This window comes from Pontibacter sp. FD36 (assembly GCF_015686655.1).
In the GTDB taxonomy this organism is placed as follows: domain Bacteria; phylum Bacteroidota; class Bacteroidia; order Cytophagales; family Hymenobacteraceae; genus Pontibacter.
In genome coordinates, this window is the sequence record NZ_JADPMP010000004.1 from 288,358 (window position 1) to 346,028 (window position 57,671).

55 protein-coding genes (2 of these 55 only partly in view) are annotated in these 57,671 nt (G+C 48.5%); 26 read left to right on the plus strand and 29 right to left on the minus strand.

The window, feature by feature from the left end; all coding sequences use genetic code 11:
• Positions 1–650, plus strand: partial view of a PspC domain-containing protein gene (locus tag I0P70_RS07560; RefSeq protein ID WP_196116167.1) — the end only. It extends 1,870 nt beyond the left edge of the window; 650 of the gene's 2,520 nt are visible here — the last part of the coding sequence; the start codon falls outside the window, past its left edge; its stop codon occupies positions 648–650.
• Between the two features lie 116 nt (positions 651–766).
• Here I0P70_RS07560 and I0P70_RS07565 read toward each other — a convergent pair whose 3' ends face one another.
• The 3 genes from I0P70_RS07565 to mce form a co-directional block, all read right to left on the minus strand.
• Entirely contained in the window at positions 767–2,194 is a 1,428-nt protein-coding gene (locus I0P70_RS07565) for a CCA tRNA nucleotidyltransferase (RefSeq protein WP_196116169.1), read from the minus strand.
• 147 nt (positions 2,195–2,341) lie between these two features.
• A complete protein-coding gene (locus I0P70_RS07570; protein WP_230392052.1) occupies positions 2,342–2,917 on the minus strand; it encodes an L-threonylcarbamoyladenylate synthase in 576 nt (191 codons plus the stop codon).
• Positions 2,918–3,026: 109 nt separating this feature from the next.
• Positions 3,027–3,428, minus strand: a complete 402-nt coding sequence (gene mce / locus I0P70_RS07575) for a methylmalonyl-CoA epimerase (protein ID WP_196116171.1) — start codon at positions 3,426–3,428, stop codon at positions 3,027–3,029.
• Positions 3,429–3,545: 117 nt separating this feature from the next.
• On the opposite strand from mce, the gene I0P70_RS07580 reads away from it, so the two are divergent.
• From I0P70_RS07580 to I0P70_RS07595, 4 genes are all read left to right on the plus strand, one after another.
• Complete coding sequence (locus tag I0P70_RS07580) at positions 3,546–4,760, plus strand: IscS subfamily cysteine desulfurase (RefSeq protein WP_196116173.1); 1,215 nt, start codon at positions 3,546–3,548, stop codon at positions 4,758–4,760.
• 94 nt (positions 4,761–4,854) lie between these two features.
• Entirely contained in the window at positions 4,855–5,268 is a 414-nt protein-coding gene (gene iscU / locus I0P70_RS07585; protein WP_196116176.1) for a Fe-S cluster assembly scaffold IscU, read from the plus strand.
• 15 nt (positions 5,269–5,283) lie between these two features.
• Positions 5,284–5,691 carry a hypothetical protein gene (locus I0P70_RS07590; protein WP_007656689.1) on the plus strand — a complete coding sequence of 136 codons (408 nt, stop codon included), beginning with the start codon at positions 5,284–5,286 and terminating at the stop codon, positions 5,689–5,691.
• Positions 5,692–5,704: 13 nt separating this feature from the next.
• Positions 5,705–6,031 (plus strand): iron-sulfur cluster assembly accessory protein, encoded by a 327-nt coding sequence (locus I0P70_RS07595; protein ID WP_007656691.1) that lies wholly within the window; start codon positions 5,705–5,707, stop codon positions 6,029–6,031.
• A 108-nt stretch (positions 6,032–6,139) separates the two neighbouring features.
• Here the strand turns inward: I0P70_RS07595 and I0P70_RS07600 are convergent, their stop codons facing one another.
• Positions 6,140–7,477, minus strand: a complete 1,338-nt coding sequence (locus I0P70_RS07600; RefSeq protein ID WP_196116178.1) for a T9SS C-terminal target domain-containing protein — start codon at positions 7,475–7,477, stop codon at positions 6,140–6,142.
• A 232-nt stretch (positions 7,478–7,709) separates the two neighbouring features.
• On the opposite strand from I0P70_RS07600, the gene I0P70_RS07605 reads away from it, so the two are divergent.
• Genes I0P70_RS07605 through I0P70_RS07615 form a run of 3 tightly spaced genes read left to right on the plus strand, consistent with a single transcriptional unit; the run spans position 7,710 to position 10,802 of the window.
• On the plus strand, positions 7,710–8,441 hold the full coding sequence (locus I0P70_RS07605; protein WP_230392053.1) for a glycosyltransferase: 732 nt from the start codon (positions 7,710–7,712) through the stop codon (positions 8,439–8,441).
• Positions 8,442–8,493: 52 nt separating this feature from the next.
• Positions 8,494–9,501, plus strand: coding sequence for an STELLO glycosyltransferase family protein (locus I0P70_RS07610; RefSeq protein WP_196116180.1), 1,008 nt, complete (start codon positions 8,494–8,496; stop codon positions 9,499–9,501).
• Positions 9,498–10,802, plus strand: a complete 1,305-nt coding sequence (locus I0P70_RS07615; protein WP_196116183.1) for a hypothetical protein — start codon at positions 9,498–9,500, stop codon at positions 10,800–10,802. The genes I0P70_RS07610 and I0P70_RS07615 overlap by 4 nt, the downstream gene beginning before the upstream one ends.
• A 104-nt stretch (positions 10,803–10,906) precedes the next feature.
• Here I0P70_RS07615 and nuoK read toward each other — a convergent pair whose 3' ends face one another.
• The 8 genes from nuoK to murI form a co-directional block, all read right to left on the minus strand.
• Entirely contained in the window at positions 10,907–11,212 is a 306-nt protein-coding gene (gene nuoK / locus I0P70_RS07620) for an NADH-quinone oxidoreductase subunit NuoK (protein WP_196116185.1), read from the minus strand.
• Entirely contained in the window at positions 11,212–11,724 is a 513-nt protein-coding gene (locus I0P70_RS07625; protein WP_196116187.1) for an NADH-quinone oxidoreductase subunit J, read from the minus strand. Before I0P70_RS07625 ends, nuoK begins: the two co-directional genes overlap by 1 nt.
• 123 nt (positions 11,725–11,847) lie before the next feature.
• The gene (locus I0P70_RS07630) at positions 11,848–12,453 is read right to left on the minus strand and encodes an NADH-quinone oxidoreductase subunit I (protein ID WP_196116190.1); all 606 of its coding nucleotides are present in this window, start codon (positions 12,451–12,453) and stop codon (positions 11,848–11,850) included.
• A 112-nt stretch (positions 12,454–12,565) separates the two neighbouring features.
• Positions 12,566–13,669 (minus strand): complex I subunit 1 family protein, encoded by a 1,104-nt coding sequence (locus tag I0P70_RS07635; protein ID WP_196116192.1) that lies wholly within the window; start codon positions 13,667–13,669, stop codon positions 12,566–12,568.
• 132 nt (positions 13,670–13,801) lie between these two features.
• Positions 13,802–14,560, minus strand: a complete 759-nt coding sequence (gene map, locus I0P70_RS07640) for a type I methionyl aminopeptidase (RefSeq protein WP_196116194.1) — start codon at positions 14,558–14,560, stop codon at positions 13,802–13,804.
• Positions 14,561–14,589: 29 nt separating this feature from the next.
• Positions 14,590–15,777, minus strand: coding sequence for a glutathionylspermidine synthase family protein (locus I0P70_RS07645; protein ID WP_230392054.1), 1,188 nt, complete (start codon positions 15,775–15,777; stop codon positions 14,590–14,592).
• 176 nt (positions 15,778–15,953) lie between these two features.
• Positions 15,954–16,505 carry a hypothetical protein gene (locus I0P70_RS07650; protein ID WP_196116199.1) on the minus strand — a complete coding sequence of 184 codons (552 nt, stop codon included), beginning with the start codon at positions 16,503–16,505 and terminating at the stop codon, positions 15,954–15,956.
• A gap of 148 nt (positions 16,506–16,653) precedes the next feature.
• Positions 16,654–17,469 (minus strand): glutamate racemase, encoded by an 816-nt coding sequence (gene murI / locus I0P70_RS07655; protein ID WP_196116201.1) that lies wholly within the window; start codon positions 17,467–17,469, stop codon positions 16,654–16,656.
• Between the two features lie 310 nt (positions 17,470–17,779).
• Here murI and I0P70_RS07660 point away from each other — a divergent pair, with 310 nt between their 5' ends.
• The 3 genes from I0P70_RS07660 to I0P70_RS07670 all read left to right on the plus strand — a co-directional run bounded on the left by I0P70_RS07660 (position 17,780) and on the right by I0P70_RS07670 (position 20,755).
• A complete protein-coding gene (locus tag I0P70_RS07660) occupies positions 17,780–18,307 on the plus strand; it encodes an RDD family protein (protein ID WP_007656708.1) in 528 nt (175 codons plus the stop codon).
• A gap of 87 nt (positions 18,308–18,394) precedes the next feature.
• Positions 18,395–18,784, plus strand: coding sequence for an SPW repeat protein (locus I0P70_RS07665; RefSeq protein ID WP_196116204.1), 390 nt, complete (start codon positions 18,395–18,397; stop codon positions 18,782–18,784).
• Positions 18,785–18,880: 96 nt separating this feature from the next.
• Positions 18,881–20,755, plus strand: a complete 1,875-nt coding sequence (locus tag I0P70_RS07670; protein ID WP_196116206.1) for an ABC-F family ATP-binding cassette domain-containing protein — start codon at positions 18,881–18,883, stop codon at positions 20,753–20,755.
• Positions 20,756–20,810: 55 nt separating this feature from the next.
• Here I0P70_RS07670 and I0P70_RS07675 read toward each other — a convergent pair whose 3' ends face one another.
• Together I0P70_RS07675 and I0P70_RS07680 are read right to left on the minus strand one after the other, a co-directional pair.
• The gene (locus tag I0P70_RS07675; protein WP_230392055.1) at positions 20,811–21,899 is read right to left on the minus strand and encodes a hypothetical protein; all 1,089 of its coding nucleotides are present in this window, start codon (positions 21,897–21,899) and stop codon (positions 20,811–20,813) included.
• 48 nt (positions 21,900–21,947) lie between these two features.
• Positions 21,948–23,081 carry a sulfatase-like hydrolase/transferase gene (locus I0P70_RS07680; protein WP_230392056.1) on the minus strand — a complete coding sequence of 378 codons (1,134 nt, stop codon included), beginning with the start codon at positions 23,079–23,081 and terminating at the stop codon, positions 21,948–21,950.
• A gap of 436 nt (positions 23,082–23,517) precedes the next feature.
• On the opposite strand from I0P70_RS07680, the gene I0P70_RS07685 reads away from it, so the two are divergent.
• Positions 23,518–24,276 (plus strand): phenylalanine 4-monooxygenase, encoded by a 759-nt coding sequence (locus I0P70_RS07685; RefSeq protein ID WP_196116207.1) that lies wholly within the window; start codon positions 23,518–23,520, stop codon positions 24,274–24,276.
• 75 nt (positions 24,277–24,351) lie between these two features.
• Here the strand turns inward: I0P70_RS07685 and I0P70_RS07690 are convergent, their stop codons facing one another.
• Together I0P70_RS07690 and I0P70_RS07695 are read right to left on the minus strand one after the other, a co-directional pair.
• Positions 24,352–25,023, minus strand: a complete 672-nt coding sequence (locus tag I0P70_RS07690) for a hypothetical protein (protein WP_076422498.1) — start codon at positions 25,021–25,023, stop codon at positions 24,352–24,354.
• Positions 25,024–25,142: 119 nt separating this feature from the next.
• Positions 25,143–26,294, minus strand: coding sequence for a CaiB/BaiF CoA-transferase family protein (locus I0P70_RS07695; protein ID WP_196116209.1), 1,152 nt, complete (start codon positions 26,292–26,294; stop codon positions 25,143–25,145).
• A gap of 716 nt (positions 26,295–27,010) precedes the next feature.
• Here I0P70_RS07695 and I0P70_RS07700 point away from each other — a divergent pair.
• The 6 genes from I0P70_RS07700 (at position 27,011) to pncA (ending at position 33,707) form a co-directional block, all read left to right on the plus strand.
• Positions 27,011–28,444: a DEAD/DEAH box helicase gene (locus I0P70_RS07700; RefSeq protein WP_196116304.1), complete on the plus strand. Its 1,434-nt coding sequence runs from the start codon at positions 27,011–27,013 to the stop codon at positions 28,442–28,444.
• A 305-nt stretch (positions 28,445–28,749) separates the two neighbouring features.
• Positions 28,750–31,197 carry an outer membrane beta-barrel family protein gene (locus tag I0P70_RS07705; RefSeq protein ID WP_196116211.1) on the plus strand — a complete coding sequence of 816 codons (2,448 nt, stop codon included), beginning with the start codon at positions 28,750–28,752 and terminating at the stop codon, positions 31,195–31,197.
• Between the two features lie 91 nt (positions 31,198–31,288).
• Complete coding sequence (locus tag I0P70_RS07710) at positions 31,289–31,465, plus strand: hypothetical protein (protein WP_196116213.1); 177 nt, start codon at positions 31,289–31,291, stop codon at positions 31,463–31,465.
• Positions 31,466–31,542: 77 nt separating this feature from the next.
• Positions 31,543–32,166 (plus strand): DUF5025 domain-containing protein, encoded by a 624-nt coding sequence (locus I0P70_RS07715; RefSeq protein WP_196116214.1) that lies wholly within the window; start codon positions 31,543–31,545, stop codon positions 32,164–32,166.
• A gap of 99 nt (positions 32,167–32,265) precedes the next feature.
• Complete coding sequence (locus I0P70_RS07720) at positions 32,266–32,979, plus strand: PIG-L deacetylase family protein (protein ID WP_196116215.1); 714 nt, start codon at positions 32,266–32,268, stop codon at positions 32,977–32,979.
• 119 nt (positions 32,980–33,098) lie between these two features.
• Positions 33,099–33,707: a bifunctional nicotinamidase/pyrazinamidase gene (gene pncA, locus I0P70_RS07725; RefSeq protein ID WP_196116216.1), complete on the plus strand. Its 609-nt coding sequence runs from the start codon at positions 33,099–33,101 to the stop codon at positions 33,705–33,707.
• Between the two features lie 17 nt (positions 33,708–33,724).
• On the opposite strand, the gene I0P70_RS07730 is transcribed toward pncA, so the two are convergent.
• From I0P70_RS07730 to rocF, 4 genes are all read right to left on the minus strand, one after another.
• Entirely contained in the window at positions 33,725–34,660 is a 936-nt protein-coding gene (locus I0P70_RS07730; protein ID WP_196116217.1) for a 1,4-dihydroxy-2-naphthoate polyprenyltransferase, read from the minus strand.
• A gap of 51 nt (positions 34,661–34,711) precedes the next feature.
• On the minus strand, positions 34,712–35,320 hold the full coding sequence (locus tag I0P70_RS07735) for a glutathione peroxidase (RefSeq protein ID WP_196116218.1): 609 nt from the start codon (positions 35,318–35,320) through the stop codon (positions 34,712–34,714).
• A gap of 223 nt (positions 35,321–35,543) precedes the next feature.
• Positions 35,544–37,334, minus strand: a complete 1,791-nt coding sequence (argS, locus tag I0P70_RS07740) for an arginine--tRNA ligase (RefSeq protein ID WP_196116219.1) — start codon at positions 37,332–37,334, stop codon at positions 35,544–35,546.
• A gap of 8 nt (positions 37,335–37,342) precedes the next feature.
• A complete protein-coding gene (rocF, locus tag I0P70_RS07745) occupies positions 37,343–38,314 on the minus strand; it encodes an arginase (RefSeq protein WP_196116220.1) in 972 nt (323 codons plus the stop codon).
• A 170-nt stretch (positions 38,315–38,484) separates the two neighbouring features.
• Here rocF and I0P70_RS07750 point away from each other — a divergent pair, with 170 nt between their 5' ends.
• Both I0P70_RS07750 and I0P70_RS07755 read left to right on the plus strand, forming a co-directional pair.
• Positions 38,485–39,879, plus strand: a complete 1,395-nt coding sequence (locus I0P70_RS07750) for an arginine decarboxylase (RefSeq protein WP_196116221.1) — start codon at positions 38,485–38,487, stop codon at positions 39,877–39,879.
• 90 nt (positions 39,880–39,969) lie between these two features.
• A complete protein-coding gene (locus tag I0P70_RS07755) occupies positions 39,970–40,128 on the plus strand; it encodes a hypothetical protein (protein ID WP_155800585.1) in 159 nt (52 codons plus the stop codon).
• A gap of 71 nt (positions 40,129–40,199) precedes the next feature.
• Here I0P70_RS07755 and I0P70_RS07760 read toward each other — a convergent pair whose 3' ends face one another.
• The 4 genes from I0P70_RS07760 to I0P70_RS07775 all read right to left on the minus strand — a co-directional run bounded on the left by I0P70_RS07760 (position 40,200) and on the right by I0P70_RS07775 (position 42,839).
• Positions 40,200–40,637 (minus strand): hypothetical protein, encoded by a 438-nt coding sequence (locus I0P70_RS07760; protein WP_196116222.1) that lies wholly within the window; start codon positions 40,635–40,637, stop codon positions 40,200–40,202.
• A gap of 8 nt (positions 40,638–40,645) precedes the next feature.
• Positions 40,646–41,218: a GNAT family N-acetyltransferase gene (locus tag I0P70_RS07765; RefSeq protein WP_196116223.1), complete on the minus strand. Its 573-nt coding sequence runs from the start codon at positions 41,216–41,218 to the stop codon at positions 40,646–40,648.
• Positions 41,219–41,235: 17 nt separating this feature from the next.
• Positions 41,236–42,219, minus strand: a complete 984-nt coding sequence (locus I0P70_RS07770) for a S9 family peptidase (RefSeq protein WP_196116224.1) — start codon at positions 42,217–42,219, stop codon at positions 41,236–41,238.
• Between the two features lie 98 nt (positions 42,220–42,317).
• Positions 42,318–42,839: an HAD-IIIA family hydrolase gene (locus I0P70_RS07775; protein ID WP_196116225.1), complete on the minus strand. Its 522-nt coding sequence runs from the start codon at positions 42,837–42,839 to the stop codon at positions 42,318–42,320.
• A 115-nt stretch (positions 42,840–42,954) separates the two neighbouring features.
• Here I0P70_RS07775 and hemG point away from each other — a divergent pair, with 115 nt between their 5' ends.
• The 5 genes from hemG (at position 42,955) to I0P70_RS07800 (ending at position 48,004) form a co-directional block, all read left to right on the plus strand.
• Positions 42,955–44,301, plus strand: a complete 1,347-nt coding sequence (gene hemG / locus I0P70_RS07780) for a protoporphyrinogen oxidase (RefSeq protein WP_196116226.1) — start codon at positions 42,955–42,957, stop codon at positions 44,299–44,301.
• A gap of 16 nt (positions 44,302–44,317) precedes the next feature.
• Positions 44,318–45,052 carry a polyprenol monophosphomannose synthase gene (locus tag I0P70_RS07785; RefSeq protein ID WP_007659642.1) on the plus strand — a complete coding sequence of 245 codons (735 nt, stop codon included), beginning with the start codon at positions 44,318–44,320 and terminating at the stop codon, positions 45,050–45,052.
• A gap of 150 nt (positions 45,053–45,202) precedes the next feature.
• Positions 45,203–46,153: a TerC family protein gene (locus I0P70_RS07790; protein ID WP_196116227.1), complete on the plus strand. Its 951-nt coding sequence runs from the start codon at positions 45,203–45,205 to the stop codon at positions 46,151–46,153.
• 262 nt (positions 46,154–46,415) lie between these two features.
• Entirely contained in the window at positions 46,416–47,528 is a 1,113-nt protein-coding gene (locus tag I0P70_RS07795; RefSeq protein WP_230392057.1) for a chorismate mutase, read from the plus strand.
• Positions 47,529–47,674: 146 nt separating this feature from the next.
• Positions 47,675–48,004 (plus strand): DUF3817 domain-containing protein, encoded by a 330-nt coding sequence (locus tag I0P70_RS07800; RefSeq protein WP_196116228.1) that lies wholly within the window; start codon positions 47,675–47,677, stop codon positions 48,002–48,004.
• An 85-nt stretch (positions 48,005–48,089) separates the two neighbouring features.
• On the opposite strand, the gene I0P70_RS07805 is transcribed toward I0P70_RS07800, so the two are convergent.
• The 4 genes from I0P70_RS07805 to I0P70_RS07820 all read right to left on the minus strand — a co-directional run bounded on the left by I0P70_RS07805 (position 48,090) and on the right by I0P70_RS07820 (position 54,922).
• A complete protein-coding gene (locus tag I0P70_RS07805) occupies positions 48,090–50,876 on the minus strand; it encodes an outer membrane beta-barrel family protein (protein ID WP_196116229.1) in 2,787 nt (928 codons plus the stop codon).
• Positions 50,877–50,900: 24 nt separating this feature from the next.
• Positions 50,901–51,632 carry a GLPGLI family protein gene (locus I0P70_RS07810; RefSeq protein ID WP_196116230.1) on the minus strand — a complete coding sequence of 244 codons (732 nt, stop codon included), beginning with the start codon at positions 51,630–51,632 and terminating at the stop codon, positions 50,901–50,903.
• A gap of 120 nt (positions 51,633–51,752) precedes the next feature.
• Positions 51,753–52,760 (minus strand): bile acid:sodium symporter family protein, encoded by a 1,008-nt coding sequence (locus I0P70_RS07815; RefSeq protein ID WP_196116308.1) that lies wholly within the window; start codon positions 52,758–52,760, stop codon positions 51,753–51,755.
• A 188-nt stretch (positions 52,761–52,948) separates the two neighbouring features.
• On the minus strand, positions 52,949–54,922 hold the full coding sequence (locus tag I0P70_RS07820; protein WP_230392058.1) for a biosynthetic peptidoglycan transglycosylase: 1,974 nt from the start codon (positions 54,920–54,922) through the stop codon (positions 52,949–52,951).
• A 378-nt stretch (positions 54,923–55,300) separates the two neighbouring features.
• Between I0P70_RS07820 and purB the strand changes: the two genes are divergently transcribed.
• On the plus strand, positions 55,301–56,653 hold the full coding sequence (gene purB, locus I0P70_RS07825; protein ID WP_196116231.1) for an adenylosuccinate lyase: 1,353 nt from the start codon (positions 55,301–55,303) through the stop codon (positions 56,651–56,653).
• A gap of 78 nt (positions 56,654–56,731) precedes the next feature.
• Here purB and I0P70_RS07830 read toward each other — a convergent pair whose 3' ends face one another.
• Positions 56,732–57,671, minus strand: partial view of a hypothetical protein gene (locus I0P70_RS07830; RefSeq protein WP_196116234.1) — the 3' end only. It continues 1,538 nt past the right edge of the window; only the last 940 of its 2,478 coding nucleotides appear in the window; its start codon lies off the right edge, out of view; the stop codon is at positions 56,732–56,734.

Genomic DNA, 57,671 nt, shown 5'->3' on the forward strand with positions numbered 1-57,671 from the left:
TGAACGAGTCAGAGTATAGCTCTAATAAGCAGAATTATGACTTCAGCGACTTCAACGCTATCTCAGTGAACGGAGCTTACCACGTACAGATTACCCAGGGTAGCAGCTACAACATCACTGCCAGTGGCAATGCGGATGATCTGGAAAAACTTGAGATCACTAAAAAAGGCAATGAGCTGGTGATTGAGCACGAAGACAGAACTTTCAAGCTCTTCGATAGACAGAAGACTGTGCTGATTCAGATAACGGTGCCTGAACTGCGAAGCCTTGATTTGAGCGGCGCCATCAAAGCGGATATCGGTCACATCAAATCACCAGAGCTGAACTTAGCCTTAACTGGTGCTACACAGGCCTTTGTGGATGTGAATGTAAACAGAATAAAAGCCGATATCGCTGGAGCTTCCAAAAGCACATTTTCAGGTCGCGCCGAGTACGTAGACATGGATATTGCTGGAGCCAGCAAGATGGATGCCACAAGACTGGTAGCTAATTCAGTTGAGATTGATGCTGTTGGCGCCTGCTCCGCTGATGTACATGCCACCAACACACTGCGCGCCAATGCGGCAGGTGCCAGCAAAGTGCGCTACAGAGGTAACCCGAGCAACGTGGTAACAGATGTGGCAGGCGCTAGCAAAATATCGCGCCTGTAGTAGCTCTACAAAAAAGGGATAAGTCTAACCAACTTATCCCTTCTCTATACCTGCCTTTAGTACAAAATAAAACTTTATACACACTTACAGGTTCTATACCTGAGTGATTTGTTTGTTTAGTTGTTTGGTGAGTTTACCTGGCGAAGTCCCAGTTCTTTTCCTTTTTCGAGGAGAAAAGCGAAGGCTTCGCCAAACTCGTTTTTAACAGTTCCCTCTAGTATCGCTTCAGTCAGTGCCTCTTTCAACTCCCCTACCGTTTTAGACGGTTTCAGGTCAAAGGTCTCCATGATAATCTCACCTGTAATTACCGGCTGGAAGTTGCGCAGCTTGTCACTCTCCTCTACCTCTACCAATCGCTTCTCCACCTTATCGAAGTTCTGCAGGTAGCGCTTTACCTTGCTGTCGTTTTTGGAGGTGATGTCAGCGCGGCACAGTTTCATCAGCGCATCAATGTCGTCACCCGCCTCAAACAAAAGTCTGCGAATGGCAGAGTCGGTTACAGTGTCCTTTACCAGTGCAATGGGGCGCAGGTGCAGGCGAACCAGCTTTTGCACAAACTTCATGTGATCGTTCAGTGGCAGTTTCAGATCTTTGAAAAGCTTGGGCACCATACGGGCGCCACGCTCTTCGTGACCATGGAAAGTCCAGCCCACTTTCTCGTGGTAGCGTTTTGTATCGGGCTTGGCGATGTCGTGCATGATGGCCGACCAACGCAGCCACAGGTCATCCGTAACCTCCGACACATTATCAAGCACCTGCAGAGTATGGTAAAAGTTATCTTTATGCGAGTTGCCTTTGATCGTCTCCACACCCTGCAATTCTGCCATTTTGGGGAAAATCAGCTGCAACAGCCCAGATGCAAAAAGCAGTTTGAAGCCGTAAGAAGGCACTGGTGAGAGCACGATCTTGTTCAACTCGTCCGTGATTCGCTCCTGTGATACAATCTTGATACGCTCCTTGTTGTCGATGATGGCGTCGAAGGTTTCGGGAGCAATATCGAAGTTGAGTTGAGAGGCGAAGCGGATGGCACGCATCATGCGCAGCGGGTCGTCGGAGAAGGTAATACCTGGCTCTAGGGGTGTGCGAATGATCTTGCGCTTCATGTCTTTTACCCCATCGAAGCGGTCAATCAGCTGTCCGTAGGTGCTCTCGTTCAGACTTATACCTAAGGCATTGATAGTGAAGTCACGGCGTTTCAGATCGTCCTCTAGTGTCCCAGTTTCTACATCCGGCTTGCGGGAGTGCTCGCGGTACGATTCCTTGCGGGCACCCACAAATTCCACTTCCCATTCACCGGAGCGCAGCATAGCCGTACCGAAGTGCTTAAAAACCGACACTTTGGGCTTGTGCGGCAGCTTATGCGATACCCGCTCAGCCAGCTCGATACCATTGCCCACACATACCACGTCAATATCTTTAGAAGGCCTTTTGAGAACCAGATCACGCACAAAGCCCCCAATCACGTAAGCGTCTACGCCTACTTCAGCAGCGGCGGCAGCCACGGTATCGAATATGGGGTGCTCAGGTAATTTTATCGTATCCATTCAGAAAAATCAAAACCTCAGGCTGTAGATAAAACATACGCCTGAGGCACAAAAATAAAGAGATAAATTCAGAGCAAGGCTAAAAAATCGTAGATGGCTCTGAAACATAGGTATAGCCCACCGCCCGTTACACGCTATACCTACACCTTACTCCCGGATAATCGTCTGTTTGCCGTTTTCATCAATTTTGATGATGCGCGATGGCCGTGATTCTACTTCCTCGTCTTGTCGCCACTGCACCACATAATCAACCCGCTCTTTTATCGTATCAGATACTTCAGCAAAAGTACGTGGAGATGCTTCGCCGCTCACGTTGGCTGAGGTCGACACCAGCGGACGGCCTATTTGCTGCATCAGGCGGTGGCAGAATTCGTCTTTGGCGATGCGTATACCGATGCTGCCGTCTTCGGCTACCAGCTCTTTCGGCAGATTCTGAGCGCCAGAGAGCACAAAAGTCGTAGGACGCTCCTGCGACTCAACCAGCTTATCAAAGTCATCAGGCACGGTTTTGATATAGCGGCGCAGCATAGCCACGTCGCTCACCAGCACAATCATCGACTTCGATTCTTCCCGTTCCTTTATCTTGAAAATCTTCCTAACGGCAGCAGCATTCTCGGCATCACAACCGATTCCCCAAACCGTATCGGTTGGGTATAAGATGACGTTGCCGACTAGTAACTCGTCCTCCGCCGCCTGTACCTCTTTCAGAAAATGTTTCATCATTTTGATGGTTAAATTGTTTGATTGTTAAATGGTTTTCCCCAAATGTGCCTATACACAAACAATAGATTTAGCCGCGTTCAACAATTTAACAATACAGCCATACTACCATTTAACGTATCTCCTGCGTCAGTTCTACCAGCACGCCATTGGCGCTTTTGGGGTGCACGAAGCAAACCAGTTTGTTATCGGCACCTTTTTTGGGTGTCTCGTTCAGTAGTATGAAGCCCTCCCCCTTCAGCCTTTCCATTTCAGCCAGAATATCTTCCACCTCAAAAGCGATGTGGTGTATACCTTCACCGCGTTTCTCGATGAATTTGCTGATGGCGCTATCGGGTGTTGTGCCCTCCAAAAGCTCTATTTTAGTGCCTCCTACCTTAAAGAAAGAGGTGTTAACCGCCTCTGACTCCACAAACTCCGTTTTGTAAGGCTCTACGCCCAGCAGTTTAAAATACAGGGCATTTGCCTCGCTGAAATTTTTAACCGCTATACCTATATGTTCTACGTTTACCATTTTCAATTTGTAATTAGTCTAAGTAACCTTTTTTTGTTAATTTTGCAGGGAATTCAAAACTAATAATTTCTCACAACTGTTAATCAGACAGGACAAAAAGAGATAAAAAATAGTGATATGCTAACATTTCCGATATACTTAGACAACAACGCCACTACACCGCTTGACCCGCGCGTGCTGGAGGCCATGATGCCATACTTCACTGGCAAGTTTGGTAACGCCGCTTCCCGTAACCACGCATTCGGCTGGCATGCCGAGGAGGCTGTTGACTATGCACGTGAGCAAATCGCCTCACTTATCAACTGCTCACCAAAAGAAATCATCTTCACTTCGGGCGCTACTGAGTCAGATAACCTGGCAATCAAAGGTGTCTTTGAGATGTATGCCTCTAAAGGTAACCACATCATCACGGCTACTACGGAGCACAAAGCAGTACTGGATACCTGCAAGCACATCGAGAAAATCGGTGGAAAGGTAACGTATCTGCCTGTGAACGCAGAAGGTCTGATCGACCTGAAGCAACTGGAGGAAGCGATTACGGACAAGACCATCCTGATTTCGATCATGTATGGCAACAACGAAGTTGGCGTTATCCAGCCGATCCGTGAAATTTCTGCTATTGCAAAGAAGCACGGCGTACTGTTCTTTACAGATGCTACGCAGGCAGTTGGTAAAATTCCAGTGGACGTGGAAGCTGATGGCATCGACCTGATGGCTTTCTCTGGCCACAAAATGTACGGACCAAAAGGTGTTGGTGCGCTGTACGTGCGTCGTAAGAACCCACGCGTGAAAGTAACCGCCCAGATGGACGGTGGCGGACACGAGCGCGGTATGCGTTCTGGTACGCTGAACGTGCCTGGTATTGTGGGTCTGGGTAAGGCTTGCGAGATTGCCAAGCAGGACATGGAAAAAGACACAGCCCGTCTTTCTGCCATGCGTGACAGACTTGAGAAGGAGCTTTTGACAATCGAGGAGTCTTATGTGAACGGTTCGCGTGAGCACCGTCTGCCGCACGTAACTAACATCTCCTTCAAGTATGTAGAGGGTGAAGGCCTGATGATGGGTGTGAAAGACATTGCCGTATCTTCTGGTTCTGCCTGTACATCAGCATCTTTAGAACCTTCTTACGTACTAAAAGCGTTAGGATTAAGTGACGACCTGGCACACTCTTCGCTGCGTTTCGGTTTGAGCCGCTTCACTACAGACGAAGAAATTGACTACGCCATCAACCACACGAAAGAAGCTGTTGCTAAACTGCGTGAGATGTCGCCACTTTGGGAGATGTTCAAAGAAGGCATCGACTTGAACTCAATTGAGTGGGCAGAACACTAAGAGTTTAATTAATAATGGGGAATGAATAATGATTAATTGTTCTCTCCCCACTTATTATTCATTAATCATTATTAACTAGTAATTATAAATAGCCATGGCTTATTCAGATAAAGTAATCGATCATTATAACAACCCACGCAACGTTGGTACGCTTGACAAAGCGAAAAACAGCGTAGGTACTGGCCTTGTAGGTGCGCCTGAGTGCGGTGACGTAATGCGCCTTCAGATTGAAGTAGACGAAAACCAGATCATCACTGATGCGAAGTTTAAGACCTTCGGTTGTGGTTCTGCTATCGCTTCTTCATCATTAGCTACCGAGTGGCTGAAAGGAAAGTCTGTTGACGAGGCGCTTGCCATCGACAACATGGATATTGTGGAAGAACTGGCATTGCCTCCTGTGAAAATTCACTGCTCTGTGCTGGCTGAGGACGCCATTAAGTCTGCCATCAACGACTACAGAGTAAAGAACGGCCTTCCAGCTTTGGAAATGCCGAAGTCACACCACTAAGACCTGGACTCACGCATGGAGTCAACGACCGAAGTGCACGTAGAAAGTGCACGCATTCAGAAGCAGATTGAAAACCACTTAGGCTTAAGTGGCGACAGTCTGCTTTTCGAATTCAGAAAGCTGGATAACAAAGTGCGTCTGGACCTGATAACGGTAAACCCGCGCCACTTGCAGTCGTTCCTCTTCCACACAGAAGTTGGATATGACAGAGTGGATGCGCTCCGTAAAATGTGGGACTACGTGCAGAGTTATAAAGAAAAAGAGAGCCCTTATACCGTACAGTGGATGGCCCGTGGAGACAAGGAGTTGAATACTTCCTACTTCCGTGCTCGTAACATGTACGAGGCGCTCGACAAGTTATACTTTGGTCGCGACATGAACACGATCACTGTTTTCAGTGTGGTGCTGAATCCAGTGTCTTAAAGAAAGAATTGTTATGATAACAGTATCAGATAAAGCAAAAGAGAAAGTATTGAAGCTGAAGCAGGATGCTCAGCTCGACGATACATTTCGCCTGCGCGCATCTGTAGCAGGAGGCGGTTGTTCTGGACTCTCCTACAACCTCGACTTCGACGACGAGGTGAAGCCAATGGATCAGGAGTTTGAGGACAAAGGCATCAAGGTAGTGGTAGACATGAAGAGCTTCTTATACCTGGCTGGCACCGAACTCGACTTCTCGGACGGCTTGAACGGCAAAGGCTTTTACTTCAACAACCCGAACGCCTCCCGTACCTGCGGTTGCGGCGACAGCTTCTCCGTTTAAGGAACTATAGGTTATAAAATCAGAAGGGCCAGCTAACTTTAGCTGGCCCTTCTGATTTTATACTGGAGGCAAGTATAGCTATTCCAAGTTGCTACTCTTCGAGTATAGTTATTTCTTCAGGAATCGTAAAGTTTGCTTCTCCCCTACTTCATTTGACAGCACCAAGGTATAGTTGCCATGTCCGAGGCGGCTTACATCGAGCGCATGGGTATAGCCTTTCAGATTTTGCCGCAACACGACCCGCCCCATTTTGTCATACACAGCTGCATCATAAGCCATATGCGCTAATGGTAGCTCAACTTTTAACTCCTGCTGTGCGAGGGTTGGGTAAATAGAAGCAGTTTTGGCCTGCTGATTTGTTACTGCAACCACATGGTAGTAGGTATAAGAAAGATCTTCGTCAACTTGCTTGAGTCGGTAGTAGGACGTGCCTAAGATAGGTTCTCTATCGTGAAAGGTATAGTTTGTGGTCAAACTCGTCGTGCCCTTTGCATTCACAATGCCCACAGTTTTGAAGTTCCTCGCATCTGCACTTCGCTCTATTTCAAAATGCTTGCTATCCAGCTCGGAAGCTGTGGTCCAATTCAGCTCAACACCTTTTCCGATAGTTCGGGCAGTAAACTTGGTTAGTTCTACTGGTAGCGGAATGTAATCAGGCTCGATCTTCCAGGTTACTTTTACATCGTCAATGGCTAGCCCGTGGTCTTGGTGCAACTCGTCTGGGTCATACCAGCGCAGCATTACGTAATGTCCATCAGGTATGGCTTCGGGTAAGGTATAAGTAAATTCTTTTCGGTTTGCAGAAGCATTTCCGTCAAGGGGCCTCGCTATACTTTCAATAAGAGGATTTCCTATAATAGGACTATTAAATTGCAAGGAAGGCACTGTAGTCCAGCCTGGCGTATTAAGCTTAGCCTTTAAATTGAAAACAGAAGGATACTCAGCGACGGCATACATGAAGAGTAACCGTTGTATATCTGTGTCTTTACTACCAACCCGCCACTGCTCAGCAGTGAAAGCAATATCAAGCGCAGTGATTGTTCTGCCTGATGTATTTTGCAATAAGAGATTGTATGTTATTTCGATTCCTGATGCAGTCAATGCTCCAAGTGCTCTATCCGTTGCACCAGTACTACCATAACTATAAAGCCCGCCATTGTTTGAAGAACCATGATTAACCAAAATAGCATTATTTATCACAATCTCGCTTCTGGAATTTATCCTATAGACAGCCCAGCCATCTGGTATAAATGCATCCTCACCAAGTCGAGCAGTCACTACTGAAGAACTGTTAGTAGTGGGTAAGGAGTTGAAATCCTGGTTATAAGTCGTTAAGAACCTGCCCATTTCTATTGCTTGCCCATACACAGGCATAGAAAAATTCGCTGCAAGGCACAGCACTCCCACTACCGTAGCCGTTATGGCTCGGACAATAAATGTTTCCATGTAATGGCTAAAAGTAAAAGTTTAAAATTCGAAGTAATGCTATTATGTTATAGAATTTCTAGATAAACCAGAATCTAAGACCAAAAAGTTCAAGCATTTAACTGTATTTATAACACTTAAGAGTTCAAACTTAAAAGGCTACTCCTAAAAGTGCATTTGTTAGCATATATTCCCATAAATTCGCATTACAAATCAAGGGAAGTGTTAATCTTAATTACCACAGTTGACACCAATGACATATAATTTTGCCATAGTTACTCCAATGGCTAATGAGGAGAAAGACTTTTATTCTTTTATAAATGGATTAACAGAAGTCTTAAATGAAATGCAATGTGGTAAAGTATACCTTGTAGTAGACAACGCATCTAAAGACCAGACACTGTCCTTATGCCAGAACCTAGCGAAGAGTGATAACAGATTTGTAGCAGTTTGGGCGCCAGCGTCTAAAAATGTTGTAGATGCATACCTATTTGGCTATAGGCAAGCAGCAACTGCAAAACATGAATATATAATTGAGATGGATGCTGGGTTATCGCATGACCCTAAAGAGATACCGGTATTTTTATCTCTATTGCATAAGAAGTACGACTGTGTTTTCGGAAGTCGATTTATAGCTGGAGGCGCAATAGTTGATTCAACTTGGAAGAGAACATTTTTATCAAAAGCTGGCACCTTGCTTTCCAATCTTTTACTAGGCACAAAAATGCATGATATGACCTCTGGTTTTCAAGGATTTAGTCTTCAAACTTTGAAAAAAATTTTAAATTACAACTTATTATCACAAGCTCATTTTTACCAAACAGAGGTTCGCTACTTGTTGCGAAAAACAAGGTTCATCGAGGTGCCAATTCAATATAGAACCCCATCACCCAGAGTTTCTAAGAAAGCTATTTTAAACTCTATTTATTTACTATCCTATTACACATTCAAAAGGGTAGTATTTAAAGCTCCAGTAATTAAATAATCATTATATGTTCAATTCGTCTAATTAGGTTTTCCCCTCTTACTTCGTTTAAATGAACAACACTTTCATTGTAATTACTTCTATTGCTGACGAACATCACCCTGTTTTAAAAAAAATAGCAGCGAGAGCCATAAATCATAGGGTGCCATTGATTATAATAGGCGACAAATCAAGTCCTAAAGAATTTACACTGGAAGGTTGTGATTTCTACTCTCTTGATGCTCAAGCCAGGCTTCCTTTCAGCTTGTCTGATAAATTGCCTGTTGGTCATTACTCCAGAAAGAATCTTGGTTATTTACTAGCTATTGAAAGGGGGGCAGAAATTATAATTGAAACAGATGACGACAATATACCCCTCGCGTCTTTCTGGGATGACAGGTCAATTGAGGCTGAAGCTCATCTTTTAGAAAATACAGGCTGGACGAATGTTTATCGCTATTTCACTGATATAAATATTTGGCCAAGAGGATTTGCATTAGAACATTTACATGCGCCTATGCCAGAAATTGGCAAAATCACTTCAGTAAAAAGCCCTATACAACAAGGCTTAGCAGATGAAAACCCTGACGTGGACGCGATTTATAGACTCACAATGCCTTTGCCTGTTTATTTTGAAATGTCTCAAAATATAGCACTCGGCATTAATACTTTTTGCCCCTTCAATAGCCAAAACACAACTTGGTTTAAAGAAGCATTTCCTTTGTTATATCTACCCTCTTATTGCAGTTTCAGAATGACAGATATCTGGCGGTCTTTTGTGGCGCAACGGATTGCGTGGACCTGTGGGTGGACCATCTTATTTCATAACTGCACTGTTCGCCAAGAACGAAATATTCATAACTTGATGAATGATTTCAAAGATGAAATTAGCGGTTATATCACTAATGATAAGATTTTCAATTGCTTGAAAAATATAACATTAAAAGATGGGGTGAACCATATCTCAAATAACATGATCCGCTGTTATGATGAACTCATAAAAATTGGGGTATTGGACTCCTCTGAAATCGAATTGCTAAAAGCTTGGCTTGATGATTTGAAAACCCTAGAAAATAGATGAAAAAACAAACTACAATCTCTCTTCTATTTATAATTTTCATTCTCTCTCTTATTTTCAATTTAATCAAGAGTTTAATAAATGGCTATGAAAAAGAAAGTTGGCTTATCACAGAATTTCTAATTAATTATCAAGGAGGTTTCGTAAGACGTGGTTTGTTAGGTGAGGCTTTGTACCAATTTTCGCAATACTCAACTATTAGTCCTTATTATATAATTATAGCCCTGTGTTTGGCTTCATATGTTTATTTAATCTATTGGTACTCTTCATCCCTTATAAATAACGGTTTCCCATTTTTTATTCTTCCTTTTGTATTCTTTCTTGGGAGCCCTATCATAAATAATTATTGGGTGAGAAAAGATGCAATAGTACTCCTCTTCTTTATTTTAATATTGCATTGTTTAAGAAAAGAAAGTTTCATATATATAATCTTAACTAATTTACTCTTCGTAACTGGCATCCTGATACATGAATCAATTGGTTTCTTTGGATTTCCAGTTATAGCTCTTATCATTTACACTCGTTATAGTCACTCTAACTTTCTTAATAAACAATTTACATTTAGGAGGCTATGTACAACAATTGTTCTTCTATTACCTAGTCTAATTGCCTTTGCCAGTGTAATATATTTCAAAGGTTCTCGGACTATTGCTGGTAATATCTGGGATTCGTGGGAAAACATCAAATTCCCAATACAAGCAGCAACCCATGGAGCTCCACCTGCAGCTATCGATGGCATATCGTGGTCTCTTCAAAAAGGACTACGATACTTTTATAGCAATCTAATGAACATGAACTATGATATCTATGCACCATTTGCATGGTTCTTTATCCTTCTATCTGTTTACTTTATAATTATAAATATTAATCGCTTAGATTTTAAAATACTAACCTACAAACCTACTCAAGCTATAAACAGAGAGAATCTGTCCACCATTTTAGTAATTCAGCTAGTAGCAGTAATTCCTCTGTTCATACTTGCTTCAGACTACGGGAGATGGGTAACTATGTGGACCTGCTCTACATTTGCAATTTTGTTAACTATACCAGAAAAAACATTATCAACTTTACCTCCTTTATTTGTTCGATCATTCAGTCATCATCTTAACAATAGACTGGATGAATATGTAGGTAATTCAAAATCATTTATCGTTTTAATGAGTTTTGTAATAGGAGTGCCTTATTATAATTGGAGCATGGAAAAATATATTGAAACCCCTGCATCCGTCCACATAATTCAATTTATTTCAACTATATTTCGTCAAATAGTCATAATGTTTAAACTCGTTATAGGCTTAAATTGATCAATTTTTTGATATAATTATTGTTAAACTATATCATTTTAATGGTTCATTGTAATGATATAGGCAGACAAAATAGGAAGTGCTGGAATAAAGTCTTACCTCTCTCAACTCACCACCTCATTCAAATTAGCAGTTTTGAAATGCTGGTATACCCTCAACACAATAGCAAGAGCTACAGCAGCCTCAGCGGCGGCAACCAGTATAACGAAAAGGGAAAACATCTGGCCTTGCATCATCTGTGGGTCATGACGGCTGAAGGCGACCAGGTTTAGGTTGGCGGCGTTGAAGATTAACTCTATACCCATTAGCACGACTACTGCGTGGCGTTTGGTAATGACAGCCAGGACGCCTATTGTGAAAAGGGCAGCGCTTAGGAGCAGTATATGTTCGAGCGGTACTTGGGTCAGCATTATACTTTCTGTTTGTCAGTGGCGATGTAAGCTGCACCCATTAGTGCTATAAGCAGTAGCAGAGAGGCTATTTCGAAAGGCAACACAAAGTCGGTCATCAGTTTTATACCTATCAACTGCACCGTGCTTTTCTGGCCTGCCAGCACATCGGTGTCAGTTTGTTGCAGCCATGGCAGGGAACTGAATCCTGCCTGCCAGATGGTATAGCCTAGCCCGATGAGTGTTAGAAGCGCAATGGTAATTCCCCATCCTACGTTTACATTCTCTGACATGACGGACTTGTCGTGCACCCTACTGCTGAGCATAATACCGAATAGGATCAGCACCAGCACACCACCCACGTACACCATTAGCTGCGTAACGGCAACAAAATCAGCAAAGAGCAACACATAAATGGCGGCTACACTCAGCAGGGTGAGTAGCAGCGAGAAGCCGGCATATAGCAGGTTCCGCGTCAGCACCATGTAAGCACCCGAAACTATGGCTAATAGAGCAAAAACGTAGAATAGCATCTTCTCTTATGATTCGTCTGTTTTTAAATACTTGGTTTGTCAGATTCGAGCTGATAATGGAAGCTATTCCCGATCATCAGAATCTGCATGTACTGTAACCGTATAACAATTTAACAACTTAAATTACTGCTGCTTCCGGGCCGCCAGTGCCGCAGCTTTCGCAGCAGCCATTTCTTCCTGCTGCTTAGCCAAGAGTTGCTTTTTCTCCTCTGCCTGCTCGGGTGTAAGGTCAGTGAAATGGTAAATCATGTTCTTGATATCCACTTCAGAGAAGTCGTATACCGGTGTCATGGTCAGGCAGTCAGTTGGGCAAACGGTAGTGCACAGGCCGCAGTAGCAGCACTTGGCCATATCGATGTCAAACACAGGGGCATACAGACGCTTTTTTGTACCGTCAGACGTCATCCCGATCTCTTCCGTTGCCTTCACTGACTCAATCGTGATGCAGTTTACCGGGCAAATCTTGGCGCAAAGGTCGCATACAATGCAGTCATCGATCTCGTTGTGCAAACGGTAGCGGCCGTTCTCAGGAACAGGTATAGCCTCGTAGGGGTAAGTAAGTGTTACCAGTCCCTCCGGTTGCTTAAAGTAGTTCTCGTCCATGACCGGCACAGGCGCACGCCGCTTGTCCGCATTCCGAAAATGCCGCCATGTCAGTAGCAATCCGCTTAGCAGCGACTTTACTACTTCCCAAAACCCGGCCTTATGTTTAACGGACGTTCTTTCCATATTTAAAATGTAGCGGTATAGGTGAAAATCTATTACTATAGAAATTAATTAACTACCTCGATACGCACATACTTTTTATCTCTTTAACTTATACCTGAATAACTTCCCATACTTACACCATTAGCAATCGCCAGATGCCGGCCAGCAAGACTATACCCAGCGCAATAGGTGTCAATACCTTCCAGCACAGGTGCATGAGCTGGTCCACGCGCAGACGCGGGTAGGTCCAGCGGATCTGCAACTGCAGGAACAGCAGCACAAAGGTCTTGCTTAGCAGCCAAAAGCCACCCCATAGTATACCTGAAAGTGCCCCTACTGTGCCTGTTGTCCAGTCTGCAAACTTGAGCGTAGTCAGGTTTGGCAAGGGGGTATTCCAGCTCCCAAGGAAGAGAATGACTGCTACCAGGCTAACCAGCACCATCATGCTATACTCCGCCAGGAACAGCACGGCAAACCGAAAACCGGAATATTCCACATGAAACCCGGCCACCAGTTCCGATTCCGCTTCAGGTATATCAAACGGTGCCCGGTTACTTTCTGCCAGGGATGCGATAAAATAGATCAAAAAGGCCACTAGCAAAAGCGGGGCTCTGAAGATGTTCCAGGTAGTGATACCACCTATGTTTGTCGTGTTTATACCCAGCGCTTCGATACCAAAGAGCCAGTTCTTTTCAAACTCAAGTCCAGGAAAGCGGTTTAGCAATATACCTTGCTGGTAGCTAATTTCCTGAAAGTCCAGTGACTGGCAGATCATCACAACGGAGAGAATAGCCAATCCGGCTGGTATTTCATACGATACAATTTGCGCCACGGATCGCATGGCACCCAGCATGGCGTACTTGTTATTAGAGCCCCAACCTGCCATGAGTAAGCCTACTACATCAAGTGAAATAATAGCCAGCAGGTAAAACACCCCGATACCAATGCCGGTAGGTATAAGTTCAGGTGTGAAAGGTATAACGGCAAAGCCTGCAAACACTGCGGCGAAGATAAGAATTGGGGCCAGTTTGAATAGCTTCTTGTCAGCCGCTGCTGGTACAATATCTTCCTTCTGCAGCAGCTTTAGCACATCCAGTACTGATTGCAGCGAGCCGTAGGGCCCCGCCTCGGTTGGTCCCAGGCGGTCTTGCATAAAGGCTGCCACCTTGCGCTCCGCATACGCCAGCACAATGACGATACCCAGCAGTAGCATAAGTGTCAGCAGAAAGGCAAGCATAAGCGGTTAGGTTTTATGAACGGGCAAAGGTAGTTTTTAATGTGCTAATGTGCTAGTAGAGCAAGAAGCTTCAGCTAGGTTTAGCTTATGAAAATGAAGTAAGTCCGCCAGCTTTTGCTTAGCTGATCATAACTATATTCCATTAGCAGCGGTCAGGATGATCGGCTCACCGTCAGTTATCAGGATTGTATGCTCGTGCTGCGCTACAAAAGCTCCCGCATCAGCCAGTAGTGTCCAGCCGTCTCCTTTCTCGTGCACGTAACTTCCTTTAGTTGAGATAAAGGTTTCTACAGCTACCACGGTGTTCTTGCGGAACCTTCGGGTCTCCTGCTTGTCATAGAAGCATGGAATCTCATGCGGCTCTTCGTGCAGACTGCGCCCTACCCCATGACCGACCAGATTTTTGATTACTTTGAAACCGTTCTTCTTCGCTTCTGTCTCTATAATGCGGCCTATTTCAGCTATCTTTTTGCCCCCTCTTATTTCTTTCAGCGCTTTATACAGTGCCGTGACAGAAGCATCTACCAGTTTGTTCAAGCCATTCACGTCTTCTCCCAGAATAAAAGAACCGCCGTTGTCAGCATAATATCCATTGAGTTCCGCCGAAACATCTATGTTTACCAGGTCTCCTTCTTTAAGAATGGTTTTGTCAGAGGGTATACCGTGTGCGGCTTCGTTATTGATACTGATACAGGTATAGCCGGGGAAATCATAGGTGATCTTGGGTGCCGACTGCGCATTGTAAGACTGCAGCAGCTTGTATCCAAAGTCATCCAACTCCCTTGTGGTCATACCTGGTCTGGCGTGTTCGCGCATTTTTCTGAGGGTGATAGCCACAGCTTCACTCACCTTTTTTATACCTTCCAGATCCTCATTTGAGTCTATTGACATAGCTATACCTTCTTCCGTATTTATAAATATTACCCTTCTATTAGATGCGGCACGAATTGCGAGAGGTTGGTGATAATGCCTTTCTCGCGCCGGAAACCGATGGCGGCTCCTTCGCCTGACCAGAACACACCGGCCTGGTACTGGTAGCCTTTGCCGTCTTCAGGCAGTTCGCACCAACGCTGGTATACCTGCTGCTGCTTATCATAGTCGCCACGAACTTTGGTTACGCGACCACGGTCTACCACCTCTACACTTTGCCCTTCGCGGCCAAAATATGGCTTTTTGATGTACTTACCTGACAGCGGCTCAACGTCTGCCTCCAACAGAAGAGGGTGGTACGGGAAAGCTTTCCAAAGCCAGGCCAGCATGCCTTTGCTCTGAAACAGTAAGGTATAGGCCGGGTTGGCGATCGTGATGGTGCGGGAGCGTGAAAGCAGTGTCAGGGTTTGGAGCAGCTCCGGTTCTTCCCAGGCAATCTGCTCCCACGGCAGTAACTTGAACAAGAACGGAAAATGCCGCCACTGCTCCGACTCTACCTGTGCCCAAACGCCCTTCTCGTCGCCTTCTGTAGAGAAGCTCACTTCTTCGATCGGGCAGAGATGGGCCTCAAACCCAGCCTCATTGGCAGCCTGGGTGATGACAGAGCAGTTGGCTTCGTCCTCGGCACTGGCTCCGATGTAGGTGACTAGCAAGGCGGGGGCTAAGTCTTCATTGCGTTCGCGCCATACCCTGAGTTGCTCTACCAGAGCTTCGTACAGGCCAGAATATTGCAGAGCATCGTTTTTGCCAGCAGCGGCCAGGCTAGCCCACTGCACTACAGCGGTTTCAGGTATAGAGGTGGCAGTATCGGCATTAAATTCCAGCATTTTGGGACCATCCGGCGTCATCGCCAGGTCAAAGCGACCATACAGATGAACCTGGCGGTCGTCGCTCCATGACTGGCGCACCAGTTGCCATAGGTTCTCGGGTATACCCAGCACTTGCAGGAAGGCATCCGGCAGATCATTTGGTATGGCCTGTACCATCATATTATAAAGCGAGCTAGCGGCATCGAGCAGTTCTTCAGCCTGGTCCTCTGTAATCACCACTGCCTCGCCGGGCACATAGTTGGCGCAGCCATCCTCCACACACCACTCCCAGCCCAGTCCGCGCACTGCTTTTTCCACATCACCTGTGTGGGGTTTTACCTGGATGCTCGTCTTAGAATTTTCTAGCATGAAATACTCAGAAATAAAAGGTTGATACGCAAATGAAGGTATCGGTACAAGCAGCATAGCTTATACTGATACCTTCCATACGAGGTATGACCTCACTTAAGGAGCACACCGCTATACCTGATTGTCGGGATACTCTCCTTGCGAAACAGCAAGAATGCTTTTCCTGTTCTTTAAGATTAGGCTCCCGCTCCGCCGCTGCGTCCACGGAAGTAGCCGCTACGGCCTGAACGCGGCGCTGTAGACTGCTGACGGTAGGTCTGCACATTCTGGCGCCAGGCGGCTGTATTGTTCATCACACCCGGATTGGCATAATAAGCAGGCCTTGGTGACATCATACGACCGGCCATAAAGCCCATGCCACTCCACCACAGCACACTGCCTAAGCCAAAGCCGCCCTGGGTATATTGTTGCTCATTTTGGGCAATGTCACGCATTTGGTTTTCGAGTGCCAAGCCCTGCAGCGTATCTACGCGGCCATCACTATACTTTAAGATCGCCATGCTCTGGCCCGGTGCTGTGGTACGCTCGTCGGTGATCTTCCACTGATCAGGCGCCTCCTCAGTGAGTTCCGTTACAATCCCATCTGGCACAGGCACTTCTGTACCCGCGTTCCATTCATCATTTGTCTGCGTGCTTGAATCACAGCTGGTGAGTCCCATGGTAGCGGCGGCGGCCATAATAAAGGCATTGCGCTTAAAATCCCCGATGGTCAAATATCGCTTTTTCATAAGATTATCTCCGTTGATATATAAAGGTACTCTTTTTACGGGATTTCTGAAAGTGAGGGATTGGAGGATGGCTGCATTGTTGATTGCCAGTGCATAATTCGGACAGGTCGCAACCTGTCATTCTGAAATTCCCGCCTCTAAAACTCCTTTACTCCCACAGGGGATAATGCTCCAGGTGCACTTTTCGCTTGAAGAAGATGCGGGTACTTTCTTCGAATGACTTGGTAAAATCAGACACAAAGAAAGCATGATCGCCCTGCAGTTCGTCAGAGCTCAGGTCATTGGTTTCCAGAAACCTCCGAACATGCCTGGCCACGATCTGGCTGGCGTCCAGTACATCCACTTTCCCCTGGTAGTAATTCTCGATCTGCCTTTTAATAAGCGGGTAGTGCGTGCAACCCAGAATAAGTGCCTCTATACCTTGCAGCTCGGGCGCTGACAGGTAGGCGTGAATCACGTTTTCAGAAATAGAATCGTTGAAAAAGCCCTCCTCGATCATAGCAGCAAGCAATGGTGTCGCGTGCGATTTCAGTGTAATATCTAGGTCCAGTTCATCGATCTTTTTGCGATACACATTGGAATTGACAGTTTGCTTTGTCCCAATAAGTCCAATCGTTTTGCCTGCATAAGTTTTTCCAATATGCTCCACCACTGGTTCAATCACATTCAGTACCCGTGCTTTGCTGCCTACATACTCCTTTACAAGCTCATAAGCCGCCGCTGAAGCTGAGTTGCAGGCGATTAAAATCACCTTGCAGTGCTGCCTGAGAAGCAGGTCACATATCTTCACGGCATAAGCCTGTATGGCAGCCGTGGATTTATCCCCATAAGGCAAATGGGCAGTGTCACCAAAGTATATAAGTCTCTCGTTTGGCAATTCTGCCACAATTGCCTGCGCCACAGTAAGCCCCCCTATGCCACTGTCAAATACCCCGATCGGGTGCATATTTTTTCTCTCTCCCATATGGTGCGAAGTTATGCTAAAACCCACAAAATAAGATGTTCACCATGATTTTAAGATCATTCACTTATTTTGACATTATGATTGAATTTTTCAAACTTATTATTGAGTTATAAAACAGCTTATCACTCAGAGCGACGACATTAAATATTATTTTTACAATATATTTTGTAAATAAATTTTATTTGGTTATATTTAACTACTTTATACAAAGGGAATTGCTATCTTAATTCTATGTTCCCTGAGTAAGACTCCCGGCGGCTTTATCAACAGAGCAGATAAAGCAGATTATCCACCTCCTAGCCTAACCCTTATGTCTACAGCTATCACTGACTCCGCTTTCATCATCTCGTCCGCTTCACCTGTGGTGAAACGAACTCCCTTGTATGGTAGTTTTATCAGTCGCTTTGTGGCCTTCCTGATCGACACGACTATACTTGTGTTCTGGTATTCGATCATACTTTACTCTATGGCCGAAAATTCGCTGCAGTTCAACACCTGGAAGCAAGTGGTAGTAGATGGGAACATTAGTATGCTTGAGTTTGAGGCGGTGCTTCAGTTGTTTTTTTACAGTCTGTATTTCCCTATACTGCACTGGCTTTACTATACTTTGCTAGAGGCCTCCCCTAAGCAGGCTACAATTGGCAAGTTTACCTTGGGGCTGAAAGTGACTGACCTGCGAGGCAAGCGTATTTCTTTTCTTCAGGCTAATGCACGCTATTTCTCACGTATCCTTTCGGCTCTACCGCTGTTGCTTGGCTTTTTGCTCATACAGTTCACCCGCCGTAAGCAGGCACTGCACGATTATGTAGCCCGCACCCTGGTGATGACCGAGCAGTAAATTGCACTATTTTTCTACTATATATCCAACACCCCTAAGTATGAATCGTATATTATACCTTGTATAACAACAAGAAAGGAGGTAATCATGCGATTTATCCCAACCCGTTTTCACGGAATATTGGATTATGTATATGGTATTTTACTTATTGCATCACCCTGGCTGTTTAACTTTGCCGCAGGTGGTGCTGAGACCTGGGTACCTGTAGTGATAGGTGCGATCGTACTTCTGCAAACAATTCTGACAGACTTCGAGATGGGTCTGGTAAAGAAGATTCCGATGCAGACGCACCTGATGCTTGACTTTGGCATTGGTGTCATATTAGCCCTGTCTCCCTGGTTATTCGGTTTTGCCGACTATGTGTATGCACCACACCTGATTTTCGGTGTATTCTCTATACTGGCATCGCTAACAACACACCGTACACCAAGCAGAGCTTACAAAACTAATGTAGCTCGCGAAGAAACCATGAGATAAGCGACATAAACCATGTGTAATGCAACAGGCTGACTTGATGAAGTCAGCCTGTTTTATTTTGTCTACCCATAGCGCAGAAATGCCTAAATTTGCTTTATGAATTACCTATCCGCAGAAAATATATCAAAAAGCTTTGGCGAACGCTGGCTTTTCAAAAACCTGAACTTCGGCATCAGCCAGGGACAACGCGTCGCTTTGGTTGGTGTGAATGGCTCCGGCAAAACCACGCTGCTCAATGTACTGGCAGGCAAATTGCCCCCTGACGAGGGTAGCGTGAGCGTGCGCAAAGAAGTGACGATCGGTTTCCTGGGCCAGAACCCGGAGTTCGACGAAGAGCTGACGGTACAGCAGACCATCTTCGGCGGGCAGGGTGAAGTACTGGATGTGATACGCGAATACGAAGTAGCCATCTCCCACCCTGACACCAGCGCGGAGAAGATGCAGCATTTGATGGAGCGTATGGACGAGCTGCAGGCCTGGGACTTTGAGATCAAAGTGAAGCAGATCCTTTCTAAATTAGGTATACATAACCTCGACCAGCAAATAAAGCAGCTTTCAGGTGGACAGCGCAAGCGGGTGGCCATGGCCCGAGTGCTCATCGAAGAGCCCAGCATGCTCATCCTGGATGAGCCTACCAACCACCTGGACCTCGACACCATTGAGTGGCTCGAAGGCCTGCTCTCTACGCAGAACACCACGCTATTGATGGTTACCCACGACCGCTATTTCCTGGACAAAGTGGCCAACGAGATAGCTGAACTCGACAATGGTGAACTCTATACCTACAAGGGTAATTACAGCTATTTCGTAGAGAAAAAAGCATCTCGTGAAGAGATGGCCGCCGCAGAAACCGAGAAGGCACGCAACCTGATGCGCAAAGAACTCGACTGGATTCGTCGTCAGCCTAAGGCCCGCGGTACGAAGGCTAAGTATAGAGTAGATGCTTTTGAGGAGTTAAAAGAGAAAGCCGCCAAGAAAACAGCGGCTCCGCAACTCGAATTGTCTGTAAAAACCACCCGCCAGGGCGGCAAGATCATCGAGGTAGACCATATTTCGAAGTCCTTTGGCGCTAAGAAAATCGTGGATGACTTCTCGTATGTGTTCAAGAAGAAAGACCGCATCGGCATTGTGGGACCAAACGGAGCAGGCAAATCCACTTTCCTGAACATGCTCACCGGCAAACTGCAACCCGACAGCGGCACCATCGATGCCGGTCAGACCACCGTGTTTGGATACTATACCCAGGACGAACTGGAGTATAAGCAAGACCAGCGTGTCATCGACATAGTGAAGGATATTGCTGAGGTAGTAGAGATGGCTAACGGAGAGGTGATCACAGCGAGCCAATTTCTGCAGCACTTCCAGTTTGCCCCACCGCAGCAGTATACCTTCGTGAGCAAGCTGAGCGGTGGTGAGAAGCGTCGTCTGCAGTTACTACGCGTGCTGATCAAGAACCCTAACTTCCTGATTCTCGATGAACCTACCAACGACCTCGACATCATCACACTCAACATACTGGAAGACTTCCTGCTCAACTTTGGCGGCTGTTTGCTGATGGTGTCCCACGATCGTTACTTCATGGACCGGCTGGTAGAACACCTGTTTGTATTTGAGGGCGAAGGCAAGATCCGCAACTTCCCGGGCAACTACACCGACTACCGCGAGTGGCTGAAGGAGCAGGAAAAAACCGAACAGGAACCAAAGCAGGTGGCACCTGTTGTCGAAAAAAAACAAGAGCAACCGACGACAGGAAAGCGCAAACCGACTTACCAGGAGAAAAAAGAGTTTGAAGAACTGGAGAAGGAGATGCCAAAACTCGAGGCACGTAAAGCAAAGATCATCGAAACCATGAATGCCGGCACTACCACTGACCACGAGCAGCTTAATGCCTGGGCCAAAGAACTGGAGCAGTTAAACGAGCTACTGGAAGAAAAAGAGATGCGCTGGCTTGAGCTCTCTGAGATCATGTAAGCAACTCACAGCTATACCTTAAAATCGCCGAAGCAACCTGTTTGTTTCGGCGATTTCATTTCAGGCCCTTCACTGTCACATAGGCTTTCTCATTGCGCTCCCCCACCTTCACGATTTCCCGGTCAAACTTGCGGGGGTGGTTGAGGATGGCGTAAAAACTATCCAGGTACTTAAGCGACTGCCGTAACCCTGATTTACTCAAGGGCTCACACTGCCTGTATAATGCATAAATCGGAGTACGGTAAGCGTTAAACGTGTTGACCATCTCCCGGTGGATGTTTTCCGGAAAGCTGTAAGCTCTGTACAGACGCTGCTTTACTGACTTTATACCCAACTCAGGAGGCGGCGCAGCATAAGGGGCCCCTACTATACCTGCGTAGTCGAAGTCGAAAGGCACAGGTATAGGTGCTGAAAGTGAGTCAGGTGCCAGCAGGTCGATGTTATGCCGGTAAGGCACCGACCAGTCTGTGTTGCCGATCATGTACTGGAAAAGGGCTAACCGGGCCATGGCCTTCTGATCGACAAGGTCCATGCTGAAGCGCATTTTGCCAGGTATAAGTTTCATATCCAGACGACTAGCCATGCTTTTGTCATCCTCTATTAGAAAGGCGTAGCGTACCTCCGGTTTACGTTTTCCCAGGCTGTCTTCGTAGGTTACCTGACAGAGGCGCACCCGAAAGCTCTCTTCAGCCAGCAGGTTGTATACTTTATATACCAGGTACTCCCGCAGCACATACTCCTCCCCTACACAGTGTGTTACAAGTTTCAGTTTGTTTTGCCCCTCAAACACGGTTCCTGCCGGCATTTTTTTGCGGATCAAGTTGAGCATAAGCGGCGGAAAACGGCAGACAGTGGCGTCGCGCCGACGATTACCCCGCACCATCACCCGCAGCGGCAAAGAGATCTCACCACCTGCAGCATCTTGATAAAAGAGTGTAGCGGCATGATACTTTCTGTCATCGCCACGGTCCTTCAACACCTTCTGGAAGTCGGCAACCAACTTGAATTGAAGCACTGCCTCATCCTCGAATAGCGGCATTTCCTGCGCCCACGTCGGCTGCCACCCTAGCAGAAGAAAAACCAACAGGTATACAAAGCGATCGGCCATGCGGCGTTTGATTCGATGTATAAAAGTTGGTAACATAACTAGAAACTTAATTGCCTGTGCTGCGACAGGTATAACAAGGCAGGCTTAGAGCCCCATTTGCTTCAGCGCTTTCCTGGAGAACAGGTCTTTCATCACATTCCCTTTCCGTACAGTAGTATCCATTTTTACCTCCAACCGAATGGAGTCTTTCGGGAGAGCAGTCAGGGTCGTATCCATGGCAAGGTCTACCACCACGGTGTCTACACGCGGCACCAAGACAGTAGAGTCCATCTCAAAATCAAGCATCCGGGAAACCGTAGCGGAAATATCAACCAAGGTATACTCTGTTTCAACAATAGCATCTCTTCTAAAATCTGGCCCCAGGGCGAGCAGACTTATATGCTGGCAGCCTTTACAATCATCGCCATGGTCAATCCAACCGTTCTTTACCGAATCCAGGTGGCGGCCATGGTCTGTGGTGACCAGCAGCGTGGTTCTACCTTTGTAGTGCGCATCTTTTTCAAGAAAATCCCAGAGCTGCTTCACATAGCGGTCTGACCGGGCGATGCCTCTCAAGTAGTAATCCCAGTTTCCGGCGTGGGCATACCCATCCGGTTCCATAAAATTGATCAGCAATAGGTTGGGCCTGTGGGTGGCCAGTACTTTCATCACCTCCACCAGCGTAAGAGAATCCGCCCGATAGCCACTGCCAGGGCCGCTCACGCCACAGTTGAGCGATGGCACAAACTGGTCTTTCCAATCGGGCCGAAGGGTATTGCCCAAAATATCCAGTTTGTCTTTACTTGATATGATCCAGGCGGCGGTGGCCGGTCTGCCTTTCTGCTTGAGCCACTGCTGAAACATAGAGGGGTTAGCCGGCAGCTCATCTCCATAGTTATCAATCGGCTGGTTCACCCCAGTCGTGATAGCTGCATGGCCGGAATTGGTGTAGGTATAGCCATCATTCCGGAAGTTTCTGCATAGGGTGCCTTTACGGAGCAGGTCAGTAGACATATTGGGTATAATACCTGGCACTGCTCCCCAGGTCTCCGAATACCGAATGCCATCGATCACGACGATGATGACATTCTCAGTCTGCAGCCCCTCGGCCTTCTCTCCAGTTGGCGAGGTAGCACAGGATGCCGCAACAGCCACTACTACCCCAATCAGTAAGCGGCACAACCAATTGCTGCCTCTTATGCGAAATGAAGCCTGCCTGTCGTATTCGGATGCTCCCATACCAAATGCAATTAATAGAAACTAAACTCCTATTATAAGGTATACGAATTCTGCTAAAGATTAGGCAAAAGCGGCGCCTACAGCCATAGCTCCTGAAAAACCCTGCATAATAGTTTGCGTTTAAACTCGATAATTACCTTCTTGCAAACATTAAACATCACATGCAACAACCAGCAGCCATAGCGAACCTCCACTTAACAATGCCTTTAGGCATTGCGCTGCTGCATGCTGTTTCTGCTGATTGCTATCGTGCCGCCTATTATTGCTACGGTTATTATTACCGCTGCTCTACTGCGCTCTCTCAGGCAATCAGGCGACTAACATACCGCACTTAAACAGGAAAAGCCCACCGGGCCCCTGACTGATAAAACTGAAGCAGAGCGAAAGCTCTGCTTTTTTCATTTTATACCTATTCCAAAAACTAAAATTACGCCATATGACATCCATGGACCTGACACAGAACTATAGCAGCTATACAACCGAAAACCACCAGGTATGGGCTATTCTCTTCGACCGCCAATTACGTAACCTCCCCGGAAAAGCCATACCTGAGTTTATGGAAGGTTTGGAAAAAGTCGGCTTCAGTCGCGACCGTATACCTGATTTCAATGAGATAAACCAAAAACTGAAGCCGTTGACCGGCTTCGAAGTAGTGGCCGCTCCAGGCATTGTCGATGATGCGCTGTTCTTCCAGCTCATCGCCAGCAAGCGCTTCCCGGCCACGGTGTGGGTGCGCCGCATGGATCAGCTCGACTACCTCGAAGAGCCCGACATGTTCCATGACGTGTTCGGACACGTGCCGCTACTCACCATACCGGTGTATTGCGAGTTCCTAGCCAAGCTATCTGAACTGGCCCTCTCCCACCTCGACCGCCCCGACATCATCGACCGACTCACGCGCATCTACTGGTACACCATCGAGTTCGGACTGTTCCGCAAACCAGGCCAGCTGGCGCAGATCTACGGTGCCGGCATTCTTTCCTCAGTGGGTGAGAGCAACCTGTCTGTATCTAATGAGAGTGTGAAGTTCGGCTTCGATGTAGACCATATCCTGAACACGGCTTACATAAAAGAGACGTTCCAGAGTCAGTACTTCTGCATCCATAGCTTTGAGCAGCTGCTCGAGAGCCTGCAAGCTATAGAAACAGCCTTGCAGCAGCTCCGCACCCAGGATGCGCTTGTGACCACTGCCTGACATAAAAAAGCCCCGCCAGCAGCAGGTATAGACTACCTCTTGCCGGCGGGACTTAACTCTTTCTACTGATCTGCTCTAGTGCGTGAGCTCGTGGTTGATCATGAAACCAAGCTTGCGTGGCCGTGACAGCTGGGAGTTTTCCAGTTTCTGCTTGTAGGTGATGCGCTCAATATCCGAGACATCCTGCCCCATCAGGTCGTTGTTCACGGCTGCCACCATGGCGCTTTCCACGATCAGGCGCAGCATGTCATCATTTATCACATTACGGGCAATGCGGTCATAAGGCAAGTCCATCTGCTTCACACCTTCTATGGCAAAGTGATTATCGATGTTAATGAGCATCCTGCCCACCAGGTAACCTGGGTCGTCGAGGCGGTTGTACTTAACGGTATCAGCCATGAAGTTGTATGCCATGATGTGCCCGAAAAACCGGCGGCGGAAGTCCTCTTCCACGTAATCGTTGCGCATGATCTCGTAGTCGTCAGGGAACGTAACGATGTTGGAATGCATGACAAAAACCAGCAGATCACCAGAAAACTTAATCTGAAATTCCAAATCGGTAATCGCCTTGTATTCGATCACAACATCCGAATTGTGCGTCGTGATCCGATTGGTCAGCTCCTCTACAATCTCCTGCGAAATTTCCTTCATCCGCGTAAAGGTCTGGTAGGTATTGCGGTATATCGCCTGCTTCGTGGCCGACTTTTGCTGCAAGCCCTGTATTATATCGTCGAGTCTATCTTTCATACTTGTGCTTGTTTCGGGTGCTGTATTTTTTACTCTAATCTTAAGAAATAGTTATTCAAGCGGTTTTCGCCAAGGTATACCAGCCTTACTGAATTATATTTAACAGGCTGAGGATCACTTTAATTAACAGGTGCTATAAATTGCCTTAGCACCTGCTCCTGATGCTGCGCAAAAGATGGTGGAGGCGCCACTTCATCCGCTACCATCCCCTCTCCCACAAAAGCTACCTGCCTGATGCCGCTGGGTCCACCTGGCTGGGTCAGCAACATGCGCCTGGCCTGTGCCTGCTCAAGCACTTCAGGTACGCTGTTCACGGCACCGGCAGGCACATGCAGCCTGTGCAGCTCTTGCAATAGCACGGCCCGCTCCTGCTGTCTAATCAGCCACTCTAACTGTTGGTTAATAGCCTCCCGATGCTGCACTCTTGCATTGTTAGTTGCAAAGTGTGGATGATCTGCCAGCGCCTCCTCTCCCAACACCTGACAAAGTCGCCTAAACTGCCGGTCGTCACCGATGGCAAGCACTAAGGGCAGGCCGTCTTTGCAGGTAAATACACTGCCGTAGGGTACAATGTTGGGGTGCTCAGAGCCCATGCGCTGTGGGCTATGCCCTGCCACCAAGTAGTTAGTACCCTGGTTGGCCAATGCTGAAACGGCGGCATCAAACAGCGAAACCTGCACATACCTGCCCTCCCTGGTACGCTCACGCAGCAAGAGCGCTGTCAGTATGCCCTCCTTTAACTGGTGAGCTGCCAAAATATCCATCAGGGCAACGGGCATTTTGGTAGGTGGTCCGTCAGGGGAGCCGTTCATGTACATGAACCCGCTCTCAGCCTGTATCACGGCATCATACCCCGCCCGCTGGTCCTCCAGACCATAGCCTGTGATGTGTCCGTAAACCAGCCTGGAATTAAGCTGAGACAATGTGCGGTAATCTACCTGCAACTTCTCAGCATCACCGGGCTTATAGCTCGCAATCACCACATCGGCTTTGGAGGCCAGTTGGTGTACAGCTTCAAGCGCATGCGGCTGTGTAATATCGAACCCTACAGAGAGCTTGCCCCAATTAGCCGCCGAAAAGTAAGCCGAAACAGCTGTGCTCCTCTGCTCAGTTGACAGCATCCAGGTGCGGGTGACATCACCAGCGGTAGCGGTATTTTCAAGTTTTACCACTGTAGCACCAAGCTCTGCAAAAAACTGCCCTACACTTGGCCCGGCAAGCACACTGGCCAGCTCGAGCACCAGCATATTTTTAAAAACGGGTTCAGTCATCTTCTTCAGGTATAAGTGATAGAGCGCAGGCCTGCATCAGGCTGTTGCGCTGTCAACAAAGCTATCAAAAAGGGTATAAAAAAAGCAGCCCTTCCGAAGAAGAGCTGCCAGTATGTTTTCGCTATGTATAAAATTAGGTCCCGATCAGGAGCGCTGCTATATCAAAAAGAAGATAGCATTGATGATGTTAACGCCCAGTAGAAGATAGAAGTTCGGAGATTCTTGTATAGCTTTTTTCATTTTAATTTTAAATAAATCTTTCTTTTATATGTTTTAAGATGATTGTTTATATCACTTTGGGCTTATTTACGCCTCACCTAATCAAATGTTTCGGCGTTAATATAAAAAAATCTATGTAATTAAAACTTAATATTACTTAAATACTATAAGCTGATAAAATATTCTGTAATTCTGTTCGATTTAAAAGCATAACATCTATATAGCGATTTTTTAATGTTTTGAACTTTTTGAATGCCGTTTCAACTTTATAAATGTATTGTGCTATTCTTTGCTGATCGACGATGCAATATTAATATAATTTTCAATATAAATAACATAACCTTTTAAATTTTTCTCAGATAAGGTAAAAAAAACGTATCTTTACCACAATAAATGCGGTTTAAAGGCCGCTAAGGCATAAAAATAATTTTATAGAGATAACTTTGGATTTTCGTTCTTTCAACCTTCACGAAGATGTGATCACCGGAATTGAGTCGATGGGTTACAATACTCCGACACCGGTACAGCAACAGGCCATTCCGCTCATATTGGAGCAGAAGGATATTATCGCCTGCGCACAGACAGGTACCGGCAAGACTGCCGCTTACCTGTTGCCGCTGATTGATCGCATTTCGCACGCTAACTACGACTTCACCAGTACCCTTATTCTGGTTCCTACCCGCGAACTGGCAAAACAGATTGATGAACAGGTAGAAGGCTTGGGCTATTTTGCCCCGGTTAGTTCTATCGCCATCTACGGTGGCAGCAAAGGCGACGAGTGGGAGCAGCAGAAGCGTGCCCTTACCGGTGGTGCCGATATTATCATAGCCACGCCAGGACGTCTGATGTCGCACATGGCCCTTGGCTACGTGAAACTAGACCAACTGAAGTACCTGGTGCTCGACGAGGCTGACAAGATGCTGGACATGGGCTTTATGGATGACATCCTGAAAATAGTGCGTGCACTGCCTGCCGAACGCCAGACACTCCTCTTCTCAGCTACCATGCCGAAGAAGATCCGTGACCTGTCGCAGCAGATCCTGCAGCAGCCCGAAGAGATCAACTTGGCCATCTCTAAGCCGGCCGAAGGTATAGACCAGCGTTTATACCTGACCTACGACAACCAGAAGCTGCCTTTACTGGAGCATTTGATCCGGGAGTTGGAAGTGCAGAATATGATCATCTTCACATCCCGCAAGTCGAATGTAAACCAGATTGTGCGCTCGCTGCGCAAAATGGGCTTTGAGGCCGAAGGTATTATGTCGGATCTGACGCAGGAGGAGCGTGAGAAAGCACTGCAGGGTTTCAAGAACCGCAAGTACCAGATCCTGGTGGCTACGGATATTCTATCGAGAGGTATAGACATCGACAGCCTGAGCCATGTGGTGAACTTTGACATGCCACAGGATGCCGAGGACTATGTGCACCGTGTGGGTCGTACAGCCCGTGCAGCTTCTACAGGTATGGCCATCACGTTTGTAAATGAAAATGACATGTACCGGGTACGCAAGGTAGAGCAGCTGATCGAGCGTGACCTGCCTAAGCTTCCGCTTCCGGAGGGTTTTGGCCCAGCTCCGGTATTCGACCCGACCCGTCGTGACATGGGCCGTGGCCGTGGCGGCAAAGGCGGCGCAAGAACAGGTGGAGGAAGACCAGGCGGTAGCCAGCGTTCAGGTGAAGGCGGTGGCAGAGACCGCAATCGCCGCAGAGGACCAAAGCCGGAAGGTACAGCCCCTCACAAAGAGGGCAACAACAGACCCATAAAGGCAGCCAACCCACAGCCAAGAGGTGAGCAAGGCACGCCCAGGGCAGAAGGACAGGAAGGTGGCCAGAAGCCAAACCGCAATCGTAACAGGAACCGTAACCGCAAGAAGCCGAACGATTCTAATCCACAGAATAGCAAGCCGCCAATCTCGCAAGACAATAACTAAACAGAAAGGGCCTCTCCTACCGGAGAGGCCCTTTCTGTTTAACATGGGCTACACCTTAGTCACACGCCTCTTCAGCCCATTATTCTGCCTGCATAACTAAAGTTATAGGTATAAATACTGTTTTCATCTACAGAAAACAGTATTTCATATAATATTTCCAGATTAATATATATTATTTAATATCTTTCTACTCGTTACCATTACGCTTCACTGCACTTATTCTCTACCCAGACTAATAGGAAGTGAGGGGCTTTGGCTTTAGGGGCAAAGACTGCCAGTGTCATTCTAACCATTTTTAACTCTATATGAAACAAACTTTACTGCTGGCACTCCTCTGGTGCCTGGCATGCCCGGCTTTTGCTCAGTTACCAGCACCGACAGGCACCATCAAAGGCATTGTAGCCGATTCTGCAACACAGGCCTCTCTGGACTACGTCACGGTAGTGGTGCAGGAAGCAGGAAAGAACCAGGCAATCAAAAGCACTTTCACGAAAGACAATGGCTCCTTTGAGCTGACGGGCCTTGAGTTGAAGCAGTACCAACTGGTGCTCTCCTATGTAGGCTACAAAACAAAAGTGCTGCCTCTCCCAGCTTTTACCGGCACGACCATCGACCTGGGCAGGTTAGCCCTGGTTTCATCGGCCAAACAACTGAAGGAAGTGCAGATCGTAACGGAGAAACTACTGGTGGAGCAGGATATCGACAAGCTCACCTACAACGTAGATGCCGACCCCGAAAGCCAAACCATGACGGCCCTGGACATGCTCCGCAAGGTGCCACTGCTGAGCCTGGATGCTGAGGACAACATCAAACTGAACGGCAACAGCAATTACCGGGTACTTGTCAACGGCAAAACATCATCACTGTTTGTCCGCAGCCCGAAGGACGTGTTCCGTAGCATGCCGGCCAGTACCATCAAAAGCATTGAAGTGATCACCAACCCGCCATCCAAATACGAAGCCGAAGGCGTGGGCGGCATCATCAACATCATCACGCACAAAAAGAACATTGGTGGCTATAATGGCTCTGTGAATGCGCAGGTATCCAGCCCGAGGGGAAGTAATTTTGGTGGCTACCTGACTGCCAAAGTCGGCAAGGCGGGCTTCTCTGGCTATTTTGGAACTGGCTCATATTATAGCCCGGCCAACAGCAACAACCTGTACCGTGAAGACAACATACGCCAGACAGTACTGCAGCAGGTTGGAGAAAGCCGAAACGACAATACCTATCAATACGCGAGCGGTGAGTTCAGCTACGAGATGGACACACTAAACCTGTTCACGGCCAACTTCAGCATGAACATGAACAATGGCAATAACACACTGGCGCAGCGTGTCGATCTGTTTAACTCCACCGGTGCACTGACCCAGGCTTACACGCGTCTGAACAATGGCAACTTTACCTGGAGGGGCAGCGACTTTGGTGCTGACTACCAGCGCACCTTCAAGAAAAACAAAGATCAGCTTTTCACGCTTTCTTACAGGCTAAGCAATAGCGGCAATGGCAGCGGCTCAGACTTCATACTGGACCCAGTACTCAACTTCAATGGTCAGGTAAGCCAGACGGACAATGATGGCAGTTCAGTAGAACACACCATGCAGGCTGATTATGTGCAGCCGATCAAAAAGCATACCCTCGAGTTTGGCGTGAAAACTATCTTACGACTGAACAGCAGCGATTACTTCTACAGCAACCAAAACCCTGAAACGGGCAATTTTGTGATCGACGAGAACCTGACCAACAGTTTCGACTACCGCCAGGATATCTATGCCGCCTATACCTCTCTCAGCCTCAAAAAAGGCGATTGGGGTCTGAAAACCGGTGCACGTCTGGAAGAGACTAAAATCGACGCAAACTTTAAGTCATCAGGCACAGTGGCTACTCCTGACTACTTCAACCTGATCCCGAATATCACCCTGTCGCGCAAATTGAAAGGGGCCAGCACCATGCGTTTGTCCTATACCCAGCGCATCGAGCGTCCGAGTCTCTACTACCTCAACCCGTATGTAAACCAGATCGACCCGCGCAACATCAGCTTTGGTAATCCGAAACTCGATCCGGCCACAAACAATGTGTTCAATCTGGCTTATAACACCTTCGTGAAGGGAACATCTGTAAATGCAAGCATCTTCCATAACTTCACCAACAACTCCATCCAGAGCTATACCACGCTTGGAGCTGACACCGTGGCCCGTACCACCTATGGCAACATAGGCCGCAACCAGACTTATGGTTTCTCTTTGAGCGGTAACACTACACTGTTCAAGAAGCTGAGCATTAACCTGAACTCCACTACCAACTACGTGAAACTGACCAGCGTCATCGACGGCGTGCCGCAGAACAACGAGGGCTTCACTTACAATGTGTTCGGCTACTCGAGCTACCGCTTCGACAAGGGCTGGCGGGCAAGCGGCAACATTGGCTATTATTCGTCACGCATTTTGCTGCAGGGCCGCTCAGCCGGTTATATCTGGAATAGCCTCTCTGTAAGCAAGCAATTCCTGAAAGACAACAAAGCAACGCTGAGCTTCTCAGTGAACAGTCCGTTTCAAAAGAACCGTCGCTTCGTGAACGAGATCAATGACCCGCGCTTTACACAGGTTCAGGAGAACTTTAATGTGATGCGACGCTACAGCGTTGCCTTCAACTACCGCTTCGGCAAACTGAAGGGAGACATTGCCCGCAAGAAGCGTGGCATTAAAAATGACGATGTGAAAGCCGGAGAGCAGTCAGGCGGGGGCGGTGCGAATTAAAATTTTGTTAGGTCAGCTCCGGGGGCCGCTCGAAGAGGTGGTTCCTGGTCTTACTTAAAAAACTTGCAAGCAGCCTTTTTAATTTGCCGGTTTGTCTTCTTCCATTGGTGAGCATATCAAAGTGTCCTTTACTTATCATGCTGGAGGTCAACTAAGCTATGGGGAGCACAATGCGACCAGCTATTATTATACCTACAACAACAATGATTGGATCATCTCAGCTACTTACCTGCTTCGGGCAAAAAAGAAAGACCAAGAAGCTGAGTAAAATGAAAATATAGGCTTCTAACAAAATCAAAACGACAAGGTATACTACCTTAAGTTTTCATCACTAAACAGGTATAAATGCAAACGACGGCTATTCAAAAAATCAGATCACTTGCTTTTCTATACCTGACCTTGCTCTTATCGATGAGTTGTGATAAAAAGGCGCCTGGTCCGGAGGAGCCTTCTCCTCTGAATGAACTCGCCTTACAGCTAGACGGACAGGACTGGGTGCCAACAGCGATTGACGGCGATAAGTGCAGAAGCAGGTTTAATGGTGCCTGGTCAGTTCATACAGTAAACGACATTTCCTCCCCTGCTTTTACAATTACAGCACACAGCAACTCCGGCAAGAGCGACATGCAAGCAGACGACTTCCTGGAGATTCAAATTACAGGAGTAGATAAAAAGGGCACTTACCACACGACCGGCACTTATCAAGAAATTTTCGACTCCTATGCTTATTACCTGATCACGCACGCCGATGGCACTTCTACCAGGTATGTGAACATGCAGAATTCCTTGCAGGTAAAGGTAGATGAAATATTGCCGCTGTCTGGCTTTGTCAAACTCCAGAGCATAAAAGGAAGCTTCGAAGGCATCCTCTATCATGAGCAAAACCCGGAGGAAATTATCAGAATTGAAAAGGGACATTTCAAGTTTAACAAGCCAAACAGCTACAATCCAAACCACTGTAGCCTATAGAATATTCTGCTAAACCTGATTTGCCTAGATCCTGTAAACCGTTCCGGCGCATTTCACCGTTTAAGTGAGCATCCAAACACTTAAACCAAAACCTCCATCATGCGCATTCTCTATATCTTCCCGCATCCCGATGATGAATCCTTCGGTCCGGCCCCTGTTATGTGGCAGCAGCTGGAGCAAGGTCACCAGGTATACCTGCTCACCCTCACCAGGGGCGGCGCCACCAAGGTACGGCACGAACTGGGCCTGAGCGTGGAAGAGATGGGCGATGTCAGGTATAAGGAGATGCTGGCCGTGGAGCGGGTGCTCGGCCTGACAGGCATGACGGTGCTCGACCTGCCCGACAGTAAACTGGCAGAGATGGACCCACGCGAGATTGAAAAGGTGGTAAAGGCGCATATCCGGCAGATAGAACCGCAGGTCATCGTATCGTACCCGGTACATGGGGTGAGCGGCTTTCATGATCACCTCGTGATGCACGCCGTCGTTAAGCGGGTATACCTGGAGATGAAAGAAGGCGGTTCCGACTACCTGAAAAGGCTAGCTTTTCTGACGCTGCCGAACAAAACAGAACAGCCGCTGCAATCCGGCAAATTCCTGATGAAGCACAGCAGGCCCGACCTTATCGACTGCGAAGTGAAGCTGCGACCCGAGGACATAGAAATCATGAAAAAGGCACTGAACTGTTATGACACCTACCAGGACGTGATCAAGCAGGCCAATGTGGTGGAGTCGATCGGCGATACCGTCTACTTCGAACTTTATCAGGAGGACCATAAACCTCCACTGGCTAACCTAACGGATGGACTTTAGCCTTGAACAAAAGACTAGCTGACATTTGGCTAAAAGAGGAGGCAAGGTATAACATGGTGTTAAATGGAAGCCAATGCTTATTTTAGCGTATCCTTAGGGGCTATACCTATACCTGAATTATGAAAGCACTTTTGCTGATCGACATACAAAACGATTTTCTGCCTGGCGGCGCATTGGCTGTGCCGGAAGGGGACTTGATCATACCTATTGTGAACCGGCTGCAGGAGCAGTTTGATCTGGTGGTGGCGACGCAGGACTGGCATCCGGCTGATCACAAGAGCTTTGCCTCAAATCATGAAGGGAAGAGCCCGTTTGAAACGACCGAGCTACTCGGGCTACCGCAGGTGCTCTGGCCCGACCACTGCCTGCAGGGCACACCCGGAGCCGACCTCGCTCCTGCTCTTGAAACCAGAAAGATTGAGGCTATTTTCAGGAAAGGCACTAATCCGGAAATCGACAGCTACAGCGGCTTTTATGACAACGGCCGTCTCAAGTCAACGGGGCTGGCAGACTACCTGCGTGGCAAAGGCGTGACGCAACTCTACCTGGCTGGCCTGGCCGCCGACTACTGTGTGTACTACTCTGCCAAAGATGCCCTGGGCGAAGGGTTTGAGAAGTATTTCATTGAAGATGCGACCCGCCCGATCAGTCAGGAAGGCTATGCCGCTGCACGTGCCGACATGCTGGCCAGCGGCGGAAAAATCATACAGAGCAGCGACCTGCTTTAGCAACTGATCAAAACTGATCAAGCCACCACCTGGCCTATCCCGAAAAGCAGTACAAACAACATGGTCGTAATCGCCATCTGCTTCAGGTATGGGTCGAGCTCTGCTGACGTTTGCTTTTGCCATACCTTCACGCCATTGACCAACACAAGAGGTACAGCCAGCACAAACAGAAACTGCCACACGCTGTGGAAGTTGAGCAGCACATAGGCCACTGCACTCAGCACACCCCCTGCCAGTAAGAAAGTATGGTAGACACGTGCCCGCACTGGCCCGAGGCGTACAGGTATGGAGCGCTTGCCCGCCAGCACATCCGATTTGATATCCCGGATATTATTCACGTTGAGCACTGCCGTAGAGAAGAAGCCGCAAACCATAGCCGGCAGGATCACCAGCATGGGCAGCAACTGCGCCTGCAAAAAGAAAGTACCCAGCACACCCACCAATCCGAAGAACATGAACACGAAGATATCGCCCAGGCCGGCATAACCATAAGGTTTGGAGCCGGCTGTATAGTTAATGGCAGCCCAGATAGATGCCAGGCCAAGAGCAAGAAAGACCAGGAACAGGTAGATACCTTCGGTACCGAAAGCCACCCACAGCAGCAGCAAGCCCGACACCAGCGAGAGCAGGCTGAAAACAGCCATCCCTTTCTTCATGTGTTCAGCTTTGATGTGCCCGGCCTGCACCGCCCGCTTCGGCCCCTCCCGGTGCACGCTGTCGGCACCGTGTATGGAGTCGCCGTAATCGTTGGCGAGGTTGGAAAGTATCTGCAGGAAAAGTGTGGTGAGTACGCACAAGCCGACCACCACCGCATCGAAAGCGCCGTAGGCCGCCGCCATAAAGCCTCCCATACCGATGCAGGAAAAAGCCAGCGGCAGCGTGCGCGGCCTAAAAGCGGAAATCCAGGCCTTTACCAGACCTGGATTCTGCGGAATGTGTTGTGTTGTATTCAAGGTATTTCTCTAAAAAATCAGGTATAGCACCAATGCTTATACCTGACGTCATTACTTCTGAATCGCCGCCAGGATCTCCTCTCCCATCGGTTTCACTTTTGACGGATAGAAGGCAACCACCTTGCCGTTCTCGTCGATCAAATATTTGCTGAAGTTCCAGCCTGGCTCCTCATTGTTCGGGCTGTTTTTGGCAAGCCACTTGTAAAGCGGATGCTGGTCATCGCCTTTCACGGATACCTTCTCCATCATCTGGAAAGTCACACCGTAGTTCTTCTGGCAGAAAGCCGCAATCTCCTCTTCTGAGCCGGGCTCCTGTCCGCCAAAGTTGTTTGCCGGGAAGCCCAGAATCACCACCTTATCACCATGCGTCTCGTGGAGCTTCTGCAGGTCGGCATACTGTGGGGTATAGCCGCACTCCGAGGCTGTATTCACAACCAGTATTTTCTTGCCTTTAAACTTCGACAAATCGATTGCCTGTCCTTCGAGGCTGTTTACCTTAAAAGAATAGAAGTCAGAACTCTGTGTCGTCTGAGATGCTTGTGTCTCCATAGTGTCTGTCGTTGTAGCTGTTGCCGGGCTGTTTGTGTTTGAACCACCTGAACAGGCAGTTGCTATACCTAGTACAAGACCTGCGGTTAAAAGTTGTGCGGTACGCTTCATGTTTTTGTGGTTTAGGTATACGTATATGCGGCTTAACCGGAAAATACTGTTTTTGTTTCAACTCACTGTAGCGTGAGCATCCACACTCGTGTTAGCTGTTTTGGAGCCTGTACCCCGTAAGTTACTTTATGTATAGCCAAAGAGCCCAGAGGTCCCACTATAATAGGCACGAGCGAGGACGCCCGCGCCATACCTACATTCCTTTAACCGCTATACCTAGTTCTTACATTCGCTCCGGCACTTCTATACCCAGCAGGCTCATGCTTTCGCGTACGAAGCGGGCTACCATGGCAGAGAGGGCAATGCGGAAGTTGCGGGCCTGCTCGTCTGTCTCGTTGAAGATCGAGATCTCCTGGTAGAAACGGTTATAGGCTTTGGCCAGCTCGTAGGCGTAGTTCGCGATCACAGACGGAGCGTATAGCTTACCAGCTTCTTTCACCACCTCCGGATAGTTTACCAGCTGCACGATTACCTCCTGCTCAGCTTCGTGCAGGTTGTTGAAGTCACTAAAAGAGGCGGCATCCACGGCAATACCCATCTCGCCAGCCTTGCGCAGGATGGCAGAGATACGAGCGTGTGTGTACTGCACAAACGGCCCTGTGTTGCCACGGAAGTCAATCGACTCCTGCGGGTTAAAGAGCATGCGCTTCTTCGGATCCACTTTCAGCAGGAAGTACTTCAGGGCACCCATGGCCAGGGTATGGTACAGCTGCTGTGCTTCCTCCGGCGTGAAGCCTTCAATCTTGCCCAGCTCCTCTGTCTGCTGACGGGCGGTGTCGATCATCTCGGCTACCAGCTCGTCGGCATCCACTACGGTGCCTTCTCTTGATTTCATTTTGCCGGATGGCAGGTCCACCATGCCGTAAGACAGGTGATAGATGCCCTCCGCGTATGGCTTGCCCAGATTCTTCAGCACGGCCTTCAATACCTGGAAGTGGTAGTTCTGCTCATCAGCCACTACGTAAACCGACTGGTCATACGGGAAGTCATTATATTTCAGTTCGGCTGTACCCAAATCTTGGGTGATATAAACCGAAGTGCCGTCAGAGCGAAGCAAGAGTTTCTCGTCCAGGCCTTCGTCGGTCAGGTCAACCCATACCGATCCGTCTGGCTTTTTGAAGAACACGCCTTTCTGCAGACCTTCTTCTACACGCTCTTTGCCCAGGGTATAAGTCTCAGACTCGTAATAGAACTTATCAAAATTAACGCCGATGTTGCGGTAAGTGGCATCGAAGCCTTCATATACCCAGCCATTCATGGTCTTCCACAGCGATACCACTTCCTCGTCGCCCTGCTCCCACTGCTGCAGCATGGCCTGTGCCTCCAGCATTAGCGGCGCCTTCTTCTTCGCCTCTTCCTTGTCCATGCCACCGGCTACCAGCTCATCGATCTGCTCCTTGTAAGCTTTGTCGAACAGCACATAGTATTTGCCAGCCAGGTGGTCGCCTTTCATGCCGCTGCTTTCCGGGGTTTCGCCATTGCCCATTTTCTGGTAAGCCAGCATGGATTTGCAGATGTGGATACCGCGGTCGTTCACCAGGTTCGCCTTCATCACGTTATGCCCGTTGGCCTTCATGATCTCCGACACCGAATAGCCCAGGAAGTTGTTGCGCAGGTGGCCCAGGTGCAACGGCTTGTTCGTGTTTGGCGAAGAGTATTCCACCATCACCTTCTTGCCAGAGTCAGCCGCCTGCCCGTGCGCAGGGTTGGTCATCAGGTCGCGGAACAGGCGCACCCATACCTCTTCTTCTATTTCCAGATTCAGGAAGCCTTTCACCACGTTGAAGTTCTTCACCTCGGCGGCATGGTCTTTCAGGTAAGCACCCAATGCCTCCCCGATCTGCTCAGGGCCTTTGCCGGCCTGCTTGGTGTAAGGGAAAGTTACGAACGTGAAGCTGCCGGCAAACTCTTTGCGGGTTGGCTGGAGGGCGATAGTAGAAGCGTCAACAGTAAGGCCAAACAAAGCCTGAAGTGCCTGGCTAATGCTTTGGCTGATGGCGTTTTGAAGTTGCATTAAGTGAATTAATGTATAGCTGTTTTATTAAATTCTCGGTGTAAAATGGCGTCAGTGGCTGTCTCGAGTATGTCGAAAGCGTTCTCAGCCATAGTGTTTTCAGTGTCGAGCGTCGGGTTGATCTCGGTCATCTCGTAGCACACAATGCGCGGGTCCTGCAACAGGTGGTAGTTCAGCAGCTTCGCCTCCTCTACGGTCAGGCCCACCTCTACCGGGGTACCCGTTCCTTTCGAGAACTTCGAATCGAGGCTATCCACGTCAAAGGACACATAGATAATATCGCAGTCCTGCAGACGCCCGAGGGCTTCAGCCGCTACCTGCTCCGGTCCCTTCTTACTCAGCTCAGCATAGGTAAAGTTCTTGATGCCGTGTTTGGTCATCAGGTAATCTTCCGGCTCTTCGGTATCGCGCACTACAATGTATACCAGGTGCTCGGGCTTCAGCTTAGGACCGTCATAGCCCAGCTTCTTGAGCGAGTTCCAGAAGAAAACAGTTTCTGGTGCCGGGTCATTTATCTGACGCTCCAGGTTGTCGATGTTGAGCGCCATGGCCAGCGGCATACCGTGTACGTTGCCCGAAGGTGAGGTATACGGCGAGTGGATGTCGGCGTGCGCGTCTACCCAGATCACCCCCAGCGTCTTGTCCGGGTATGCTGATTTTATGCCTGCTATGGTGCCGTGGGCATTGGAGTGGTCACCGGACAGCACGAGCGGAAACATGTCCAGCTCCAGTGTCTGCTCTACGGCATTGGCAATGTTTTTCTGCACCGTCAGGATACTGTCGATGCGGTGCGCATTCGGGAACAGGTCCCTGTCGAACAGGGTATAGTTAAGATCGGGTACGCTGATCGAGTTGAAACGCTTGAAGTAGTCGCAGCCTTTGTCCCAGCATGCTACCCGCAATGCGTCAACTCCCATGCTCGCTCCACGTGTTCCGGCACCCAACTCTGACCTGACTTCTATAAGTTTAATCTTTTTCATAGATCTATATGTTCTGCATCGCTAGCTTCCATCTTTCACAAAATTTTCCGGCTATAAAGAGCCTAATAGGAACAATTTCATGAACGATTCATATAAATTGAACTAAGTTTTTGCAAAGATGGTAAATAACGAACAATATTGCATGTTTTCTTAAGAGCACAAGCACCATAATGGATAAATACACTGACCTAATACACCAAACGTTTGATTTCCCAACGGAAGAATTCACTGTAGAGAACAACGAATTGTACTTCAACGGTATTCCCCTGATGGACCTGATCAAGCAGTATGGTACTCCTTTAAAATTAACATACCTGCCCAAAATTAGTTCTCAGATTCAGAAGGCGAAGCGTCTTTTTAACGATGCCATTCAGAAACTGGATTACCAGGGTACTTATACCTATTGCTACTGCACCAAGGCTTCGCATTTCTCATTCGTGATGGAGGAAGCTCTCAAAAACGGTATTCATATCGAGACCTCATCGGGTTACGACATGCAGATCGTGCGGGCACTGCACAAGAAGGGCAAAATCGACAAGAACACCTACATCATCTGCAACGGCTTTAAGCGTGAGCGCTACCGCCAGTGGATTTCGGAGCTGATCAACGATGGCTTCGTGAACTGTATGCCGATACTTGACCACCTGGGCGAGATCGACTACTACAAGGAGCACGTGAACACGAAGACCAAAGTAGGTATACGCTTGGCCTCGGACGAAGAGCCGAAGTTTGAGTTCTATACCTCCCGACTAGGTGTGCGCTACAACGACGTGATCGACCTGTATGAGCAGCAGATAAAGCCAGACGAGCGCTTTGAGCTCAAGATGCTGCACTACTTCATCAACACAGGTATAAAAGACACCTCTTACTACTGGTCGGAGTTGAGCCGCTTTGTGCACAAGTACTGCGAAGTGAAAAAAGTATGCCCGGAGCTGGACACCATCGACATTGGCGGTGGCTTCCCGATCAAAACCTCCATTCAGGCTGACTACAACTACCAGTACATGACCGAGGAAATTCTGCGCACGATCAAGCGGATCTGCAAGGAAGAGGGTGTGCCGGAGCCGAACATCTTCACAGAGTTTGGCATCTTTACAGTAGGCGAGAGTGCCGCTAACATCTACTCTATCCTGGACGAGAAGCTGCAGAACGACAAGGAACTTTGGTACATGATCGATGGTTCGTTTATTACCAACCTGCCTGACGCCTGGGCATTGAACCAACGCTGGCCATTGCTGGCGATCAACCACTGGAACAAGGAATACCGCAAAATTCAGCTTGGCGGTATGACCTGCGACAGCCAGGACTACTATAACTCTGAGATGCATTCCTTCCAGGTGTTCCTCCCGAAAGCGCCAAAAGATGAGCCGCTTTACATTGGTTTCTTCCACACAGGAGCCTACCAGGAGCAACTAAGCGGGTATGGTGGCATCAAGCACTGCCTGATTCCTTCGCCACAGCATATTCTGGTGGATCGTGACGAGGAGGGTAAGCTTATCAGCTGGCAGTTTGCGCCAGAGCAGACCTATGAATCGATGCTGAACATATTGGGATACGAAATTTAAGACCGCGCGCGTTAAATTTGCGTATACTGTTTTGCATTTATAGTAAAAATTGTATTTTTGGATTACCATCGTTTACCTAACTATATTATCATGAAGAAATTAGCAGCATTCGGCGCATTCATCCTGGCACTGGGTATGACTTCTTGCAAGACCTACTGCCCAGCCTATAACTTTGCCAGCGTTGAGGTGTCTGAGCAGAACGCCCCGGCAACTGACCTTGTGCAGGAAACTGAAGTGATCAAAGGCTAATCCGAGCGGATTTCCTATGGATATAAAAAAACCGGCTTAAAGGCCGGTTTTTTTGTTGCTATACATTTTCACTAAGCGGGTATCACTGCTGTGCTCCTGCGCCTACTGGTAGCGAGCAGCCCAGCCAGGCAGGCCATGGGCAGGTAGGCTAGGGATAGGTCAACAACTGCGAACCACACCGGCGAAGGCAGTATCCAGACACTGGCTATCCCTCCGGCCAGAAAGAAAACGCCTATACCTAAGGCAAATTTCATTTTATGGGTAGCCGCTACCATGGCTGCCACCCAAGCACCCACCAAGGTGCCCAAGGCGTGCGCCAGAAAAGGCATCAGAAAATGCTTCGGTTCAAACAGGTGCATCCCTGCCGACAGGCCCTCCGATGTAGTGGTATCCACACCAGCCGGTGGCGGAATAACAGCACCACTCATCATTATGATGCTCATGTTGACGGCACTGCCGACCACGATGCCAGCCACAACGGCCAGGATGTTTCTCAGGATTGGGTTCATGTTGATTTCTATGTGATTGGTTCAGGATGGATGTGGGTATGCTTTGCGTGTGCTGCCTCGTCATCGACTTTCAACTCGTATAAAAGCAACTCTTCCGGATCGTTCGGCAGCTGTACTAATTTGCTATACTTCAGGCCTAGCTTCTCCAGCAGTCTTTGTGAAGCTACATTGTTTTTTACTGTGACTGCTTTGATCCGATTAATACCAAACTCCTCTATACCTGCTCGTTTTACTTCCAGAGCGGCCTCGAGCGCATACCCTTGCCTCTCGTGCTGCGGCAGAAAGGCAAAGCCTATATCGATCCCGTCCAGTCCTTCGCGGTCATAGAGACCGCAAACACCTAGCTTCTCTCGGTCCGATTTGCGGATGACGGTGTAGTTGGCGTATCCCAGCCGCTCCAGTTGAGGGGTTATCCTATTACGGATGTAGGCCGCTGCCTCTTCCACAGAATGCACATTTCTGTCTCCGATATATCTGAGCCAACTCGGGCTGTTGAGCAGTTCCAACATAAAAGCAGCGTCTTTTTCTGATGTTGGTACCAGCAGCAGGCGCTCGGTTTCAAATGATTTGTATGAGGTCATAGATATACTGTGCTAAATCAATTTGTGTGCTGCCTGAAGAATTCCACTACTTCATTATTTATCCTCAAATCAGTACCATGTCCAATATCAGGATATATTCTGAAATCTGCTTGTACTTTATTTTGCAGATATACCTTCTTTACAAACGCCCATCTCTCCGGCACAAGCTGCTTTCCCATCAGGCGGTAAACGACCTCCCGCTCTTCTTCACTGTATGCATCATCAAAAGCAACTGCATCATTCTCATCTAATTCGCCCATGTACAGCAACTGAGGCAGTTTTCTGAAGGCCTCCAAGTTCACCGGCTTTCCGGTTATTTCCTGCAGGTCTGCTATACCTAGCGGATAATACAGGGGCTCTCCAGCTAAATCCGTAACCGGTAGTGTGGCAATTCCATTGATCCCACCCATGGCTGCAGCTTTTACTTTCTCCGGATGTAGTAGCGTAAAACGATTGGCAAATGTACCCGAAGCTGAAAATCCTGTCATGAAGAATTTATCTTCCAGTTTGTAGCCCTTTGACCTCAGTTGTTTTTTGGCGTCTTCCACCATTGCCAGCAACTGCAGATCTAGACGCATTATATCTGCTTCATTTGTTAAAAGCACGTCCCGATCCAGTGCGTGGGTATAGTAGGTCCAGTTCGTTTGCGACCTCGGGAAGATTGGCACCAACAAGGGGATTTGTAGTTTCTTAGAAGCAAAATTCCCCACCGAACTAACACTCGCAGCATACCTGGCTCCTTTTTCGTGATAGGAAAGGGTATCGTTAAGCCCTGTATTGGTTGTCTCCACTAAGAGATGATTTGTGACCTCACTTTGGAGCCCTTTTGGCAAATAGACCAGATATTCGAAGTTAAAACCCTCTTCTGGCTTCGCCGCAAATTTCAGCAAGGTATCTGCTGCCAGTACCGAAGGGGTTCCGGAATCGTTGCCTTGGATTGGTAGATGTGAACCGCAACTAAAAAAGAGCGAAGTCAACACCACAGCCAGAAGTGTTCTCATATACTTTATCTTATTTAAAGATTATGCACACACTAATATAACAATGACTCTATGGAAAGTCCATTAGTTGCATCCTAAATTACAGGGCAATACCAACTTTATTTTCCCTCTTCCTCCAAAAGAACTCGCGCCGCTTCCCACAAATCATTAACCTGCCAGGTATAGCTGCCGGGTTTGTACTTATCGCCTACTATAATAGAGCGTATACCTACCTTCTCAGCGGCTTCCAGGTCGCGGTGCGAGTCACCTACCATCCAGCTCTGGGCAGGGTCTATGTTATACCTGGCGATGGCTCGCTCGAGCATCAGGCTATCAGGCTTACGGGAGAGCGATTCGGAGTAGTCGGGGTGCGAGGGAGCGTAGTAGAGCGCATCAATCAGGTGATCGCAGGCGTCCTGCAGTTTCTGGTGGCAGGCCATCACATCGGCCTTGGTATACAGGCCTTTGGCTATACCGCCCTGGTTTGTAACCACAATCAGCAAAAAGCCGTTTTGCTTCAAAAGCGCCAAAGCCTCCGGCACACCCGGCAGCACTTCAAAATCTTCCAGGGTATAGGTATAGTCTCCTCGTTCGCGGTTGAGCACACCGTCGCGGTCCAGGAATACGCACTTTCGCTGCATTGTCAGTCTATAGGTTGAGGCGCTAAAATTAGAATTATTACGTTGGATATGCATGCCCCGGCAGCAATACTGCAGCAGAAAGGCACAAATATTAACAGCTTACAAGCAAGAAATCATGAGAGTAGCGATAATCGGAGCGGGAATTTCGGGCTTGTCCTTGGCCTATTACCTGCAGCGGCAGGGCATAGCGTATGACCTGTTCGAAGCTGGCAGTGAGGTGGGTGGCAATATGCGTACCCTGCGCAAAAATGGCTATACCTTCGAACTGGGACCCAACACGTTACAAATGAACGAGGAGCTGTTGCAGCTCATCACAGAACTCAAACTGGAGACTGAGCTGCTGCCGCTGACGCCGCGCAATAACAAGAGGTATGTGCTACATAATAGCAAACTGTACCCGGTACCTTCCAGTCCCAAATCATTTCTGGCTAACGACTTGTTTTCAAATGAAGAGAAGCACAGGATTCTGCAGGAACGCAAGCAGCCGCCAGCCGAAGTAGAAAATGAAACCGTTTCGGATTTTTTCGAGCGACGCTTTGGAGTAAAGCAGATGGACTACCTGGCAGCTCCTATGATCAGCGGCCTCTACGGCGGCGATCCCAGGCAGCTGCTGGTAAACAAAGCGCATCCGGAGCTCAAAGAACTGGAAACGCAGTATGGCTCGGTGCTGGAAGGCATGGTGCAGAAAAAGAAACGTGGTGTGTTTCAGCGTGCATTCTCTTTCCGCAACGGCATGTCCACCTTGCCACAGGCCATTGCCGACAAGCTGATCTCGCTGCACCTCGACCACAAAGTGGAGTTCATCACCCGCATCAAAGGCAAGTTCATCATCAGCTGCGCTTCCAACGGCGACCATGACAATGAGGAATATGATAAGTTGGTGCTGGCCCTTCCTGCCCACCAGGCAGCCGAGCTGATTGAGTTTACCTACCCGGGTATGTCGGCAGCGCTCCAGAACATCAATTACCCGCCTATGGCCGTGGTGCACACCGTGTATAACCGTGCCGAAGTAGGGCATCCGCTTCAAGGCTTCGGGGCGCTCCACCCCTGGGAGGAGCAGTCTTTTACGTCAGGATCTATCTGGACGAGCTCCCTGTTTGAAGGGCGTTGCCGCTCTCACGAGGTTTTGATCACATCTTATGTAGGAGGCACACGCTTTGCCGAACATGCCCAACTCGAGGAAAGCAGCCTACTCAAGCAGGTGCACCAGGAGCTTTGCCAAACCTACCAGATCAAGGCCCTGGCCCCCGTATACCAGCACATGCACCTGTGGCGGCACGCCCTGCCGCAGTTCGACCTTTACATAGAAGATGCCCACCACATGGCGGAGGTGCTCGAGCAGGACGGTCTGTTCATTTCAGCCAACTGGTATGCCGGCGTTTCGGTACCCGACTGCGTGCGCGAAGCCAAAGCCATTGCCGCCAAAATTAATACCCGCGCCGCTTCCCGCTCAATAGCCTAATAACTATATTTGCGGTATGAATGACTCGCTGGTGATCATACCAACCTACAACGAAAAGGAAAATATTGAGGCTATTGTCAGGAAGGTGATGTCACTCCCCTACCCTTTTGATCTGCTGATCGTGGACGACAGCTCTCCTGACGGCACGGCTGATATTGTTCGCAGTTTACAGCAGGAGTTTCCGGAACGCCTGCACCTCGAGTCACGCACCGGCAAGTTGGGTTTGGGTACGGCTTACATTCATGGGTTTAAGTATGCGCTGCGTCAGGGTTACGAGTACATTTTTGAGATGGACGCCGACTTTTCGCACAATCCCGATGACCTGGTGCGCCTTTACCAGGCCTGTGCCGAAGAAGGACACGATATGTCGATCGGCAGCCGTTACGTGCAGGGCGTCAACGTGGTGAACTGGCCTATGAGCCGGGTGCTGATGTCCTGGTTCGCCAGCTTGTATGTACGCCTGATCACAGGTATGCCCATTGCCGATACCACCGCAGGTTTTGTGTGCTACCGCCGCAAAGTGCTCAAGACGATCCAGCTCAACAAGATTCGTTTTGTGGGTTACGCATTTCAGATTGAAATGAAGTTTCTCACCTTCAAGTATGGCTTCAAGATCAAGGAGGTGCCCATCATTTTCACTGACCGCACCAAGGGTCAGTCCAAGATGTCGAAGGGTATATTCAAGGAAGCGGTACTGGGGGTGATCCGCATGAAGGTGAACAGCTTTTTTCGTCATTTTGACCGCTACTAGCTATCGGCTATACCTGATACGCTTCATTTTTTTTCAAAATATATTCTCAGCACAAAGCTGCGTATCCCGCGCTAAATCGACTAACTTTACGGATTAGGTATAGCTCCTATTTGATAAAGAAAGTCTATACCTGTCAAGTTTCGCTAGCCTATGGATACCATACTTTTTTGGGTCATATTCAACGCATTCATCCTGCTATTGCTGGGTCTCGACCTCTTTGTGTTTCACCGAAAGGAACATGAAGTCAAGATAAAGGAAGCGTTGCTGTGGAGCGCCTTTTGGGTGGCGTTGTCGCTGGCATTCAATGCGATCATCTATTACTGGAAAGGCCCTGCTCCCGCCCTGGAGTTTTTGACGGCCTACCTGATCGAGAAGTCGCTGAGCGTCGACAACCTCTTTGTCTTTATCCTGATCTTCAATTTCTTCAAAGTGCCGCTCCAGTACCAGCACAAGATCCTGTTCTGGGGTATCATAGGCGCTTTGGTGCTACGTGGTATTTTCATCCTGGTAGGTGTGGCGCTTATTGCCAAGTTCCACTTCATCATTTACATTTTAGGCGCTTTTCTGGTATACACCGGTGTCAAAATGGCCTTCACAAAAGATGATGACGAGCTGCATCCTGAGCAAAATCCATTCATCGTTTGGATCAGCCAAAAGCTGCCTTTCACAAAAACAGCCGTAGGCGGTAAGTTTTTCACCAGGATTGACGGCAAGCTCTATGCCACGCCTCTCTTCCTGGTACTAATCATGGTGGAGAGTACCGATGTGGTATTTGCAGCCGATTCTATACCTGCTATCCTGGCAATTTCAAAAGATCCATTTATTGTCTATACATCCAATGTGTTTGCTTTGTTAGGATTGCGGGCCCTTTACTTTGCCTTGGCGGGTATTATGCAGTTGTTCCATTACCTGCACTACGGCTTGTCGCTGATCCTGGTCTTTATCGGCGTTAAGTTATTGCTGAGCGATATCTACCATCTGGATATGCGCTACGCTTTGCTCGTCGTAGGCACTATTCTGACAGTTTCCATTGTAGCCTCACTCCTCTTCCCTAAGAAGGATAATGAACTGCCACCGCCGCCTGACATTACACTCCCTTAAAACTGAATTCTAAATTTTTCGCTAAAATTCATTGCATATATTTGCTTTTGTCAGTATTAATAACTTCAATTGCAGTATAATTGAGAAAAAATGATTTTCGCTAACGCCTCTATTTTTACAAATTCTATGCTGGTGCCTCCGACGGGGCTCCCTGGTAGAACTTTGTGCGTTAGGTAAAACATCAACATACACAGATACCAAAGGAGCCCCGCCACAAGCGGGGCTTTTTTATTTTAAGGCATATTCTAAATAACATAAACCCATGAGTACAGCAGCACACAGCAGCATGAAATTAGCAGGACAACAGAGCCAGTTGGTAAGCCAGAAGCGCCCCATGGTGATTGCAGGTCCGTGCAGCGCTGAGAGTGAAGCGCAAATGTTGCAAACCGCCCTTGGCCTGAAAAAGGTAAAAGGAGTATCAGTGTTCAGAGCGGGCATCTGGAAACCACGCACACGCCCGGGAAGCTTCAATGGAGTAGGCACTATTGGGCTGGAGTGGCTGCGCACCGTAAAAACCGAAACCGGACTACGCACCGCCTGCGAAGTAGCCAATGCCACCCAAACAGAGCAGGCCCTTCAGCACGGTGTAGACATCCTGCTGATCGGTGCCCATACGACTGTGAATCCATTTCTGGTGCAGGAGATTGCAGATGTTCTGAAAGGCGTGCAGGTGGCTGTACTTGTAAAAAACCCGGTAAACCCGGACCTGGCCTTGTGGCTTGGGGCTTTGGAGCGGCTACATAACAGCGGCATCACGGAGCTTGGTGCCATGCACCGTGGCTTCTCAACCTTGGACAGTGCTCCTTACCGTAACCACCCAAAGTGGGAGCATGCCCTGGAGTTGCGCCAGCAGGTACCTGACCTGGCCATGTATTGCGATGCCAGCCATATAGCAGGTCGCCGTAGTCTGTTGCGCCCGGTGAGTCAGCGTGCCCTCGACCTGGGGTATGATGGCCTGATGGTAGAGTCGCATTACAACCCGGCTGCGGCCTTGAGCGATGCCCAACAGCAGATCATGCCGCAGGAATTGCACATGTTGTTGCAGGCTTTGAAGCAACAGCAGGCCCCTGCCGAGAAGTTGAAGCAGAGTGCCCAGCTGGAAAAGTTGCGCAAGGAGATCGAGCACCTGGACGATGAGTTATTGACTTTGCTGTCACGCCGTACCAAAGTCACAGCACAGCTTGGCGACTATAGCAAGCCCACTGAAAAGAGCGCTGAGAAACCAGACCCGGTGCGTTGGGACTTGGTGTTAGAAAACCTCTTGCACCAGGCCAGCAGTGCAGGTATAGACCAGTCTTTTGTGAAGACCATTTTCCAGGAAGTGCGTTCGCAGTATGCGCGTACTCACTTGTATAATTATGGACTAAGTTCGTAATTGGTTTATGAAGATATTTTGTAAAAAAGCTGTGTCTTTATTTTTCAAAATATTTCCATAATCCCATCTTTTTTCTTTTCCAATGGCACGATTCAGGTAACTCGGCTGTTAAGTGCTAAATTGCAGCTGAACAAAAGCTATACATTATGAGAACCCCTATTTCAAGACTTCGCACCATTGGTATATACGAAGGTATCTCTTACCTACTCCTGCTCGGCATTGCCATGCCACTGAAGTACATGGCAGGTATGCCGGAGATGGTGAAGTATACTGGCTGGGCACACGGTGTGCTGTTTGTATTGTATATGGTGTCGGTACTGGAGGTAACACTCACGCACAACTGGTCTATCAAGAAAGTAGCGGCTGCGGTAATTGCATCGCTCCTGCCATTCGGACCGTTCATTTTAGATAAGAAACTACTTAAGGAAGAGGAAAATAGAAAAGAGAAGCCTGTTAAACAAAAGCAGGTTGCATAACAACAACCCTCAACTATTTAGCCAATAGTATCAAAAAGGGCTGCCCACATGTGGCAGCCCTTTTTTTCTTTTCAACCCGCAGGCATTAGTTAATAATTTGGATGGATCTGCCTCCGCCTCGGTTGCCCATCGGGTTGAGGTGCTTGTTGATCGAGTAAGTAAAACTCAGCATGAAATAGCGCCCTAGTGAGTTCAGTGTCTCGCGCTCCACATAGTTGATATTGGCTGTCTGATTAACTCCTAGGTTTTCGTCCAGAACATTCAGGGCAGACAGCTTCAACTCACCACTTTTGTTTTTCAGGAATTGCTTCGAGATAGACATGTTGAGCATAGGTATACGCTGGCTGAAGTCGAAGCCCGGGTTGTCAAACAGCATGTAATCGAAGTTTGTGTTTAAGTTAAAAAGTTTCGGCAAGTATAAGTTGGTCTCAGCTGAGTACGTCTGGTTAAAGAACTGCTGATCATCCCCGAACTGGTACTTCGTGCGCTGCACCGTGTAGTTTGCACGCAGGTTAAAGTCAAAGAGTTCCTTCAGGCGATATTCGTAACGCAGGTTACCATTCAGGTTCTGTATCCGGATATCGTTTGCCACTTCGTTCACCAAGTTGATGCTCTCCTGCTGCCGCACATTGGCGCCGATGTTAAAGCGACTGTTCAGCTTCTTGACCGGAAATCCGAGGGAGGCAAAACCGCTGACAATGGTATTGTGACTCACATTGACTGGCTGCGTAATGCGGATCAGGCGATCGGTATAGCTCTGAGCATTCGTAATGGCATTGTTGGTATAAGAGGCATTCACGAAAGTGAAGAAATTAATCAGCGTACCCGGATCAAAGGTACTGAAGTTGAGACGCCACTGGTGCATATAGGCAGGTCGCAGCTCTGGATTACCTTCGTAAATGTTCAGCGGGTTAGAGTTGTCCACTACAGGTTGTAACTGCCGTATAGTGGGCTCATGCACCGTGGTTTCGTAATTGAAATCAATGCGTCTGTTACCCGTAAATTCGTAATTGAATCGCAAAGTAGGCAATACATTTTGGTAAGAGTGACGGATATCGTCATCGAACCCCAGAAGCTCACCCGTCAGGTCAGTGTGCTGCAGGCTGGAACCGACAGTCAGGCTAAATTCTCTCCTGTTCATCCGGAAATTCATACCTGTCCGATGGTACTGATAATTACTGGTGTAGCTGTTACTGAGCAACTCGTTGTATAACCGCGATTCACCTTCCTCCACGTCGTATACCTGGCGGTCTACTTTGTTGATGTTCTGGCGGTAGTTGTAATTCGCCTCCAGGTAGCGGCGGTTTCCGAGTGGTTCGGTGTAGGCCAGGTTGGTGCTTAAACTATGGTTTTCCGTCTCCTGCCTGTTCTCCTGATCCAGCACATTTACAAGGCCATCGGCAAAGGTGTTGACAGCCTGCAGGGTGCCATCGTTTTGGTTCGTGCCGGTTCTGAACTCTGTGTTAGAAGAAATAGTGCGGCCTGCCTTCGGGAAGCGGTGTCTGAACAGAATACTACCGTTGGCGTTTAGGGCGGAACCATCTGAAAAAGCCGTATTGGTGCTCTGGTTCTGAAGCTGGTTTTCGCCATTGTAAGTTTCTACCTCACTCCGCTGATTGGTACTGGTTTCGTTATACCCGATGGCACCTGTGACTTTGACTGAGTTTGCTGAGTCTATTTTGTAATCAACTGTAAAGTTAGCTCTGTGATTGGTGTTACCGTTAAGCTGACGGCTGCGCTGGTCCGTGCGTACATCCGCGTTCCGCAAAAACTCCAGACGCTCCAGATCACGGGCAATGTTATGATCAAGTTTGTTAAAGAAGTAACTGCCATTCGCCTCTACCTTCTTGCTAAGTTGATTGTTGAAATTCAGACCACCGGCGTAGCTATCCATCAGGCCATTGGTACGGCCACCGAAGTTCAATGGCACACCCGAACTGTTGTCGGATGAGATGGTTACGCGAGCACCGCCCCCGCCAGCCATCTGCTGCATACCTCCGCTAAAGGTCATGTAGTCATCAAAGCCAAAGCCCTGTGCGTTCACGTTGTTAGCCATACCCAGGAAAGACAGCTGCTTGCCATTGCTGAACCGGTTAAGACTCGCCTTGGCCTGGTAGCGCTCGTCTGTGCCTATACCTGCCATGGCATTGCCAAAAGCACTGTTGCGCTTTTCTTCTTTCAGCTGCAGGTTGATGGTTTTCTCGCGCTGCCCATCGTCTATACCTGTAAACATGGCTTGGTCTGATTTCTTATCGAAGACCTGAACCTTATCGATGGCGTCGGCGGGAAGGTTGCGGGTAGCCAGCTTCGGGTCACGGCCAAAGAACTCCTTGCCATCTACTGTCACACGCTGCACCTTCTCTCCTTTTACAGAGATGGAGCCGTCTGTTTCCACATCCACTCCAGGCAGTTTCTTGAGGAGGTCTTCAGCCACGGCGTTAGGCTGCGTTTTAAAAGAACCGGCGTTATACTCGATGGTATCTTTCTTAAACACCACCGGGCTTTTCTCACCCTGCACCATCACCTCTTTCAGTTCATTCGAAAGCGGTCGCATAACGAGCTTGCCCAAGTCCAGTACATTACCTTCTTCCGGAAACTGAAGCTGCTTGAAGTAAGGCGAGTAGCCCAGGAAAGTCGCTTTAAGGAGCAGATCGCCTTTGCTGACGTTTTTGATCTCAAATTCGCCCTGCGGGTTAGTAGAAGTAAAACTTACCAATGAAGAGTCTTTCGCCTGCAGGATCAGCACAGTGGTACCCGGCAACCCGGCCTGTTTTTCGTCCTGCACCTGTCCTCTCAAGGTATAGCGCTGGGCCACAGCCATGTGCGTTAGACAAAGAAAAGCAATAAGTGAGAGCAGTATAGATTTTTTCATAGCCGTATGATTAGCGCTCCTTTGTTAGCGAATGATCACGTTTCGGCCACCGTTCTGGCGCATGCGCTCCATCTGCTCGTCTACCATCGCCTGGTACTCCTGCTGAGTGACTTTCTGCCCTTTGACTGGGCGTGATATCTCTCCTTTTTTAAGTGGACGCTGCTCTACTTTGATCGCCTTGATGACACGCTCCCCATTGTTGATATCGACTGCAAGCACCGCTCCTGGCAGTGTGTTGTAGGATTCAGGACCAAGTGCCGGTCTGAGTTTGTCCGTATACCAGGCCACCACCGCTGTCTTCCTGGCTTCGTCTTCGTAATAGGCCTGCTTGCAGGTATAGCCTTGAATCTCTTTGGTCTCTGTTCCAAACTTCCACGGACTGATGCGGATGGAATCTTCGATGATATACTTTTTGCCCATGAACTCAGTCAGTAACACCTTCTGGGCGGTGCCTTGGTCGTAATAACTTTCGTTGAGCGGTACCCGCATGTTGATGCGCATGCCACCGCCACTTGCCGTGAACTGGTCCTCGTCTTCTTCCAGCGCCTTGTAAAGTGACTCCTGCGCATTATAGAAAAGCTGCTGCTTGGTGGTGCGGTACTCCGGTATCATGCTTTTCATAGCCTCTTGCTCAGGGCCGAGTCTACGGTGCATGTTCATCGTGTTTTCGTAGGTAATCACACCCTCTTGGGCGTAAACATCCACTGCCAACAGCAGCAGCGCCAGTGTCAGTATTCCAGAGAAGAAGTTTTTCATATGCTATCTTTTTTGTGATAAAAGTACAGCAATATGTTATCCCTAGGTGTTAAGGACTGTTAACGAAAGGTTAATCAAAAGTTAAAGTTTGGAAAGGACCTAAGCGACCAGAAAAAGTACTTATTCGCCTTGCACATTGATTCCGGCACGGCGGGCGATGGATTGGGCAATCACACTGGAGGCCAGCAGCTGCAGGGCGTGATAGATCATGATCGGCAAGAGCATCAGGCCCACCATATCCGCATCGGGAAAGAGTACTTTGGCCATTACCGTGCCGTGCACCAGTGACTTCTTGGAGCCACAGAAGATGGCTGTAATGCGGTCAGCAGGGTTGAAACCCATCACACGGCTGATCCCATTTACAATAAAATACACCAAAAAGAAAAGCCCGATCATGGCCAGCCCCAGCAACAGCAGATTACCGATACTGTAACCACTAAACATATCGCGGGCAAAAGACTCACAGAAAGAGGTATAGACGATCAGCAGAATGATCACTTGATCAGATAAGCGTAGCTGTTTGCGGTTACGCTCTGCAAAGCCGCCCCAATAACGGTGCAGCACCACACCCAGCGCAACAGGCACCAGTACCTGCAGCACCAGTTTACCCATTACTTGCCCCATGTCAAAATCACCGGAGCCCGCCGTCAGGTATAGCCCCATCCAGAGCGGTGTGATAAATACGCCCACCAGGCTTGAGATACTTGCATTGAAGATAGCCGCAGGTATATTGCCACCAGCTATTGATACCATGACTACTGATGAAGAAACCGTGGAAGGTAAGGCCGCCAGGTAAAAGGTCCCCAGCCATAGCATCTCGTAAGAGGTACCCTCAAAAAAGCCATGCAAAGGGATAAGCAACAGCGGAAAGATCAAAAAAGTAGAAGCCTGCACCACCAGGTGAAGTCGCCAACTCTCCAATCCTGCCCGAAGTTTCTCAGGGCTTAGGCGAAGTCCGTAAAAGAAAAAGATAAGGGAAACGCCAATACCGGCCACATCACTCAGCGAAAAAGGTTCGTAGTCCAAACCGCCTTCCGGCCAAAGCCAGGCCAGCACGATCATTCCGATCAGCGCCAGCAGAAACCAGTCGAAGCCAGCCCGCACCAACAGCTCCTTCACACTGCGCACACCAAACTTTGGCTTCGGCACTTGGGGATTAGGATTGTCAGGTAGCGGAGTCTGGGGTGTGCTCACAGGTATGTTTTGTTCAGGTGTTCGATTAGACGAAAGCAAAAATCAGGTATAACTGGCTCCAAAACAAAACAACGGCCGGCGCAATTACAAGCGCCGGCCGTTGTTTCAGGTATAATTACAAGTTAGAAACCCAACATATCAATTGTTTCGAGCTCAAACTCGGTGGTATCTTCATAATCAGCATCCGGTGCTGTTACAATCAGATCGCGGGCACGACCGTAAAGCCGCACATTCGGTTGCAGATTTTCATATTCAGCCTGCGAGATGAGTCCCCGCCGTGCCATGATGCCTCCGATCAGGCGGTAGTAGCCTGACTTCCAACTGCGCAAGTTGCCGTAACTGTCGAAGGAAGAGCGGTACCGTTTCGGACTCGGGATGATGCTGGTCAGGAAGATCGACTCGGCCAGATTAAGCTCAGACGGCTGCTTTCCGAAGTAAAACCGCGAAGCATCCTTGGCACCGTATACGTCTGGCCCCCATTCGATGATGTTCAGGTATATCTCAAACATCCGGTTCTTCGACACGATCTCCAGGTTCTCGATCAGCCATACAATGATGGCCTCCTCCACCTTGCGCGACACTGTTTTCTTACGCGTCAGGAACACGTTCTTGACCAGCTGCATCGAGATGGTACTACCACCACGCACAAACTCCCTGTTCTTGATGTTGGTGGCGATGGCCTGTCGGAAAGCCTCTTCGTGGAAGCCTTTGTGGCTGTAGAAACCAGCGTCTTCGGCTGTGAGCACGGCATTGCGCAGGTATGGCGAAATCTGCCCGATCGGTGCGTAGAACGGGTTGGATGGCCCCACCATGAAGGTACGGATCGGTTTGCCATATTCGTACATGGTGTGCATGAACGGACCTTTCAGCTTGTCCAGGTTGGCTTTGCCCCACTTCACTACCCTGAAATCCTCAGAAGCATCCAGATCAGAATCAAACACGACACGCTCTACACTGTCGAGGTTGACGTGAAAGTTCATTTTATACTGCAGCTTCCCCTCTGCTTGTATACCTTCCAGCGTTTCGAAAAGGCCATTAGGCAAAGATTCGAAGAAATCATTGGCAGGGAGTTCCTCAGTGCGCACTTTCAGATCGATGATCTTGGAGTCGGCGTTGTTATAAGCGGCGTACACATTGGCGCGGGCCTTGTTCACGCGCACTTCCGTTAGGCTATCCACCACAAAAAGATTCTGCCCCAGCGAAACCACATAGTCAACTGCTCCCTCCCGTAGGTAAATATTCTCGTCTGCCAGTTTCTCGTGGTTGAGCATCAAGTTATTCACCATTGCCCGGCCTTTTACAATAAGCCTGTCGCGGCGGTAGCGCTTCTCATTTATACCCAGGTGCAGCGTGTCAAAAGCCACAACACCGTCAAACTTCTCTTTGACATAAGGTAGTCTGATGCCGGATGTATCAGCGGTGTACAGACTGGCCATGATGTTGTAGTCACGCGGATCAATTGTACCTTTCACTATCAGATTATTGATCAGGGAGTCAGTACGGATAGATACTTGTGATGCAATGTTGCCGTCCTCTATGGTAAGGAAAGGCATTTTCACATCGATGACCCGATTTGGAGAGGTATAGGTCACGTTCAGGTTACTGAAGTCCACCTGGTCGGGCACGTTATCAAAAGCAGTTTCAAGCACACGGTTAAGCAGCTCACCGTAGTTGCGGTCAGTTTTGGCAGTGGTGTCAACAGGCTGTGTATCGTCTTTCTTAAACAGGAAGGCGAAGTTATTCTGGTCCCCGTCCTTCACGGCAGTAAGATAGCCGTTGGCTACATCAAGGCTGCGTAGCACAATGCGCCCCTTGAAGAGGGAGCGAAAACCAACGGTGGCATGCACGCTGTCGGTTCTGAAGAGCTGGGGCTGCCCATGCGGCACCAGGGTTATATCACTGAGTACGACAGAGGTGAGGCCGTTAAACTCTGCTTTACCGATGTTAAAATCTACAGGATAACGGTTCTCCACTTTCTCTACCACACGGTTTACGGTATAGCTAAGCAGGCTACTCCTAAACACTAAAAGGGAGATGAGGAGAATCAGGAAGAAGCCTAGCACAACGCTGACTCCTATCAGTATTCTTTTTTTCAATCGCTGGTCCAAAATATCAAGATGCGAATTACGCTAATAAGATTTAGTATCAAAATATAGTGCTGATATAATATATCACTTCATCACGCATACGTAATACCGTATGGTATATGTTATCTACCCCGCATACGACCTCAGTCGGATTTGGATATGACTTCAGGCACTATCTGGCTGCTTCAACCGCAAGAAAGATACCAATTGTTTCATTAACAGCATTTTACATTAAACTAACAGGCAAATTCACCCTTCCGTTCTTTTTTATGTGCCATAACACTATAATTGGTCCTAAGCCACTTATACCTGCTAAATAGACTTCTGCTTATTTGGCGTGCATTGGCATTACTGCTTATCTTTGACAGACGAAACATCCTCTTTTCCATGAATCTGACATCACTCACGGCCATATCACCGGTGGATGGCCGCTACCGCCGCAATACTTCAGAGCTAGCTGCTTATTTTTCTGAATTCGGACTGATCCGCTACCGCGTGCTGGTAGAGGTTGAGTATTTCATTGCCCTGTGCGAATTGCCGCTGCCACAGTTGGAAGGCGTGCCTCCCTATCAATTTGCTAAATTGCGGGCTATTTACGAGCAGTTCTCAGAGGCCGATGCGCTGCGCATCAAGGAAACGGAAAAGACCACCAACCATGATGTGAAGGCGGTAGAGTATTTTATCAAAGAGAAATTCGACAACCTCGGCCTCAGCCAGTACAAGGAGTTCATTCACTTTGGCCTGACTTCGCAGGATGTGAACAATACGGCTATACCGCTCTCCCTGCGCGAAGCCGATGAAAAGGTGCTCATGCCACTATACCAGCAGCTGCACCAGACGCTGGTGAACCTGGCGCAGTCCTGGAAAGACATCCCGATGCTGGCCCATACCCACGGACAGCCTGCCTCTCCTACGCGTCTGGGCAAAGAGATCATGGTGTTTGCTGAACGACTCGAAGCACAACTGCAGCAGGTACGCCAGGTGCCTTTTTCGGCTAAGTTTGGCGGCGCGACTGGTAACTTCAACGCCCACCATGTGGCCTATCCGGATGTGAACTGGCCTGCGTTTGGCAATCGCTTCGTACAAGAGGCACTAGGTTTACGCCGTAGCCAGTATACAACCCAGATCGAGCACTACGACAACCTTGCCGCTTACTTTGACGGAATCAAGCGCCTGAACACCATCCTGATCGACTTCTCGCGCGACGTATGGCAGTACGTATCGATGGGCTATTTCAAGCAGAAGATCAAAGCCGGCGAAGTAGGCTCTTCGGCCATGCCGCACAAGGTTAATCCGATCGACTTTGAGAACGCAGAGGGCAACTTAGGTATAGCCAATGCTGTGCTGGAGCATCTCTCAGCCAAACTCCCGATCTCCCGCCTGCAGCGCGACCTTACCGACTCCACCGTTCTGCGAAACGTTGGTGTGCCGCTGGCTCATGTACTGATAGCCCTTAAATCGCTGGAGCGTGGTATTGGAAAACTGGAACTGAACGAGGCTGCCCTGCGCCATCACTTGGAAGAAAACTGGGCTGTTGTGGCAGAAGGTATACAGACCGTGTTGCGCCGCGAAGGCTACCCGCAGCCTTACGAGGCGCTGAAAGACCTGACCCGCAAAAACGAAAAAATCACCGAGCAGACAATAGCCAACTTCATTGACACCCTGCAGGTGAGTGATGCGATTAAAGCTGAACTGAAAAAGATAAGTCCTTATACCTATACTGGTGTGCAACTGCTGTAAGATATAGCCCCTATAAAAAATAGCCCCTGCTGGTTCGTACTGGCAGGGGCTATTTTTTATAGGGGCTATGCTAATGGATTACTGTCCTTGTGCAACCGGGCCATTCACCCTGATCTGCAGCAGTTCGTAGCCGGTTTCGCCGTCAGCTGTCAGGCCCTGCACCACCACCAGGTAAGTGCCAGGCTGATCAGAGGTATAAAAACTCACCTGCTCTCCCTTGCCAGGCTGTAGCTTGATCTCAGGAGACCAGTGCAGGAGGTTTCTGAAGTCGGCCAGTCGGCTGCGTTTCTGCTCGGGTGTGTCGTAGGCCGGTGCGTAGAACTCACGCTTTTGCTGTAGTCCCTCATATGCCTGCATCAGGGCACGCGGATCCAGTTCAAAGCCTGCCAGATCACCTGCATAGGTTTGGTAGCTTACCAAACCTTCGTAAGCCAGCGGACCGTGGAAGAAACGACTGGCAATAACGTCCAGCTGCTTCACTTTCAGCGGATCAAAGGCCATGATTTTGTCAATGTTGAACACAGGCACACCATCCAGCAGTACCATCGGGTTCTGGCGGAAAATAGACTTGTAAGGGCGGTTCATGACCATGAAGTGGAAACTACGGCCTCTTAGGCGAACCTGTACTCCCTGCACATACTCGCGCATCACTTCCTCCATTACTTTAAAGCGCTTGTAATCATCGAGCAGGTAACGCTCCGATGGCTGGCCATAAAAAGCAGTGCTGTCTATACCTGGCGTACGGAATCTATTGCGATACGCCCCATGGTAGGCATGCTCGACTTGCACCTGCATGTGGCGCGCTCTGATATCCCCTTCTCTCGACTCGGCAAGCTGAAGAGCAGATAACGTGCTGGAGGAATAGCGTGACGAGAAAGGGCTGAACAACTCAAAGTGATAGGTGCTGTCCTTCGTGAAATCAGTTTGCAGCACAATATCCTTATTGCCATAGAAGTCCTTCAGCTCAAACATCAGCTTGCCATCGGCGTTGCTGCTGGCATTGTAAAAGCGAATCGGA

What these genes read in the sequence shown, in the direction of transcription:
- I0P70_RS07565 (WP_196116169.1), bottom strand. Translation starts at nt 2,194, where the DNA reads ATGGATACGATAAAATTACCTGAGCACCCCATATTCGATACCGTGGCT.
- I0P70_RS07570 (WP_230392052.1), bottom strand. Translation starts at nt 2,917, where the DNA reads ATGATGAAACATTTTCTGAAAGAGGTACAGGCGGCGGAGGACGAGTTA.
- mce (WP_196116171.1), bottom strand. Translation starts at nt 3,428, where the DNA reads ATGGTAAACGTAGAACATATAGGTATAGCGGTTAAAAATTTCAGCGAG.
- I0P70_RS07580 (WP_196116173.1), top strand. Translation starts at nt 3,546, where the DNA reads ATGCTAACATTTCCGATATACTTAGACAACAACGCCACTACACCGCTT.
- iscU (WP_196116176.1), top strand. Translation starts at nt 4,855, where the DNA reads ATGGCTTATTCAGATAAAGTAATCGATCATTATAACAACCCACGCAAC.
- I0P70_RS07590 (WP_007656689.1), top strand. Translation starts at nt 5,284, where the DNA reads ATGGAGTCAACGACCGAAGTGCACGTAGAAAGTGCACGCATTCAGAAG.
- I0P70_RS07595 (WP_007656691.1), top strand. Translation starts at nt 5,705, where the DNA reads ATGATAACAGTATCAGATAAAGCAAAAGAGAAAGTATTGAAGCTGAAG.
- I0P70_RS07600 (WP_196116178.1), bottom strand. Translation starts at nt 7,477, where the DNA reads ATGGAAACATTTATTGTCCGAGCCATAACGGCTACGGTAGTGGGAGTG.
- I0P70_RS07605 (WP_230392053.1), top strand. Translation starts at nt 7,710, where the DNA reads ATGACATATAATTTTGCCATAGTTACTCCAATGGCTAATGAGGAGAAA.
- I0P70_RS07610 (WP_196116180.1), top strand. Translation starts at nt 8,494, where the DNA reads ATGAACAACACTTTCATTGTAATTACTTCTATTGCTGACGAACATCAC.
- I0P70_RS07615 (WP_196116183.1), top strand. Translation starts at nt 9,498, where the DNA reads ATGAAAAAACAAACTACAATCTCTCTTCTATTTATAATTTTCATTCTC.
- nuoK (WP_196116185.1), bottom strand. Translation starts at nt 11,212, where the DNA reads ATGCTGACCCAAGTACCGCTCGAACATATACTGCTCCTAAGCGCTGCC.
- I0P70_RS07625 (WP_196116187.1), bottom strand. Translation starts at nt 11,724, where the DNA reads ATGCTATTCTACGTTTTTGCTCTATTAGCCATAGTTTCGGGTGCTTAC.
- I0P70_RS07630 (WP_196116190.1), bottom strand. Translation starts at nt 12,453, where the DNA reads ATGGAAAGAACGTCCGTTAAACATAAGGCCGGGTTTTGGGAAGTAGTA.
- I0P70_RS07635 (WP_196116192.1), bottom strand. Translation starts at nt 13,669, where the DNA reads ATGCTTGCCTTTCTGCTGACACTTATGCTACTGCTGGGTATCGTCATT.
- map (WP_196116194.1), bottom strand. Translation starts at nt 14,560, where the DNA reads ATGTCAATAGACTCAAATGAGGATCTGGAAGGTATAAAAAAGGTGAGT.
- I0P70_RS07645 (WP_230392054.1), bottom strand. Translation starts at nt 15,777, where the DNA reads ATGCTAGAAAATTCTAAGACGAGCATCCAGGTAAAACCCCACACAGGT.
- I0P70_RS07650 (WP_196116199.1), bottom strand. Translation starts at nt 16,505, where the DNA reads ATGAAAAAGCGATATTTGACCATCGGGGATTTTAAGCGCAATGCCTTT.
- murI (WP_196116201.1), bottom strand. Translation starts at nt 17,469, where the DNA reads ATGGGAGAGAGAAAAAATATGCACCCGATCGGGGTATTTGACAGTGGC.
- I0P70_RS07660 (WP_007656708.1), top strand. Translation starts at nt 17,780, where the DNA reads ATGTCTACAGCTATCACTGACTCCGCTTTCATCATCTCGTCCGCTTCA.
- I0P70_RS07665 (WP_196116204.1), top strand. Translation starts at nt 18,395, where the DNA reads ATGCGATTTATCCCAACCCGTTTTCACGGAATATTGGATTATGTATAT.
- I0P70_RS07670 (WP_196116206.1), top strand. Translation starts at nt 18,881, where the DNA reads ATGAATTACCTATCCGCAGAAAATATATCAAAAAGCTTTGGCGAACGC.
- I0P70_RS07675 (WP_230392055.1), bottom strand. Translation starts at nt 21,899, where the DNA reads ATGTTACCAACTTTTATACATCGAATCAAACGCCGCATGGCCGATCGC.
- I0P70_RS07680 (WP_230392056.1), bottom strand. Translation starts at nt 23,081, where the DNA reads ATGGGAGCATCCGAATACGACAGGCAGGCTTCATTTCGCATAAGAGGC.
- I0P70_RS07685 (WP_196116207.1), top strand. Translation starts at nt 23,518, where the DNA reads ATGACATCCATGGACCTGACACAGAACTATAGCAGCTATACAACCGAA.
- I0P70_RS07690 (WP_076422498.1), bottom strand. Translation starts at nt 25,023, where the DNA reads ATGAAAGATAGACTCGACGATATAATACAGGGCTTGCAGCAAAAGTCG.
- I0P70_RS07695 (WP_196116209.1), bottom strand. Translation starts at nt 26,294, where the DNA reads ATGACTGAACCCGTTTTTAAAAATATGCTGGTGCTCGAGCTGGCCAGT.
- I0P70_RS07700 (WP_196116304.1), top strand. Translation starts at nt 27,011, where the DNA reads ATGGGTTACAATACTCCGACACCGGTACAGCAACAGGCCATTCCGCTC.
- I0P70_RS07705 (WP_196116211.1), top strand. Translation starts at nt 28,750, where the DNA reads ATGAAACAAACTTTACTGCTGGCACTCCTCTGGTGCCTGGCATGCCCG.
- I0P70_RS07715 (WP_196116214.1), top strand. Translation starts at nt 31,543, where the DNA reads ATGCAAACGACGGCTATTCAAAAAATCAGATCACTTGCTTTTCTATAC.
- I0P70_RS07720 (WP_196116215.1), top strand. Translation starts at nt 32,266, where the DNA reads ATGCGCATTCTCTATATCTTCCCGCATCCCGATGATGAATCCTTCGGT.
- pncA (WP_196116216.1), top strand. Translation starts at nt 33,099, where the DNA reads ATGAAAGCACTTTTGCTGATCGACATACAAAACGATTTTCTGCCTGGC.
- I0P70_RS07735 (WP_196116218.1), bottom strand. Translation starts at nt 35,320, where the DNA reads ATGAAGCGTACCGCACAACTTTTAACCGCAGGTCTTGTACTAGGTATA.
- argS (WP_196116219.1), bottom strand. Translation starts at nt 37,334, where the DNA reads ATGCAACTTCAAAACGCCATCAGCCAAAGCATTAGCCAGGCACTTCAG.
- rocF (WP_196116220.1), bottom strand. Translation starts at nt 38,314, where the DNA reads ATGAAAAAGATTAAACTTATAGAAGTCAGGTCAGAGTTGGGTGCCGGA.
- I0P70_RS07750 (WP_196116221.1), top strand. Translation starts at nt 38,485, where the DNA reads ATGGATAAATACACTGACCTAATACACCAAACGTTTGATTTCCCAACG.
- I0P70_RS07755 (WP_155800585.1), top strand. Translation starts at nt 39,970, where the DNA reads ATGAAGAAATTAGCAGCATTCGGCGCATTCATCCTGGCACTGGGTATG.
- I0P70_RS07760 (WP_196116222.1), bottom strand. Translation starts at nt 40,637, where the DNA reads ATGAACCCAATCCTGAGAAACATCCTGGCCGTTGTGGCTGGCATCGTG.
- I0P70_RS07765 (WP_196116223.1), bottom strand. Translation starts at nt 41,218, where the DNA reads ATGACCTCATACAAATCATTTGAAACCGAGCGCCTGCTGCTGGTACCA.
- I0P70_RS07770 (WP_196116224.1), bottom strand. Translation starts at nt 42,219, where the DNA reads ATGAGAACACTTCTGGCTGTGGTGTTGACTTCGCTCTTTTTTAGTTGC.
- I0P70_RS07775 (WP_196116225.1), bottom strand. Translation starts at nt 42,839, where the DNA reads ATGCAGCGAAAGTGCGTATTCCTGGACCGCGACGGTGTGCTCAACCGC.
- hemG (WP_196116226.1), top strand. Translation starts at nt 42,955, where the DNA reads ATGAGAGTAGCGATAATCGGAGCGGGAATTTCGGGCTTGTCCTTGGCC.
- I0P70_RS07785 (WP_007659642.1), top strand. Translation starts at nt 44,318, where the DNA reads ATGAATGACTCGCTGGTGATCATACCAACCTACAACGAAAAGGAAAAT.
- I0P70_RS07790 (WP_196116227.1), top strand. Translation starts at nt 45,203, where the DNA reads ATGGATACCATACTTTTTTGGGTCATATTCAACGCATTCATCCTGCTA.
- I0P70_RS07795 (WP_230392057.1), top strand. Translation starts at nt 46,416, where the DNA reads ATGAGTACAGCAGCACACAGCAGCATGAAATTAGCAGGACAACAGAGC.
- I0P70_RS07800 (WP_196116228.1), top strand. Translation starts at nt 47,675, where the DNA reads ATGAGAACCCCTATTTCAAGACTTCGCACCATTGGTATATACGAAGGT.
- I0P70_RS07805 (WP_196116229.1), bottom strand. Translation starts at nt 50,876, where the DNA reads ATGAAAAAATCTATACTGCTCTCACTTATTGCTTTTCTTTGTCTAACG.
- I0P70_RS07810 (WP_196116230.1), bottom strand. Translation starts at nt 51,632, where the DNA reads ATGAAAAACTTCTTCTCTGGAATACTGACACTGGCGCTGCTGCTGTTG.
- purB (WP_196116231.1), top strand. Translation starts at nt 55,301, where the DNA reads ATGAATCTGACATCACTCACGGCCATATCACCGGTGGATGGCCGCTAC.